This window comes from Mesorhizobium sp. B2-7-3 (assembly GCF_006440715.1).
Taxonomy (GTDB): Bacteria; Pseudomonadota; Alphaproteobacteria; order Rhizobiales; family Rhizobiaceae; genus Mesorhizobium; species Mesorhizobium australicum.
In genome coordinates this window covers 388,783-446,453 of record NZ_VFTY01000002.1, presented here as the reverse complement: position 1 = coordinate 446,453, position 57,671 = coordinate 388,783, and the positions used below count along the sequence as shown (strand labels likewise).

The window sequence follows — 57,671 nt, the reverse complement described above, 5'->3', positions numbered from 1 at the left end:
ATTATGCGGCAAAACATAGGGGGCGAACTGGTCGCGGACCCGACCAAAATCGCTGGGGTGCTCAGCCAGGCAGATAAATATTGTGCCCTCCACGACCTCACAGGCCACCGGAGCGAGGGCATAACCAGTTTTATCGAAATTATCCCCCATTTGGCGGGCAAAGATGAGTTTGCCGTCGAGGTCGTAAGTCCACTGGTGGTAAGGACAGACAAGCTTGGCAGACGTACCTTTCGCATCCTTGCAGATTTTGCTTCCGCGATGCCGGCACGTATTGTGCATTGCACGGATCGTGCCTTTTGCATCCCGCACGATCATGATCGGATATTCGCCGATCTGGAGGGTTATGTAGCTACCTGTCTTCGGAAGCTCGCAGAGATGGCCCGCAAAGATCCACTCGCGGTACCAAATATGCTCCAAGTCTGCGCGGAATACATCTGGGTCAGTGTAAAATTCTCGCTCAAGCGCGAAACCTGGCTGACGTCTGTCGAGCAGCTTTGCCATATCGCTTTTTGAGATCATCAGATCCTCCATCTTGGGGCTTGCAAGATAGACTTGCTTGCTGCATGTCCGGATCGCCGCGACTACGCAGCGGTTGACATACGCTTACCACCGAGATGGGCGCGGCGTACCGCGCAAAAAACTCATCACATCTTGAGTTCACAGCCTTAGGGGTTTGAGATCAAAGGCTAATCCCTCTTTCAACTGCGCTGCAACTCTACTGGTTTGGGCAATTTCATCGCTTGCTCGATCAACCATGATTTGAAGAGGTTCGCAGCATTGGAGAGGGGCTTCTTCCTGTTCCACGCAATACAAAAACCGATCGGATCCCGCATACTTAATGTTGTAACTCGTAAGAGCTTCCCCTGCTGTATGAGCGGGTGGACAAGGGAATGCCATCCTAAGGCTATTCCCTGATCTGCTTCGGCAGCAGAGAGCATGAGGACATACTTCGAGAATCGGACGCCTCGGAGAGCGTGAAATGAAACCGACATTGCCTGGAAAAAATCCTGCCATAGCGGCCAATCCGGATTTGTCCAATCCATGTGCAACAACGGAAGGTCTTTTAGCCTGTCCGCCGTGATAGGATCGTGCAGCTCCGCGAAACGCGGGCCAGCCACTGGATAGATCAGGTCCTCGAACAGAGGATGGGTTTCCTCATTTGGCCAAGCGCCCGTCGCAGGACGTATAAACAGATCAATCTGTGTGTTCCTGAAATCTCGCACGGTATCCGAAACGAAGTAGTTGATCGAAACGCCCGGATACCTCGTCCAAAAGTCCGGCATTCTTGGCATCAACCACGCCGTAGCAAATGCATCGGTGCAAGCGAATGTGACGCTCTCGAATGCACGCTCCGACTTCACCGCCCGAATCGCGTCGGCGCACCGTGCAAAACTCGCCGCTACTTCAGAGAACAGATCTTGACCCGGCGGCGTCAGATTTACACCGCTCTTGTCGCGCTGAAACAATCGTACGCCGAGTTCGTCCTCCAACGCTTTGATCTGGCGGCTTACGGCCCCTGTCGTGACATTCAGCTCATCCGCTGCCTGCTTAAAACTTGCGCTCCTGGCCGCGGCCTCGAAGACAGCGAGGGTTGTCAGGGGTGGGAGCCCATGGAATTTTCGAGCGATGGCTGCCTCCTTTATCTGAACGAATTGCGATGGCTAGATGTCCTAATATCGCGATAAGCGGTCACTAAAATCAGTTCCTCGCGTACATTCCTCCCATTCTTGCATCTCCATTTTCACCTGCTCGATTTTCTGCCGTGCTCGCAAGAGGGCGTCAGTTCCTAGTAGAAGGTGGAGCGGTGGCGATGCCGACTCCACCATATCCACGATCATCGCTGCCGCTTTGTCAGGGTCGCCCGGTTGGTTGCGATCAACCGTACCAAGCGCGGCCACTGTCCTGCCTACGGTCTCAGCGTAGCCACTATCTGCCGCCCTGCTTGTACGCACGGAGGCGGCGCTAAGAAACTCTGTCCTAAACTGTCCCGGCGCCACGGCAGTGACTTTGATCCCAGTCGGCGCAACCTCGGCCGCAAGTGACGACGCAAATCCTTCGACCGCATGTTTGGCCGCTGAGTACAAGGCTGCTCCAAGGCTCGGCGCCCTGCCTGCAATCGACGTTATAAATATAATATGCCCTGAGCGCTGTCGTCTCAGATGAGGAAGGAAAAGGCGCGCCACTCTTATCGGAGCAAATACATTGACTTCGAATAGCGACCTGAGTTCTTCCTCGGTCGAGTCTTCGACAGCCCCCAACAAGCCGTAGCCAGCATTGTTCACGACGACATCGATCGTGCCGGAAATAGAAAATGACTTCTGAACGGCAAACTCCATTGCCGACACGTCCTGCATGTCCACCTTGAGAGCGTGAAACTGGCCCGGCCTTTCCAAGTCGGGCGGATTGCCTCGGACGGTGCCAACCACCCGATCACCATCGGCGAGCACGGCCTTGGCGATTGCCAAACCAAGGCCGCGTGATACGCCGGTGATAAACCAGGTCTTCATAAAATACTCCGGCCGGCCTAGCTCTTTATGTACCAACCCCAGCGTTCGTCGGTGGCATACTTCGTGATCTGTTTGGTTTCGAGATAGTTTTCGAACCCCCAACGCCCCAATTCACGTCCAATGCCCGACTGTTTGTAGCCGCCCCAAGGGGCTTCGGTGAAAGTTGGCTGAGAGCAGTTGATCCAAACGATGCCGGCGCGTAAAGCAGCCGCAACCCGATCGGCCCGAGCTCCGTCTTTCGACATCACAGCTGCGGCCAGACCGAAACGGGAATCATTCGCCAGGCGCACGGCGTCATCTTCTGCCGAGAATGGCCTTATACAGACGACCGGGCCGAAGATTTCTTCGGTCCAAGCTGCACTGTCGAGAGGTACGTCCGTAAGGATCGTCGGTTCGAGAAAATAGCCTTTTTCGAGGTTTTCGGGACGATTTCCGCCAATGACAACATTGGCGCCTGCATCCTTTGCAACGCTGATAGCCCTTGTAACAAGTTCGTACTGCCGCTGCGACACGAGAGGCCCTAGCAAGACGCCCTTCCCTTCGCCGCCCCCGATCTTGATCTTCCTTGTTTCGGCAACCAACCTTTCCAGAAGAGGTGCATAAAGTCGTTCCTGTACAAGGACGCGTGATGTCGCCGAACACACCTGACCCTGGTTCCAGAAGATGCCGAACATGATCCACTCGACAGCCTGCTCGATGTCGGCATCTTCAAAGATCAGAAACGGCGACTTTCCCCCGAGTTCGAGACTGACTTTCTTGATGTCGCGGGCTGCGGCGGCCATGATCTTCGAACCGGTCGGAACCGAACCCGTAAATGCCAGTTTGTCTACCCCGGGATGCTCCGCCAACGGCTGCCCCGCCTCGCCACCTAGACCAGTGACGATATTGAGTACGCCTGCTGGCAACCCGACATTGTCAGCAATCGCTGCAAGCTCCAGAGCTGTTAATGGCGTCAACTCAGAAGGCTTCAACACGACTGTACAGCCGGCGGCCAACGCAGGCGCAACCTTCCAGGCAGCCATCAGCAAGGGATAGTTCCACGGGATGATGGCGGCGGCGACCCCCACCGGCTCCTTGACAACCTTCGAGGTAAAGCGAGGATCGGGAAGGGTGATCGCCTCTTCAGCCCCATTGTCGAATTGCTCTGCAAGGTTAGCGTAGAATTCAAAGCATCCCGCAGCGTCGCCGATATCCCACTCTGCCTCAGGCAGCGGCTTGCCATTGTCCCGGACCTCAAGAAGCGCAATTTCCGCTTGGCGTTCGCGAATACCTGCGGCAATCGCTCGCAGATATTTTGCCCGCTCCGCACCTCGAAGTCTAGGCCACTCGCCCGTATCGAAGGCCCTGCGAGCTGCAGAAACTGCGGCGTCGATATCTTCCGCCGTACCCGCGCCGACTTGCTGGATGACTTCTTCGGTCGCGGGGTTGATGACATCAAACATCCCACCTTGCACGGGATCAGCCCATTTCCCGTCGATATACAACTGGTTCCTCATGAAACCTCTCTTAAAGCGCTCCAAGCAGCGAGAATGAGTTAGCTCTAATATTAGGACAGTTTATCCTAAGCGCTCGTGAGCCCGGTGAGCCTACATCTTGGTACGCTCTGACTTCGGGTCATACATGGGGCGAAGCGATGCCTCCGCTCCGTATCGAACGCCAGCAATTTCGATCTCGTAGTTTGACGCGAGAACCTGATCCTCGCTTTCACCTTCGCAAGGCACATACCCCATGCCAATCGCGCCACCCAGATAGTGGCCATAGTTGCCGGAGGTGATGATCGAAACAATTTTCCCATCGCGGACCAACGCCTCGTTATGGAAGAGCAGAGGCGCGGGGTCTTTCAAGCGGAACTGGAGCATTCGGCGCTTCAGCCCCTCCTGTTTTACCCGCAGCACCGCATCGCGCCCGATGAAATCGCCCTTGTTCGGCTTGACAGCAAATCCGAGTCCGGCTTCCAGAACATGATCCTCGTCGGTGATGTCATGGCCATAATGCCGGAAGCCTTTTTCAATACGGCAACTGTCGAGCGTATGAAGGCCACAGAGCTTCAAGTCGAACTCGTGGCCGGCTTCTTCGATCGCCTCGAAGACATGTGCCGTCTGGTCGCTGGAGACATAAATCTCCCAGCCTAATTCACCGACATAAGTTACGCGATGCGCACGCGCCAAGCCCATGCCAATTTCGATTTTTTGCGTCGTACCGAACGGGAAAGCTTCGTTGGAGAAATCATTCGGGCTGACGCCGCTGATGACATCTCGGGCCTTCGGTCCCATCAGAACCAAAACGGATTCGGCGGCCGTGATATCTGTGATGACGGCAAACTCTTCGGTCTTGATCTGTTTGCGCATCCAAGCGAGATCGCGCTGCAACGTAGCGCCGGGAACCACAGCAAAGAAGGCTGTGTCCGACAAGCGGGTGATGGTCAGATCGCTCTCGATGCCTCCTCGTTCATTCAGCATTTGCGTATATGCTATCTTGCCCGGAGCGACATCCATCTGATTGGCGCAAACGCGTTGCAGGAAAGCCAGCGCGTCGCGACCCTCGATGCGTATCTTGCCGAAAGACGTCATGTCGAACAGACCAACGCCATTGCGGATCGCCAGATGCTCTTCTTTCTGGTTCTCGAACCAGTTCTGCCGTTTCCAGCTGTAGCGGTATTCGCGCTCCTGGCCTTCCTTGGCGAACCAGTTGGCGCGTTCCCAGCCGGCGACTTCGCCAAACACAGCGCCGCGAGCCTTTAAGTGCTCATGCAGGGGCGAGCGGCGCACGCCGCGCGACGTTGCCATCTGCCTATAGGGAAAATGGTCGGCGTAAAGCAGGCCGAGCGTTTCCGACACGCGCTCCTTGAGATAGCGACGGTTCTTCTGGAACGGCTGCGCACGACGGATATCGACCTCCCATAGGTCGAAGGGCGGCTCACCGTCGTTCATCCACTGCGCCAGCGCCATACCCGCTCCGCCTGAGGAGACGATGCCGATCGAATTGTAGCCGGCGGCAACCCAGTAGCCCTTCAACTCTGGCGCTTCGCCAAGATAGTAACGGTCATCGGGTGTGAAGCTCTCGGGACCGTTGAAGAAGGTATGGATACCCGCAGTTTCCAGCATTGGCATGCGGTTGACCGCCTTCTCCAGGATCGGTTCGAAATGCTCGAAATCCTCAGGCAGCTGATCGAAGCAAAAATCCTCGCGTATGCCATCCATGCCCCAAGGCTTGGCTTTCGGTTCGAAGGCGCCGAGCAGCATCTTGCCCGCATCTTCCTTGTAGTACGCGCATTCGTCGGGAACGCGCAGCACAGGCAGACGGGCAAGGTCAGGAATCGCCTCGGTGACGATATAGAAATGCTCACAGGCATGCAGCGGCAGCGTGACTCCGGAACGGCTGGCGAGATCCCTTCCCCACATGCCGCCGCAGTTGACAACATGATCGCTCTCGATCGTGCCCTGTTCGTCGCCCTGCACCCAGGAGACGCCGGTGACACGTCCGTCGCGGTCGTGCACCGCGGTAACCTTGACGTTCTCAATCACCTTGGCGCCAAGTTGGCGTGCGCCTTTGGCCAACGCCATGGCGATATTCGCCGGGTCGCACTGACCGTCGAGAGGTAAGTGCACTGCTCCGAGCACATCGGAAATATTGAGATGAGGATAGAGGTTCTTGACCTCCTGTGGAGAGACTTCGTGAACATCGATGTCAAAGGCACGGGCCAGGCTGGCCTGACGGTAAATCTCTTCCTTGCGCTCCTCCGTTAGCGCCACAGTGATCGAACCGTTTTGGCGCATGCCGGTGGCGATGCCAGTTTCCGCCTCCAGTTTGACATAGAGATCGGCCGAATATTTCGCCAGTCGCGTCATGTTCTGCGAGGCCCGCAGCTGGCCGATTAGTCCAGCGGCGTGCCACGTCGTTCCAGAGGTCAGTTGCTTGCGCTCGAGCAGCACGATGTCCTTCCACCCCAGCTTGGCGAGATGGTAGGCCACAGAGCAGCCGGAAATGCCGCCGCCGATAATGACGACGCGAGCCTTGGTAGGAATGTTGGTCATTTTTAGTTTCCCGGTTCTAGACCTGAGTACGTTGCTCAAATGGTCCTGAGGTAAAAACCTGTGGCGATTGCGCGCTTTTAAAGCACACCTTGCAACGCGGGCAGGACATCAAAAAGGTCACCGACAAAACCATAATCGGCGACCTGGAAAATTGGCGCCTCCGGGTCTTTGTTGATTGCGACGATGACTTTGCTGTCCTTCATGCCGGCGAGATGCTGGATGGCACCCGAGATGCCACAGGCGATGTAGAGCTGCGGGGCGACAACCTTACCCGTCTGACCGACTTGCCAGTCATTTGGCGCGTAGCCCGCGTCAACAGCCGCGCGAGACGCGCCAACGGCCGCACCGAGCTTATCAGCGACCGGGATGATTATTTCCTGGAACTTTTCAGACGAGCCCAGTGCGCGGCCGCCTGAGATGATGATCTTGGCAGAGGTTAGTTCCGGACGCTCCGACGACGATAGGGCGTCCGACACGAAGACCGAGAGATTGGAAAAAAAAGCTGCCGTTGAAATCGATTCAACGGCAGCAGTTGGGCCTTGGGAGGCTGGGGTAAACAAAGCGGTACGCACCGTGACGACCTTCTTGGCGTCGGTTGACTGAACCGTCTGGATGGCATTGCCCGCATAGATCGGACGCTTGAACGTATCTGCGGAGACGACCTCGATGATCTCAGAAACCTGTGCGACGTCGAGCAATGCTGCCACACGCGGCAAAACACTCTTGCCGACGGAGGTCGCAGCGGAGACGATCGCATCGTAGCCGCTGGCAACCGAGACGATGAGCGCCGCGAGGGGTTCTGCGAGATCGTTGGCGAGGCTTTGATCGTCGGCGAGAAGAACCTTCGAGACGCCGGCGAGCCTTGCAGCCTGTTCGGCTGCTGCCCTGGCCTCGAAGCCAGCGACCAGCACATGCACGTCGGAATCGATCCTGCCTGCCGCCGTCAGCGCCCTCGCCGTCTGGTCGGAAAGGTGGGCGTTGTCGTGATCTGCCAGAAGAAGAACGGTCATTGTAATGTTCTGCCTTTCCCGCCTCACAGCACGCCGGCTTCGGTCTTGAGCTTTTGAACCAGCTCGGAAACCGTCTTGACCTTGACGCCTGCTTTGCGGCCGGACGGTTCCTCGATCTTCAGCACCTTCAAACGCGGGGCGATATCGACGCCAAAGTCAGCCGGGCTCTTCTTGTCGAGCGTCTTCTTCTTCGCCTTCATGATGTTTGGCAGCGAAGCGTAGCGCGGTTCGTTAAGGCGAAGGTCCGTGGTAACGACGGCCGGAAGCCTCACATCGATGGTCTGTAGCCCGCCATCGACTTCGCGGGTGACCCGAGCCGAACTCGCACCGACCTCGACCTTGGAGGCAAAAGTCGCCTGCGCCCAGCCGAGCAGGGCCGAGAGCATCTGGCCAGTCTGGTTCGAATCGTCGTCGATCGCCTGCTTACCAACGATGATGAGATCGGGCGCCTCAGCTTTTGCAACGCCTTGCAGGATCTTGGCGACCGCCAGAGGCTCGACAGCATCGTCCGTCTCGACCAGCACGGCACGGTCCGCGCCCATGGCGAGCGCCATGCGCAGCGTCTCTTCGGCCTTCGCAGGACCAATCGACACCACCACTACTTCCTCTGCCTTTCCGGCTTCCTTCAGCCGCAACGCTTCCTCGACCGAAATCTCATCGAACGGGTTCATCGACATCTTGACGTTCGCAAGCTCGACACCCGAGCCGTCGGACTTGACGCGGATTTTCACGTTGTAGTCGGCGACCCGCTTGACGGGGACCAGAACCTTCATACTGAAGCACCCAATTCGAGGAATTGTCCGACTCTGTCGGTTGCCACCAACAAATGCAGTGCCCTTCTTTTACAATCATAAAACGATTTTTGCAATCGTGAAAATTTGGTATTGTTTTTTCACAGTGACGTGATTAGCTATGTGATATCGGCATGGAGGAACAAAGCGAGGACCGATGAATATTGTCTCTAGCGGCTCATAAGGGTAATCATTCCACCGATTGAAGGGAATGAATATGCCGACACACGCCGTGCAAAAATCCGATGGATCAAACGAGGATCCTTCCAACGACGATGTTATCGGCTCGCAGATCCGAGAATTGCGTAAGGCGAAGGGAATGACGCTTCAAGAAGTTGCGGATGCCGCTGGAGTATCAGTCGGCCACCTTAGTCAGATTGAGCGCAACCAATCCAAGCTGCAGATCGGAACCTTGAAGAAAATCAGCAACACGTTGGGTGTCCAAATCGCCTGGTTTTTTCATGCAACAGACATTCCAGCTGACGAGAGGGATATCATTGTTCGAGCAGACAAGAGGCGTAAGCTGACATTCACACAACTCGGTATTCAAGAAGAGCTGCTCTCCCCCAATCTAAATGGTCCGCTCGAAGTGCTGATGAGTACGATTGAAGCCGGCGCAGACAGCGGTGACTACAGCCACGGCGGGGTTGAGGCGGGCCTGGTCATAAGTGGCACGTTGGATCTCTGGGTATCTGGTCAACATTTTGTCTTGCACGCTGGAGACAGCTTCTCGTTCAAGAGTACGGAAGTCCACCGGTGCGCAAATCCCGGCCAAGAGCCTACCAAGGTGGTGTGGATCATCACGCCTCCACAGTACTGATTTCACCCGGCTTCCACTGGGCTCGTCCACATCGCTGAGAACATCCGACACCTTCATCGGTGTGATTGGAAGCATGTGCTCAGCTGACGGGTCTCGCCGTCGAAGCCCCTAACCGTTGACGTCGACGGCAACGCCGCGGCCAAGGACAATCGAGACCGGCGCGACGATGTCCGGTGCCACAGTGCCGTGCAGTCAGCACGTTCTTTGAATCGACGACCGCGGGACCACCGCCATACGAAAATAAAGGAATCCGCTGTTGCCAATTACAAAGATCTTGTGTGCCAACCGCTCCGAAATCGCCATTCGCGTGTTCCGCGCAGCCAACGAGCTCGGCATAAAAACGGTGGCGATCTGGGCGGAGGAGGACAAACTCGCGCTCCACCGCTTCAAGGCGGACGAGAGCTACCAGATCGGCCGCGGCGCGCATCTGGATCGCGACCTCGGGCCGATCGAGAGCTATCTCTCCATTTCCGAGATCATCCGCGTCGCCAAGCTCTCCGGGGCGGATGCTATCCATCCGGGCTACGGCCTGCTGTCGGAAAGCCCGGAATTCGTCGATGCCTGCGAAGCCGCCGGCATCATCTTCATCGGCCCGCGGCCGGATACGATGCGCCAGCTCGGCAACAAGGTCGCCGCGCGCAATCTCGCCATCTCCGTCGGCGTGCCCGTCGTGCCGGCGACCGATCCGCTGCCCCACAACGAGACGGAAATCCATCGCCTGGCGGAAGAGATCGGCTATCCGGTCATGCTTAAGGCCTCCTGGGGTGGCGGCGGTCGCGGCATGCGCGCGATCCGTGACCCCAAGGACCTCATCCGCGAAGTGACGGAAGCCAAGCGCGAGGCGAAGGCCGCCTTCGGGAAGGACGAGGTCTATCTCGAAAAGCTCGTCGAGCGCGCCCGTCACGTCGAAAGCCAGGTACTCGGCGACACGTATGGCAACGTCGTCCACCTCTTTGAGCGCGATTGTTCGATACAGCGCCGCAACCAGAAGGTCGTCGAGCGAGCGCCCGCCCCCTACCTGTCGGATGTCGAGCGCCAGGAGCTCGCCGCCTATTCACTGAAGATCGCCAAGGCCACGAACTACATCGGCGCTGGTACGGTCGAATATCTGATGGATATGGATTCGGGCAAATTCTACTTCATCGAAGTCAATCCGCGCATCCAGGTCGAGCACACGGTCACCGAAGTCGTCACCGGCATCGATATCGTCAAGGCGCAGATCCATATCCTCGAAGGCTTTGCTATCGGCACGCCGGAATCAGGGGTTCCCAAGCAACAGGATATCCGTCTGAACGGCCATGCGCTGCAGTGCCGCATCACCACGGAAGATCCGGAACAGAACTTCATTCCTGATTATGGCCGCATCACCGGCTATCGTTCGGCTTCGGGCTTCGGCGTCCGCCTCGATGGCGGCACGGCCTATCCGGGCGCCGTCATCACGCGCTATTACGACCCGCTGCTGGTCAAGGTCACCGCCTGGTCGCCGAGCCCGCAGGAAACGATCGCCCGCATGGATCGTGCGCTGCGCGAGTTCCGTATCCGCGGTGTCGCCACCAATCTGACCTTCCTTGAAGCCATCATCACGCATCCGAAATTCAAGGACAATACCTATACGACCCGGTTCATCGACACGACGCCGGAACTGTTCCAGCAGGTCAAGCGTCAGGACCGGGCCACCAAGCTCTTGACTTATCTGGCCGACGTGACGGTCAACGGCCATCCCGAAGCCAAGGGCCGGCCGAAGCCGAGCGCCGATGCTGCAAAGCCGATCATTCCGCGCAGCAAGGGCAAGATCGTCGACGGCACCAAGCAGAAGCTCGACGCGCTCGGTCCGAACGAGTTCGCCAAATGGGTGCGTGCCGAAAAGCGCGTGCTGCTCACCGATACGACCATGCGCGACGGTCATCAGTCGCTGCTCGCCACCCGCGTGCGAACCTATGATATCGCCCGAATCGCCGGCACTTATGCCCGCGCTCTGCCAAACCTGTTCTCGCTCGAATGCTGGGGTGGCGCGACCTTCGACGTCTCGATGCGCTTCCTCACGGAAGATCCGTGGGAACGTCTTGCCAAGGTGCGCGAAGATGCGCCGAACCTGCTTCTGCAGATGCTGCTGCGCGGCGCCAACGGCGTCGGCTACAAGAACTACCCGGACAATGTCGTCAAATACTTCGTCCGCCAGGCGGCCAAATGCGGCATCGACATCTTCCGCGTCTTCGACTGCCTGAACTGGGTCGACAACATGCGCGTCTCGATGGACGCCGTGGCTGAAGAGAACAAGATCTGCGAAGCGGCCATCTGCTACACTGGCGACATTCTCAACTCGGCCCGTCCGAAGTATGATCTGAAATATTATGCCGCCCTTGCTGCCGAGCTTGAAAAGGCCGGCGCTAACATGCTCGCGCTGAAGGACATGGCCGGTCTCCTGAAGCCGGCAGCCGCCAAGGTGCTGTTCAAGGCCTTGCGCGAAGCGACGGACCTGCCGATCCATTTCCATACGCATGACACGTCGGGTATTTCCGCCGCGACCGTTCTTGCCGCCGTGGATGCGGGCGTCGACGTCGTCGATGCGGCGATGGATGCCTTCTCCGGCAACACGTCGCAGCCCTGCCTCGGTTCGATCGTCGAAGCATTGCGCGGGTCCGAGCGCGATCCCGGCCTCGATCCGGAATGGATCCGCCGCATCTCGTTCTACTGGGAGGCCGTGCGCAACCAGTACGTGGCCTTCGAGAGCGACCTCAAGGGGCCGGCGTCCGAAGTCTACCTGCATGAAATGCCGGGCGGCCAGTTCACCAATCTCAAGGAACAGGCCAGGTCGCTCGGTCTCGAAACGCGTTGGCACCAGGTGGCTCAAGCCTATGCCGATGCCAACCAGATGTTCGGCGATATCGTCAAGGTGACGCCGTCCTCCAAGGTCGTCGGCGATATGGCGTTGATGATGGTGTCCCAGGACCTGACGGTCGCGGATGTCGAAAACCCGGCCAAGGATGTCTCCTTCCCCGAATCGGTGGTCTCCATGCTGAAGGGCGATCTCGGCCAGCCTCCGGGCGGATGGCCGAAGGCGCTGCAGGACAAGGCGTTGAAGGGCGAAAAGCCGTATACCGCGGTTCCCGGCTCGCTGCTGGCGCCGGCCGATCTGGATGCTGAACGCAAGGCCATCGAAGAACAGCTCGGCCGCGAGGTGTCCGACAACGAGTTCGCCTCCTACCTGATGTATCCGAAGGTCTTCACCGACTATGCGCTGGCTGCCGACACCTACGGTCCTGTGAGCGTCCTGCCGACGCCAGCCTATTTCTACGGCCTGACCGCCGGCGAGGAACTCTTGCCGGAACTGGAAAAGGGCGTCTCGCTGGTGGTCCAGCACCAGGCGATGAGCGAGCCTGACGAGCAGGGGATGGTCAAGGTATTCTTCGAGATCAACGGTCAGCCGCGACTGATCAAAGTTCCCGACCGCAATCGTGTAGCGTCGAGCACCGCGCGCCGCAAATCCGATCTCACAAATGCTGCCCATCTCGGCGCGCCGATGCCCGGCGTCATTTCAACGGTCTTCGTTTCGGCCGGCCAAACGGTCAAATGCGGCGACGTGCTGCTCTCCATCGAAGCGATGAAGATGGAAACGGCGCTGCACGCGGAAAAGGACGGGATGATCGCCGACGTCCTCGTCAAGACCGGCGACCAGATCGATACCAAGGACCTGCTGATCGTGTATCTGCTCTAAACCGGAGATGGCTGGCTTTCGTCTAACCCACTGCGAAGGGGTACCGGCAACGCATGACCAATCTTCAAATCTATGAACCCATCGCAAGTCTTGTTTTGGTCACCGCCTATAAGGGGGAGACCACTTGTGGCCAATCTGCTTACAGATCCCTCACACAACCCATAATTTTTTGAGGGACCAAATTTTCGCCGCTTTGACACACGCGCAGATGCCAATTCCACACCAGAAGTTATCGTTCATGAAATCTTTTTCGCATTTGTGAAATTTGATTGCATTATTTTCACCTCATTATTATGATGTCAGTGCTGGAGACACTGTGTCCAACATGACCCAGAGGTTCGCCGTCGCCAAAACAGAACGCCTTGCCGCCAAGTTCGTCCGCCCGCAGCCAATGGTGAACGACCCACAGAGCCCATGCTTATGAATGATTTTGGAGCGACTTGTGCCTACAACCAATCTCGTCCTCACCGTTTCGTGCAAATCGACACGCGGCATCGTCGCCGCGATCTCCGGCTATCTTGCCGACAAAGGTTGCAACATTGTCGACAGCTCACAGTTCGACGATTTGGAAACAGGCCAATTCTTTATGCGAGTTGGATTCTTACCAGAAACCGGGTTGAGCGACGCTGAAATCCGCGAAGGCTTCAAGGAAATAGCAGCGAAATTCGCGATGAATTTCGATTTCAACCGCAGTGACAAGAGAACAAAAGTTCTCTTGATGGTCTCGCGTTTTGGCCATTGCCTTAACGATCTGCTTTACCGCTGGAAGATCGGCGCTCTGCCGATCGAGATCGTCGGCGTCGTCTCCAACCATTTCGATTACCAGAAGGTCGTCGTCAACCACGACATCCCTTTCCACCACATTCCGGTGACCAAGGCCAACAAGCCGCAGGCGGAAGCCCGCATCATGGACGTGGTCGAGCAGACCGGCAGCGAGCTGATCGTGCTCGCACGCTACATGCAGATCCTTTCGGACCAGATGTGCCAGAAGATGTCGGGCCGCATCATTAACATCCACCACTCATTCCTCCCTTCATTCAAGGGCGCAAACCCCTACAAGCAGGCCTACGAGCGCGGCGTAAAGTTGATCGGCGCAACGGCCCATTATGTCACAGCCGATCTAGACGAAGGCCCGATCATTGAGCAGGACACAGCCCGCATCACCCATGCGCAGTCGGCCGACGATTATGTCTCGATCGGGCGTGATGTCGAAAGCCAGGTTCTGGCTCGCGCCGTGCACGCTCATATCCACAACCGCACCTTTATCAACGGCAACAAGACCATCGTCTTCCCGCCGAGCCCCGGCACCTACAAATCAGAGCGCATGGGGTGAATGATGACCACTGTAGTTGACGGAAAGGAAGTCGCCGCCTCGGTGATCGGCGTTGTGAAGACCACTACCATGGCGCTCGCGAAGGATACCGGTGTAAAGCCCGGTCTTGCCGTCATCATCGTCGGTGACGATCCGGCTAGCCACACTTATCTCTCCTCGAAGAGTCGTATCGCCAAGGAGTGCGGTTTCACCTCGATCCAGCACACGCTGCCGGCCGAAACGACGCAAGGTGATCTCGCCGCCCTCGTCGAAACGCTGAACCGGGACAAGACCGTTCACGGCATCCTCGTCCAGCTGCCGCTGCCCAGGCCGCTCGAGTCCGATCCGATCATCCAGTCGATCCTGCCGGAAAAGGACGTGGACGGTCTCCATGTCGTCAATGCCGGCAAAGTCGCTACGGGCGATCTCGACGGCGGCCTCGTCTCATGCACGCCGGCCGGCGCCATGGTCTTCGTGCGCCGCACACACGGCGAGGACCTCTCCGGTCTCAGCGCGGTCGTCATTGGCCGATCGAACCTCTTCGGCAAGCCGATGGCGGCCTTGCTGCTCGCTGCGAACGCTACGGTCACCACGGCCCATTCGCGCACGAAGGACCTCGCCGGTGTGTGACGTAATGCCGATATCCTGGTCGCCGCCGTCGGACGCCCGGAAATGGTAAAGGGCGACTGGGTGAAACCCGGGGCCACGATCATCGACGTCGGCATCAACCGCGTGCCGGCACCCGAGAAGGGGGAGGGCAAGTCCCGCCTCGTTGGCGATGTCGCCTTCGAGGAATGCGCGGAGGTCGCGAGCACCATAACGCCGGTTCCCGGCGGCGTCGGCCCAATGACCATCGCCATGCTGATGGCGAACACGGTGATCGCCGCCTATCGCAAGCTCGGCCGCACGCCGCCGAAATTCTGAGAGATCGCAGATGAGCGAAGAAATGCAACTCCCGGAACGCGAGAGCATGGAATTTGACGTCGTGATCGTGACGGCTGCTCCGGCGGGCCTGTCTGCGGCGATCCGCGCTAATGCAAGGTCACTCGGCTCGGCGTCACATCCAGCATACATTTCATTCAATATTTCTGAATCATTTCGGAGCTGATCATGACAGCGACTTCAAACTACCTCACACACGCGGTGGCAGCCGACCGCGCCCATGTCTGGCATCACCTCAGCCAACACAAGCCGTACGAAAACACCGACCCCAGGGTTTTTGTCGAAGGCAAAGGTCTCAAGCTTTGGGACGCCAAGGGCAACGAGTATCTGGACGCGGTGTCGGGCGGTGTCTGGACCGTCAATGTCGGCTATGGCCGTGAAAGCATCGCCAATGTGGTCCGCGACCAACTTATCAAACTGAATTATTACGCCGGCGCTGCCGGCAACGTTCCTGGCGCGATGTTTGCCGAAAGACTCGTTGAAAAGATGCCAGGCTTGAGCCGGGTCTACTATTCAAACTCCGGAAGTGAGGCAAACGAGAAGGTGTACAAGATGGTGCGCCAGATTGCGCATCGTCACCATGGCGGAAAAAAATGGAAGATCCTATTTCGTGAACGCGATTACCATGGGACGACGATCGCAACGCTCGCCACCTCTGGTCAGCCACAGCGTGCTGATCACTACGGCCCCTATCCCGACGGTTTTGTAATGGTTCCCCACTGCCTGGAGTACCGGAAGCAGTGGGACGTGGAAAATTACGGCGAGCGTGCTGCTGACGCGATCGAAGAAGTGATTCTGCGCGAAGGACCGGAAAGCGTGGGATGCCTGGTATTGGAGCCTGTTACCGCTGGGGGTGGCGTGATTGTGCCCCCTCCGGGTTACTGGGAACGAGTGCAGGACATCTGCCGAAAATACGACATTCTTCTGCATATCGATGAGGTCGTTTGCGGGCTTGGGCGCACCGGTAAATGGTTTGGATATCAGCACTACGGAATCCAGCCCGATTTTGTGACCATGGCCAAGGGCGTGGCGTCGGGCTATGCGGCGATCTCCTGCACGGTCACCACAGAACGGGTCTTCGATCTGTTCAAGGACGTGCCAGATGACGTCATGAGCTATTTCCGGGACATCTCGACGTTCGGAGGCTGCACATCCGGCCCAGCCGCGGCCTTGGAAAACATGCGCATTATCGAAGAGGAAAATCTTCTAGAGAACACCGTGGAAATGGGGGAACGCTGCCTTTCCAATCTGCGGTCGTTGATGGAGAAGCACGCAGTCATCGGCGACGTGAGGGGCAAAGGGCTATTTCTGGGCGCAGAACTCGTCGCGGATCGGGCCACCAAGGAACCTCTGGGCGAGAAAATCGTCCAGGCCGTTGTAGCCCGATGCCTTTCACAGGGCGTGATTATTGGGGCTACGAACCGCTCGCTCTATGGCCTGAACAACACGCTATGCTTGTCCCCTGCCCTTATTGCATCAGCCGATGATATCGACCGGATCACGTCGACTATCGATAGCGCACTAGCGCACGTGCTTTCCTAAAGGTCGGCGGCGACCGCCGAAGCCGCATTCGAAAGGAGCCGCTCGTTGGATAAAGTTCGCACAGGTGCAGAGGTCAATCGCAGCTTCGTTGATGTGGTTGATGTCCACGTGGGTGGCGACGTCCACCGTATCGTCCTCGGAGGCGTGGAAGACATTCCCGGTTTTACGGTGCGTGACAAGATGGAGTATCTGCGCGACGAAGCGGACGGTCTGCGCAAACTGCTCCTTCATGAACCGAGAGGCGGGCATCCTTCACTGTATGCGGACATTATCGTGCCTCCTTCGATAGCGGGAGCTGATGCAGGGTACGTGATAATGGAGATGATGGGCTACCCGCTTATGTCCGGAACCAACACGATGAGTACGGCCATCGCGCTGCTGGAGACGGGCCGCATTCCCATGAAGGATGGCCCGAGGGAAATCGCTCTCGAAGCGCCTGCCGGGCTCGTCAAAGTTACAGCCGATTGCCAGGGAGGCAAGGTGCTAGGGATCCGGTACCAGTCCGACACGCCCTCGTTTCTGTACGCCAGGAACCAGGCGGTGGATGTGCCCGGCGTTGGATTTGTCCACTTTGATATAGCTTGGACCGGAGCTTTCTACCCGCTCATCAGGGCGTCTGATTTCGGTTTCAAGCTGATTAGGGATGAGGAGGAAGAGTTAGTCAGGTTCGCGAAGGCGTTTCTCGCGGAAGCCCGCCGGACCGTGAAAGTGGTTCATCCGGTTTTCGGGGACGAAGGTCCTTTGTCATTCGTCCAATTTGTAGGAGAGCCTGAAAAGGGTACGGAAGTCACCTTCGAGTGCCGCGGCTGCAACTATGTTTTTCCTGGCAACAATGTCGTCCGATCGCCAGCCGGTGTGCCGACCACGGCAATGCTGGTGCAACTTTACGATCGGAAAAAGTTGGCTCCGGGAGAAACGCTCAAGACGACATCGATCTTCGGAACATCCCTGAAGGCCACTCTAAGCGAAGAGGTATCCTATCATGGATTTGAGGCCGTGCGCGCTCAGATCGAAGGGTCGGGCTGGGTCACCGCACAATCTCGGCTAGTGGTCGATTTCGACGATCCTTTAATTCCATCGGACGGCTTGAAAAAGGTCCTTTCGAGCACTGCGCGAGAATGAGCAGTCTGGCGAGAATCTGGCGCCTGAACCCTTCGCTGCATGATTGAAGCTCGGTGCGTCAACCCTCAGCCAGACTTTGGTCAAGTCCTTGTTGGGCGTGTTGCAAGTACATTTCGGATTGAGAAACTCGGGGCGGCGCGAGAAACTGAGGCTGGATTTGCGCAGCACCCAGACTGGGGAATTTGCAGCGATCGACCTTGATAAGAGCATTGAAGGAAAAGTTGTTATGTATAGCGGGTCGTCATCGGTTCTGAACGTAGAGAACCTGGCTATCACTTATGAAGGGCGGAAGGCATCGCATTCGGCCGTCAACGGGGTGTCGCTGCATATTGGTGAAGGCGAAGCACTTGGGCTCGTCGGCGAGTCCGGTTCGGGCAAGAGCTCGGTCGCAATGGCCGTCTTGCGCTATCTGCCACGCAATGCCCGTACAACGGCATCGGCGCTCGAATTCCAGGGCCGCGAAATCCGCGATCTCTCAGGCGAAGAGCTGCGCCAGCTGAGAGGTGATCGCATCGCGGCTGTCTACCAGCATCCGGGCGCGGCGCTCAATCCGGCCATGACCATCGGCCGACAGATCACCGAGACGATCATGCGGCACCGCCGGGTCCGGCACGATGCGGCGCGCGGGCGCGCCGCGCAACTGCTTGGCCGGGTTAGGGTGAGTAATCCCGAGCGGGTGCTCGATCTTTATGCGCACGAGCTTTCCGGCGGCATGCAGCAGCGCGTCAACATCGCCATCGCCATTGCGCTCGACCCGTCGTTGCTGGTGCTGGACGAACCGACGACAGCGCTTGATGCCAGCGTCCAGTCCGAGATTATCGCCATTCTCCAGGACCTCAGGCGCGACCATAAGACCAGCATCTTGTTGATCAGCCACGACATCAACATGGTTCGCCGGGCCTGCGACCGGGTGGCTGTAATGCAATCGGGAATGGTGGTCGAAAGCGGTATCGCAAGCGATGTATTCGAGAACCCGTCCCATGCCTACACCAAGGCGCTGATCGCCGCGATTCCAGCTCTTAACTTCACCAAGCGTGACGGCAGGCTGGCGGAGACATTCGCGGCCGGCCCGTTGGTGTCGGGCCAAGGCGTTTCGGCTGAAACGGCGCGCCCCACCGCGGTGACCTGCAAAGGCATCAGCCATGCTTTCGGGACCCAGCCCGTGCTGCACGATGTCGATCTGGACATCTGCCAGGGTGAGACATACGGGCTGATCGGCGAATCCGGTTCCGGCAAGTCCACCCTGGCCAGGATCGTAACCGGCCTACAGGTGCCGGCCACCGGATCGGTCGAGCTATTCGGACGCGCGGTGGCGCCGCGCGTCGAGAAAAGAAGCCCGAGCGAACGGCGCGACGTGCAGATGGTGTTCCAGTCGCCAGACGGCACGCTCAATCCGCGCCAGCGGATCGGCAGGATTTTGGGCCGTCCGTTGCGGCGGCTGACCGGCCTCGGACGCGGTGCGGTAAGACAGCGTGTCGGCGACCTTCTTGCCTCGGTTCGGCTGGCCGGCGCCACCATTGACCAGAAGCCGCGTTCGCTGTCCGGCGGCCAGCGGCAGCGAGCTGCCATTGCGCGCGCATTTGCCGGCGCGCCAAAGCTTGTCGTGCTAGACGAGCCCACCTCGGCGCTCGATGTTTCCGTACAGGCAACCGTGCTCAATCTGCTCAACGACCTGCAGCGCGACAAGGATACGGCCTATCTGTTTATCAGCCATGATCTAAGGGTGGTCCGCTACATGGCCGATAGAATTGGCGTGCTCTACCGGGGCAGACTGGTCGAGACTGGTTCGTCCGAGCAGATTTTTCGCGGGCCCAATCACCCCTATACGAAGCTCCTTCTCTCGGCGTCTTCGGATGAGACAGAAGCGAAAGCTCCGGCGCAGCTCGATCTGGCCACGCAAGCGTCGGAGATGTCAGGGTGCTCGTTTGCCGGCCGCTGTCCGGTGGCGTTGCCCGATTGCGCAAGGGCGCAACCGCCTATCCGACAGCCCGGCGACGGTCATAGGATCGCGTGCTGGCGAGACGCATCCGACCGCTTCGGATTAGGCGGCATTGACGTGTCTTCTGCGCCGCAGGCTGGCTGCTGATGCAGGCTTCCTTCGCAGCGACCATGGTTTACCGGTCGCTGTAATACGAGGAGTGGACGTTTTTGACCCTATTGTGGTGAGGTCGAGGCCGGCCCGGCTATTTCGTGCTGAACCCCTTGTTTCGCACAAATGTCCCAAAAGTTGCCCGCTGCTCGACAGCATACTGACGAGCCTTGTCTTCCGACCATCCATAAACCGGCGACACCCCCCAACGATCGACATCACGTTGCTCGCTCAAGGGCTGTAGAGTCCTTCTGCGGCGATCATAATCGTCGATTGAGCTCATCGCTTTGGCGTCGTCGAAACGCCCGGCATGGACCGTCACTTCCAGAGGAAGCCGGGGGCTTAGTGGAGCGTCGTCCTTGGCCCAGCCAAAACAATAGGCCGCAAACGGTATCACCTTGTCCGGGAGGCCAAGCCACTCGGACACCTCTTCCGGAAAATTGCGGATTTCGCTGAGCGGGCACCCTGCCAATCCGACCGCTTCCGCAGCGACGATGAACCATGCGAGGGCGAGCGCCGCATCGCCGATACAATTGAAAAGAAGATCGAAATGATCATTCGGGAAGAGCCTCTTTCTTCGCTTGAACAGGCTGGAAAGACGTCGACCGTTTGCACAGAAGACTACGCATCGCGGCGCCTCGCGCACCCATGGAGACTTTGGAACCCTGTCGGCGATCTTGTGTTGGATGGCGGAGTCCACGATGACGATATCGCGCTGCTGGAGATCGCTTTTCGACGGCGCCGAAAGTGCGGACGCCACCAGTGTCCTGACGAGATCGTCGGGAACCGGCCGCCCGTCGAAGCCACGATGTACGCGGTGGCCTGCCATCAATGCAAGAATATCGGCTGCAGGAGGCGACACCGACGCGAAAACTGCCTCCTCGCATCCGAATCTCAGGGCGAGGAGTTCCTTGAACCTGTCGCCCATATGCAGCCTCCGGGTGAGCCTCGCCTCAGCCCTCCAACCAGACATATTCGGCGAAAGCAAAGCCCATCAACCCGCCGAGCGGATTTGCTGTCAGACCCTGCAACTTCGAAGACATCGCATCTATGTTGGACATGAACACAGGAATGGCTGTCCCCGCTTCCTCGGAGATCATCACCTGCATATCGCCATAGATTTCTTTTCGCTTGTTCTGGTCCAGCATGCCGCGCGCTTCAAGCAGCATTTTGTCGAATTTCTCGGAGCTATAGTGGCTCTCATTCCAGGGCGCGTCGGAAGCGTAGAGCAGCGAAAAAATGATGTCGGGTGTCGGTCGCGTCTGGAGATTCCCGAAATGGACAGGCGCCTTCAGCCAATAGTTGGACCAGTAGCCATCCGAGGGAACGCGCTTGACATCGAACTTCATTCCAATCTCGTCGCCCGCCTGCTGCAACACGGTCGCGAAATCGATCGCGGCAACCGCAGCTTCCGAGGTGATGACCGGAATGGACTGGCCTAGAACGCCGGCCTCCTTGAAATGGAACTTGGCCTTGTCCGGATCGTAGGGTTTCGGCTTGAGTTCCTTGTTGTGGTACACGTTCGTCGGGCCAATCGGTTGATCATTGCCGATTTCAGCCAATCCGCGCAAGACCGATTTCTGTATGAGCTCCCTGTTGAAGAGGTATTTGATGCCGGTCGCAAAACCCGCCCTATTGCCCGGGTCCATGTCCAGCCGGCTGTTGAGATCGGTATAGTTGCCGGGGAGCCATTTCACGATTTTGATATTCGGCTGGTTGTCGAGCAGTGGAAGGGAGCGCGGATTGAGCCTTCCGGCCAGTTGAACATCGCCTGACAGCAGCGCGTTGACGCGTGCGGTGTCATCGCTGATCGCGATCAGTTCGAAGGAGTCGAGATAAGGCAAATCCGGCTTCCAGTAATTCGGGTTCCGTTCCGCGACAGAGCGGACACCGGGCTCGAAAACCTTCATGACGAAGGGACCCGTGCCGTTACCCTTGGAGAATTCGGTGGTTCCGTCGGCGACGATCTGGAACTGACTGATCGCGAGAATCGTCGGCAGGTCGGCATTTGGGCTGGCAAGCGTAATTTCTACCGTTTGATCGTCGATGGCCTTGAAGCCGGTCATCTGTACCGCGATTTTGTTCACGACGGAGCCAACCGCCGGGTCGAGGTGTCTTTTCAGCGAGAAGATAACGTCGGCGGATGTGAAGGACTTTCCATCGTGGAAGGTAATGCCCTTGCGCAATTTTACCGTCCAGATCTTGGCGTCCGCCGTGTCGATGCTTTCCGCCAACTCCATTTTTGTTTCGCCGTCTTCGGCAAGGAAAGTCAGACGATTGTAGACGGCGGCGCAACGCATATGGTCGATCGGCAAGGACGCCTTGGCTGGGTCGAGCGTCTCGGCTGTCGAGGAGTTCCAGGCGGCCACCCTAATCGAGCCACCACGCTTGGGCGTTGCGGCGACGGCGGACGTGGCACCCTCGAGAAGACCAATTCCGGCCGCGGCTGCCAGGCCACCGAACATCAACATGTTCAACAATTCACGTCGTGTCGCACCGCGACGGATGGCGTCTTCTACATATTTCTCGTCTATGGTGGTCCAGTTGCTGATCCTGTCCGACATCGAAACCTCCCTGTTGTTGTTTTGAAATCGTCGCACTTGGAGTTCGCTGCCGATTGGCAGCTTGGATGGCGCGATCAGTCTTGATGCGATCCGTTCTTCGCGCCGAAGCACGGCCGCGCTACGCCGAGATTCTCGCGCAGCGTGGTACCCTCATATGCAGTCCTGAAGAGATTTCGCCGCTGGAGTTCCGGGATGACGGTCCGGACGAAAACCTCCAGATCGCCGGGCAGGACAGGCGGCATGATGTTGAAGCCGTCGGCGGCCTCGGCGTCGAACCATTCTTCCAGCCCATCCGCTATGTCCGCAGGTGTGCCAACGAGGGTCCGGTGGCCGCGGGCTGACGCAACGTTTTTGTAGGCCTCCCTGATGGTATAACCCCTCTCCCGTGCGAGATCCTTGATCATCTTCGCCCGGCTCCATTTCCCGCTCACATCGACATCGGGGAACGGTTCATCGAGGGGAAAGCCCGACATGTCCGTTTCCATCATCAATGACAGGAGGTTCACCCCGACATCGGGATGGATCAGGTCCTGGAGCTTGCCGAAATTATCTTCCGCTTCGGCCCGGCTGCTGCCGACGATCGGCATGACGCCAGGCATGATCTTGATGTCCGAAGGCGCGCGTCCATACTTGCCGGTAAGGGACTTCAAATCCGAATAAAATGCCTTTGCCGGCCGGATATCTTGCTCTGCCGTGAAGACAACGTCGGCAAACCTGGCCGAAAGCTCCTTCCCAGGCCCGGACGTGCCGGCCTGAATAAGAACGGGCCAGCCTTGTGGCGGCCTTGAAACGTTGAGCGGGCCCTTCACACTGAAATACTGGCCGCGATGCCCTATCACATGCAGCTTCTCAGGTCGAAAATACGTGCCTTCTTCCTTGTCCATGGGAAAGGCATCATCTTCCCAACTGTCCCAAAGGCCGCAGACGACTTCGACAAATTCTTGTGCCCGATCATACCGGACGCCGTGTTCAAAGTGTTGGTCCATACCAAACTGCAAACATTCGTCCTGGGTGTGAGACGTGACTATATTCCACGCCGAACGCCCGTTGCTCATATGATCCAAGGAAGCGAACTTGCGCGCTAGATTATATGGCTCCATGAATGAGGTGGTCTGCGTAGCCGCCAAACCGATAGTTTGGGTGACCTGAGAGAGCGCGGCCAGAAGTGTAATTGGCTCGAAGTGCGCGATATTCCTATTCGTTCTCTTTAGAATCTCCCTTTCTTCAGCGACAAAACCAATCCTGTCGCCAAGAAATATCATGTCGAATAGCCCACGCTCGGCCATTTGTGCGACAGCAACGTAATGTCCGATATTCATCCCGGCATCCGCCTGGGCTTCTGGATCACGCCAAGAAGCCAGATGATGACCGGCAGGCATCAGGAACGCCCCGAGCTTTAACTTTTCCGCTCTTTTAGCCATGCCCTCCTCCCACGTTTTCCCATCTGTAAGGATCGACGGTCCGTGTCACGAACCCGGCACTACCTCGTACTCGGTACGGAATTGAAAAATCTGAAGACGCGCTTCATTGCGGCAAGCTCAGCTTGGCCGTGCGTCCACCGTCGATCGCCCACACCTGTCCAGTGACGAAAGAGGCTTCTTCCGATGCCAGCCAGGTGACAAGCGAGGCCACTTCTTCTGGCTTCCCTGTGCGGCCAACCGGATGGATCTTGGCGACGTTGTGACGAAAATTCGCCTGATCCGACATGCTGGCGATGAAAGCGACATTGAGCTCGGTGTCGGTCCAGCCGGGGGCAACGGCATTGCAGCGGATCCCTTCGGCGCCGCACTCGACGGCGACAGCGCGCGTAAGCCCGTGCAGCCCCGCCTTCGAAGCGCAATAGGCCGCGTGCTGCGGATTGGAAGCCAAACCTTCGATTGAGCCTATGTTGACAATGGTCCCCCTGACGGCTCGTAAATGGGGCAATGCGGCCTTGATGAGCATGAAAGGCGTGGTGAGATTGACCGTCAGCGTGCGCTCCCAGTCCGCGAGCGACATCTCTTCGGTCGGGACTTCCTGCATCACGCCGGCATTGTTGACCAGAACATCCAGCCTGTTGGCCTGACCGATGGTCTCAGCAACGACCTTGGCGGCACTGCTCGGGTCGGTAAAGTCTGCCCGGATGCAGTCGAATTCTGGATCGTCTCCGCGCTGCGCGGTAAACACGCGCGCGCCCTCGTCCCGCAGCTGGCGTGCGACGGCTTGGCCTATGCCACTGCGTCCACCAGTAACCAGCGCCACCTTTCCGTCGAAACGCTTCATAAGACTAACTTTCCACCATCAATCTGCACATCGCGCCGCGTCGGACCAGGGGTCGCGAACCTTACCTCTCAATCCTCAGGAGATTAACGGCGATATTTCCCGTTTCCGACGATCTACAAAAGCATCCAGTTCTGCACGGACCGCCTCGTCCATCGGCGGCTGCTCGTAGTCCGCCAAAACTGCCTTGGCTTTTTCTCGTGCGCGCGTGGCCGCATCTTTGGAGCCATTGGCTTTCCACTGCGGATAGGTGTCGTAATCAAACAGCTCGGGCATCAGGAAGCTGTCTTCAAACACTTCCATGGTGAATGGATCACCCAGATAATGGCCCTGTGGCTCGATCCGCCGGATCGCTTCCATGGCCGCATCCAGTCGATCCAACGAAACGCCTTCAGCAAGCCTGCGATACAGAACACATTGCTCGGCCTCGATCATCAGCTTTGCATAACAGGTCACCAGTCCACTTTCGTCCCAACCACCGGCATGCAACATGAGATTTGCACCCGCGGTGATGCCGGTATACATGCCCATCGCGCTTTCATAACCGGATTGCGCGTCGAACACCTTTGAACTGGCCTGCGCAGCCGTGGTCCTCCAGGGCAGGCCGTAATGGCGCGCCATCTGGCCCACTCCGTATTGGATGAGAGCAATCTCAGGCACACCCGCCATCGGGGCACCCGATTTCAATGAGGTGGAAGCCGTATACTGTCCGAAGATACATTTCGTGCCGGGCTTGTAGATCTGCATGTAGGCAATGCCGGCCAGCGCCTCCGCCGACAACTGGGCTATGGACGCAGCGATATCGGCTGGAGCATTTGCCTGCGCGAGCACGAAAGGAGACAGCATACAGACCTGATCCGCATCGGCGTAGTGCCTTGCGCATTGCAGGAGAACGTCATCCCACATGCGCGGCGAGACGCAGTTGATGTGGTTGACCAGGACGGCGTTGTTGGCGACGAAGTCCCGCCCATGGACGATCCGGGTCATTTCCAGACAGTCGAGAGAGTATTCCGGGTTGTTTGGAACCCCGAAAAAAGGAAGATCTGTGTAGATCAGCGTGCTTCTGATCCATTCCAAGTGCCGATGAGGAACGGCGATATCCATTGCCTCGACGATGAACCCGGGGCCAATTTGATAACACGGGGACTTCTGAACGAGCTTGTTGAAGTTGTGGACGTCCTGGAGGGTCGATTCACGACGCACGCCTTCAAGGTCACGAACGTAGGGCGGGCCCTGAACTGGGCTGAAGACAGTATCGCGCCCTCCGAAACTCACCCGCCGGGCCGGATTGCGTGACGCAAACTCCCATTGCTTGGGGGCCTTCGCAATCAGCTCATCGATCATGCCACGCTCAGGAAAGACGAGACTGCCTTTTACCTTCGCTCCAGCTTTCCTCCAGTCCTCCAGAGCCCTCTCACAACGAAAGGCTATTCCGATCTCTTCAAGAATCGTCATAGCGGCGCTGTGGACACGCTTGAAGCTGTCTTCGTCTAGAACCTCCGTAAATGGCAAGACGTTTTTGACGTGGGGCAAGCGAAGCGAGGCGCGCCTGTCGGCCCTGTCAGTCTTGCGCTTTTCCCTTCCCTGGCGGCGGCCAACGGCGGCATCAGTCATCGAAACCTCTTGTAGCTGGTCGAGCTAACAGATAAAAATATCCTTATCGGCCCAAATCTGATCTCGGCGCTGGACTTAGGGAAAACTATAGAACTTTCAGCTGTGTAAGAAAGAAATTATCCGGGGCTGCCTTTGGAAAAAAATCGCGATGGCGATAGACTGGATTGATGAAGGTCCCTTCATTATGATGTCGAAGGACGCTCAGGAACGCGTTCGTAGTCAGACCGCGAGGGTGCTATGGACGACAATTGGAAACCGGAACCCGCCAGTGCACAGGCACCCTCTCGACAACTTGGAGCGGAGAATAAACTCCGCCGCATGATTTCTTCACCGAACGCGCTTTTTGCCTTCGAAGCGGTCGTACGGTGCGAAAGTTTTCGAGCGGGTGCTGCAGAACTCAATGTCACCCAGCCCTCGATTTCCTATCAGATCAAAAAGCTTGAAGAAGCGTTGGGTGTTGAGCTCTTCATTCGTCGCGGAGGTCGCAAGGTGTTATCACCAAACGGCCTGATACTGGCGAAGGCGTTGGACTTTGGCTTTCGGGCGATTGAAAATGCGTTGGCCGAAATAAAGCGCTCGACAAACAAGCGAGTGGTGACGTTGTGTCTCTCGGCAACCCAGGCCTCGGAAATATGGCTGCCCCGGTTGAGCAGTTTGCGGCAACAATGCCCCGATATCGACCTTAATCTCAGAATCGTTGATCATGAGGTCGATCCGGATGAGGAAAGCGCAGACATCTCCATGCGCCTTGGCTACGGCGACTGGCCCAACCTGAATAAGTGGTATCTGTTTCCAGAAGTCGTTTTCCCGGTTTGTAGCCCATCATACTTGAAGAAAAATGGAAAAATCACGTCTCTGGAGGACCTGGCAAGCCGTACGCTTCTACACTTGGCAGAAGCATACCCACGCGGCATAGGGTGGCGCGACTGGTTCGAGCGGTTGGGCTTGACGCGATACAATACGAGGGAACGCCTTCGATTTTCGGATTATCAGCCGTTGGTCGAAGCGGCGATAATGGGTGAGGGCATTGCGCTTGGCTGGGAGGACTTTTCGAGCGTTCACCTCAAAAAAGGCACCCTGGTCCGCGCTATTGATCTGGAGGTGAAGACCGACAAGGCCTTTTACATCGTGGCTTCACGATCACAGCCAGCTCAGGCTCAGCACGTTGAAGACGTGCGGAACTGGATGCTCAGTGAATTTCCCGCACCATCTGACAAAAAGTCGAGATGATACGTTAGAACCGCAGCGATCAGTCTTCTTATCGCGCTGTTTGACCTGGGTGTTGCCGAAGTGGAACCGCCGGCAATCCAACAAAGCAAATCTCGCGACGCAGTTCGTAAATGTCCGCTTTCCACGTAGCTGATTGCCGGAAGATGCGTTCTGGAGACGAGTGGTGTCGCTATTATTTCTCCGTATCGGCCCTAATGATCCGAAGGTGATAACGCTTCCCCAACAGGATCTGAGATTCCCATACGGATAATTTCCGCAAAGCGCGCAACTACGGGATGACTGTCATCGCGGGTCTTCAATATATAGGATACGGGATTTAGCCTCGGCAGATCGGTCGCAAGCACATCGATCAGTCCAGAAGCAAATATTTCTGTTCGAAGAGTAATTGCCAGATCCGATTCAACCGCGACCCTAAGTGCTGAGAGACTAGCGGTTTCCAGAAAGATTCGATAAGGCCGGCCGGCTGCTTCCAGCGGAGCGATGGCCATGTCACGAAAGCGGCAGGGGCTTTGCATCAAAGCCAAGGGCACCTCTTTTAATTTCAGGAGATCTTTGCAGCCAAGCCAAACTGTTGGAGCACTGCATATCGCTGCCGGATCGTCTTGCGCGCCGATTCCCAGAGCCAGATCGAGCCGGTCGCTTGCCAGCAGATCCATTAGCTCCATTGTACCTCCCACGCGAACCTGCAGTTGCGTGTTCGGGTTTGCCTTAACGAAGCGTAACAATATTTCGCCCAGCAGGGCCTCGGCGAAGTCCTGAACCAGGCCGACGCGAAGAGCTCCAGCCAAGGACTCACCGGTCAGCGCAATGACTGCCTGATCGTTGGTCGTCAGAATACTGCGAGCATATCCCAGCAATTCCTCTCCCGCAGGGGTCAGCCTAAGCCGACGCCCCTCGCGATAAAAAAGAAGCGTCTGCAGCGTCTCTTCGAGACGTTTCACCTGCAGGCTTAAAGCAGACTGAGTAACGAATATTCTTTCGGTGGCTCGCCCCATCCATCCGGACTCGACGATGGCGACAAAACTTCTCAATAACTCCATTGGCAAATTGAGCATCGTTGTACACCCACTAATCCCTTAGTCTGCAGCTAAAGGTATTGGTCAACTTACCAGCCCCACTCGACGGCGCAGACAAATGGATACCATGTAGGGGCCGATCAGCTGGTGGAGGAAGACCTTGGACGTTCCTAGAAGCTCGTTGTGACAACGTCAGATTGGGGAACCCGAAAGTCGAGGCGGTTTGGATAAATTCAGCTTTTGCGCCGCTGCATCAAATGCAGATCGTCCCGCGGCAATCAATATCGTGTCATTTTGGGGAGCATGAGCACGGCTACACAATACGTTGCGATAATGCCGCTCCAGCTCGTTATGCCGGGTCAATCCGGGATTTCCGATCGCCTCCAATGCAGTCGATACCGCGTCAATTGCGTTCTTGGTCACCAGATATTTCATGAGAAGGGCGTCTGTCGTCGGTGGCGGCGCACCATTGTCCGTACAGTCACAGAAGTTTTTCAGAAGGGCGCGATTAGCCAATAGCAGCGCATCGATCCGGCCGACCAGATCCTGAAACCGCGGCAGGGTCGATAACGCGGCGCCGAGATTGGATGGTGTTCGCGTCTGAGCGAAATGGATGAACCAATCACGGGCTGACTGTGCGATACCATCATACAATGCACCAAGCAGAACTGCCATCCATGACGATTGACGGTCATTGGCTATCTGCCAATCGGGGGGTTGTCGGATGTCTACCGCATGATCCAAAGGTATCTTGACCTTCTCGAGAACAACATCGTGACTCGCCGTCGCGCGCATTCCAAGGTGGTTCCAGGATTCCTCTATCCGGACACCTTGTTCGCCTTTGGGAACCAAAAAATATCCTACGAGCGGGCGATCATCGTCGGTCCTTGCCCACACAAGCATATAGTTTAGTACATAACTTCCGGTTGAAAATATTTTCCTCCCCGTGATGACCCAGCCGTCACCTTTGCGCTCCGCCAGCGTGGCGGGCAGTCCCCCGCGAGAAGGAGTCCCCAACTCGGGTTCGACGCGAAGAGCATTTGCCAATGCCCCATGGCTTATTGCCCGCTGCTCCAACATGAGACGGATATGCTTTGGCCATCTATCCAGGCCGTCCATGCCGGTCAGACTCATATATTGCATAGCCAAGATCAAAGCGGTTGACGGCTCTCCTTGGGCAATTTCCCGGATCACCTTTGCCGCGGTTGCAAGCACACCTCCCATCCCTCCCCGCTCCACAGGGATGGTGAGAGCAAGCAATCCCTTTTCGCGTAACGCCTCGAAATTTTCCACCGGCACCGTGCCCGTAGCATCGTAATGGGCAGCAGTTTTACTGAAGTTCTCCCGCAGCTCGGCAAGTTTGCTATCGATACTAGATGAATTTTCCGAATTCAGGTTTGTATATACCGCAGTCATAGCTCCACTCTCTTCTTTAGGATTTTATGATTTTTTAGATGTTCAGGGTGCGATACCGCCGATCGAAATAGACCAGCGGATCTGCGTTTCTACGCCTGATGCTCGTTATATTGACGATGAATATATCGTGGGTTCCCGCATCAATAAGCCGCTCGATGCTCCCGACCATGGAGATCAAGGCATTCTCAAATTCGGGCAGTTGTCCGAATTCCCGCATCCATAAGGACGGATCAAAGCGCTCGTTAAAACGCTGGGCGCTCGAGAAACGCTCAGCCTCCGCCTGATCCGTATCGGAAAGTATCGCGATGCTGCAATGGCTTGAGCGGGACAGCGCTTCATAACTATGAGCGGCCTTCCTAATGCAAAACAGCACACTCGCCGGATCGGTCGAGAGGAGGGGGGGGTCAACGAACTGACCAACATCCCCCTGGGAAATCCGGATTCGACACATGCCACCACGGCCACACCCGTCGCCAGACATGCCATGGCATCCTTGAACGAGGCGGATGTGCGCTCTCTTGAATCCGTTCGGTTTCGCAGTTTCGGCAAATTTCGATCGATGTTTCCAGTATATTCCATCAATTTTTTTCCTCTGGAAGGTAAGTTTGATTTATCGAAACGTTCGAACTGCGATTTGGATGTTTTTATCCAAGATGCTGCCCCTCAGAGCATGTGGCGAAAACTTATCAGTTTGTCTTTTTTGGTCTAACGACATTTCGAAATACCAATTATGCGGCACGCAAATGAATGGTCTCCTTAGCGATCGATTGCTTTATCCGTGAGCGCGAGGCGGCCATGGCGAGCAATAGGGTAGACGAGTTCCCCGCGACATTTTGAGGCTTACTCATTGCGGAAGGTATGCTGCAGACCCGCGAGTTCTGCCGTCACCATCTTGCCGGCCTGAACTACCTTCGGGATCAGTTTCTCAATCGTGTCGATCGTCAGCCGCGTTGACGGGCCCGATATTCCGATCGACGCAATAGCATTGCCTGTGGGATCGAAAATCGGCGCAGCCACCCCGTACACTTCCTCGCGAAATTCCCCACAATTGATTGCGTAGCCATTGGCCACAATGCATTCCATTTCCTTGTCGAGATGCTTGGGCGAGGTGATGGTTGCGCTGGTGTATCGTTGCAGCTTTGCAGCGACACTCGACCGCAAATGCCGGTAATTATAGGCGAGGAGTATCTTGCCCGTTGCGACGCAGTGGAGCGGGGAGCTTCCGCCTTTTTGGGTATACGCCCGGACGGGCCGATCTGACTCCAGTTTGTCGACGTAAAGGACCTCGAGCCCGTCCAACACTGACAAATGGACTGACTCGTTGCACGAGTCCGCAAGGAAGCGCATTGCCAGAGACGAGACGCCGGGCAAATCCGTTTGAGTGAGAACGGTATTACCAAGCTTCCAGAGCTTCATTGAGCATCGATAGTTGCGATCGGCATCCTGCTGGATGAAACCGAATTTCTTGAGCGTCACGAGAATTCGATGGGTGTTTGACTTTGTGAGGTCAGCTTCGGACGCAATCGCGGTCAGGCCCTTGGAGGTGGGCGATGACGCTAGGTTTTCGAGGATCAATAGTCCCTTGGAGAGCGTGGCGGACAACTCGATCTTTCTTCCCAATAAGGTCGACCGGTTGGCCGACAAAAACAATTTGCATTAGCCTACGCCTTGTGTCAACATTCGAACCAGGTGTTCTACATCTCGGAACAATTTCAGGGAGTCTCAAAAAGATGTTGGATTCCCGAAGGTCTTTTTGAGCGGTATCGCCGCCCCATTGAATGAAGGGGAAAATGTTCCAAGGGAAGCAGCTTCAATGAAAAAACTTCCGTTCCCGCGACTGATTTTGGGCGGTATATGTGGCCCGAAAGCTAAACTTCTTTGCTATGCAGCAACACTGACGCTCCATAAGAAATTAGTATGAAGAGTACGATTCTCGACCTTTTGTGGCGACGTATGGCAAGTGCCTTACTAACGCTGCTGATTGTCTCTTTTGCAATATTCTTTGCCACTTCGCTTTTGCCGGGCGATGTAACGGAGATTCTTTTGGGTCAGGCAGCTACGCCGGAAGCGGTTGCGGGCCTGCGCGACGCAATGCATCTCAATGATCCGGCAATCATTCAGTTTTTAAAGTGGCTGGGCGGGCTCGTGATCGGCGACCTTGGAAAGTCCTATTCCAATAATATGCCAGTTGCCGACCTAATTGGGGGGCGCCTGGTAAACACCCTAGAACTCGGTCTCGTCACAGCCCTGATATCTGTGCCGTTATCGCTGGCACTTGGCATTACGGCCGCAATCAACCATGGCACCGTCTATGACCGAGCAGTATCTGCTCTTACTGTCGGAGTCATCTCCGTACCTGAATTTCTCATAGCCACAACCGCCCAGCTTGTCTTCGCTGTGTATCTGAAATGGCTTCCAGCTCTATCACTTGCGAGTGATATCAGTTCGATAGGTGAGTTGCTGCGTATCTATACCATGCCGGTGATCACCTTGATTTTTGTTAATTCGGCTCAGATGATCCGCATGACGCGCGCGGCTGTGATCGAAACTCTCCATACCCCATACGTCGAAATGGCACGACTTAAGGGCGCATCGCGCGGCCGAATCGTATTCAGGCACGCGCTACCCAATACGCTTGGGCCAATCTTCAACGCAATTGCACTTTCACTATCATATTTGCTTGGAGGCGTCATCATCGTCGAAACAATATTCAACTATCCTGGCATAGCAAAGCTTATGGTTGATGCTGTATCCACGCGCGATCTACCACTTATACAATCATGCGCGATGATTTTTTGCGTTGGATATCTTGTGCTTGTTACGGTCGCAGATATCGTGGCAATTCTGTCAAACCCGAGGCTACGGTGATGGTCGCAACAGATGCAATCTCCGTCGCAAGTCGCAGGTCGCGTTATAAGCTCAACAAAGTGGCGATTGGCTGTTTTGCTGTCATTATAGCGTGGACACTCGTCGCGATTTTTGCTCCCCTAATAGTACATTATCCCATCGGAAAGATTGTCGACTCCAACTATTTTGGCCCCATCAGTCGGAACTTCTGGATGGGCACTGACTACCTTGGGCGTGACATGTTTTCCCGCATAATGATGGGAGCGCGTTTTACAGTAGGCATCTCTCTCATCGCCGTACTCATCGCTTGCTTCAATGGCGTTGTGCTGGGAATGATGGCCGCGGTAATTGGCGGTTGGTTTGACACGATTGTGAGCCGCCTGATGGACGCGCTGATCTCCATTCCCAGCAAACTGTTCGGTCTGGTCGTCGTTGCCGGTGCGGGCTCATCCCTCCAGGTACTGGTCTTCACGTTGGCAGTGATCTACACCCCGGGTTCCTATCGCTTCGCCAGAGCGTTTGCGGTCAATATCAACACCATGGACTATATTACGGTCGCACGCGCTCGAGGCGAGCGTCTGGGATACATAATCAGATCCGAAATTCTACCGAACATTCTGGCTCCCGTCCTCGCCGATTTTGGCTTGCGGTTTGTATATATTGTGCTCCTTCTGTCGGGGTTGTCGTTTCTTGGCGTTGGCGTGCAACCTCCAAACGCGGACTGGGGCGCCTTGGTCCGAGAAAATCTCGATGGTCTCTCCTTTGGAGCGCCAGCGGTCATGTTTCCCTCCCTGGCGATCGCTACCCTTACGATTAGCGTCAATCTGCTTATCGACAATCTCCCGCAAAAGATCCGTGATCGGAGTGAGTAATGCAGGAACTTGTCAAAATTAGAAACCTCAAGGTCGAAGCCAAGACGGACTCTGGACGGCTGGTCGAAATTATTCGCGATGTGTCTTTCGACATCGTTGCGGGTGAGGTTGTTGCCCTGATCGGTGAAAGTGGGTCGGGAAAGACCACGATTGCCCTGACGTTGATGGGCTATGCACGGCCAGGCTGCCGGATCAGCGGCGGCCAGGTAATGTTTAATGATCGCGACCTCGTCACATTGCCGGAGCGTGAAAGGGCGCGGCTCAGGGGAAATGAAATTGCCTACGTTCCACAAAGTGCTGCGGCGGCTTTCAACCCCGCTATCAAGATAATTGACCAGGTGACGGAGGTCACCGCTATCCACAAAACAATTCCAATGGATCAGGCGCGTATCAAAGCCGTTGAGCTGTTCCGTGCGTTGGCGCTGGCTGATCCGGAAACAATTGGAGACCGCTATCCGCATCAAGTCTCCGGCGGTCAACTGCAACGACTTGCTGCCGCGATGGCCCTGATCAGTGATCCAAAGCTGATGATCTTCGATGAACCCACCACGGCCCTGGATGTTACGACCCAGGTAGAGGTCTTGCGCGCATTTAAGGCTGTATTGGCCGAGAGAAATATAGCTGGCGTATATGTTTCACATGATCTCGCCGTAGTAGCTCAGATTGCTGATCGTATCATTGTTCTCAAGGACGGCGAAATACAGGAGGTCGGAGAGACCGACCAAATCATCAAGAGTCCTCTACATCCCTACACGAAAGACCTGATTGGCGCAGTTGAACCAGCAACCCTGCGACGCGACGACGATAAGGGCCAAGGCGACTCTGTTATTCTGGAGGTTCGCAATTTGATAGCCGGCTATGGTGCAAAGACGGCCAAAGGATTACCACAAGTCGTCGCCGTAAATTCCGTCGACATCAAGATATTGAAAGGCCGCAATCTCGGCGTTGTGGGCGAATCCGGGTCTGGCAAATCCACTCTAGCTCGCGCAATTGCCGGTATTTTTCCAGCGGCATCAGGAACTGTCATCTTCGATGGCAACGAGCTTGCTCTTGACGCTCGTCAACGCACGCGAGAGGCCTTGCGCCAACTGCAGATCGTTTTCCAATCCGCCGATACGTCGCTTAATCCTTCCAGATCAATTGAGGATATACTGGCGCGACCGCTCCAATTTTATCACGGCATGAATCGGGAATCTCGCGCCAAACGCATCGATCAACTCCTCGATATGGTGCAACTGCCTCGCACCGCAAAATTTCGCTTACCAAGTGAACTTTCGGGGGGGCAGAAGCAGAGAGTCAATTTGGCACGCGCACTTGCTGCAGAGCCGAAGCTAATTCTCTGCGACGAAGTCACGTCAGCTTTGGACACGGTTGTTGCTGCCGCAATTATCGACTTGCTGAAGGAGCTACAACGCGAGTTGGAACTTTCCTACCTCTTCATTAGTCATGACTTGTCGACAGTACGCGCCATTTGCGATGACGTCGCCGTCATGTTGTCGGGTGAAAAAATAGAGCAGACTTCGCCTGAAAAGTTTGGCCGTACGGATGCTCATCCCTATTCACAACTCCTTTTCGCCTCTGTTCCGAAGCTGGATTCTGGGTGGCTTGATGCTCTCGAACAAGATCCGAAACTGACGAAAGCTTTCTTTGGGAGCAAAGGCGCGTGATGTCGAAGGCCTCGCGCCTTCGCCGCCTGCCTTATAATCAACACCTTACATTTGATGGACGGAGCTCAATGGGCAGTTTCAAGATGATCGAAAAAGGCAACCCTGCCGACGATTCGCGATTGTTTCGGCGATGTCTAGGTCTCTTTGGAACTGGTGTCGCTGTCATCACAACTCGACACCAGGGAAAGAACGCGGGTGCCACTGTCAATTCGGTGGCCTCAGTGTCACTCGATCCTCCCCTCGTCCTCTGGTCTATCAGCCGGACCTCAAGAAGCTTCGACATTTTTCAGAACGCCGAGGGGTTTGTCGTCAACATATTGGCAAAAGATCAAGTGGATTTATCCCGGCACTTCGCCAGCCCGGCCCCCGACAAATTCGCACAGGTCGCGACGACGCCAGGTTGGAATGATATTCCAACCATCGATGGCGCTCTTGTCCATATCGAATGCCAAAATGAAAGTTCCTACGATGGTGGTGACCACGTCATCAAAGTGGGGCGCGCTTTGAATGTTTGTGCATTCGAAGGCGATCCATTGATGTTTGTTCAGGGTCGGTACGCCGTCGCCGTCGATCATCCCGGCATGAGAGTACGTCCGGAAGTTCCCAAACAGGCCGAAGACCGCTGGGAGCCAGTTCCCAACAGCATGATCTCCTTGATAACCAGGGTAAACCGTCTGCTCTTGCAAAAGTTTGAGGAGCAGCGAGCGGCTGAGGGAGGGCACCAGTCCGTCACGCGCGCCATGGACGCGCTGGGTGAAACGCCCAACATAACAGTGTCATCCCTGGCCAAGAAGACGTTCCAGGGTATCCGGGACACTGAAGATGCCCTGGCTGAAATGAAGTCGATGGGCCTCGCCGTGCAAGAAGGCGACAGGTTTAGTTTAACCCACGCTGGCTATGACAGTCGCGAAGCGATACGGCGCAGGTGGCTTCAATTCGAAGCCGAGGAGTTATCCGATCTTTCGCAGAAGCAAATCGCCGACACAATTGATGTTCTTAGTCAACTTTGGGCTAGGAAGTGACCATCGAGGTTGGAATGGTTGATGAAAAGGTGCCTTCAGCACATCCATTGCATGTCATCGAAGATGGCGAGAGTGTGACTGCGAAGGATTTCTGGGCCTTACTCGGTCAGCGAGTGATCGGCAGTACCATTATCACTGTGGATGGTGCTGAGGGACCCGCTGGCTTCCTCGGACTGTCCGCTTCCCACGTCACGTCGACCCCACCGACGATGGTGGTTTCGATCGATGGGAAAACCTCTGCCTGCGCGGAGATTCGTAGGCAGCGGCGTTTCGCCATAAACTATTTGCCGGCAACGTCACAGAGCCTCGTCGATCTGTTCTCCGGAAAGGCCGGCATTAAAGGCGCTAGCCGATTTTCAGACGGCGATTGGACTTCATTGAAGACAGGCTGCCCAATCTATCGCGACGCTTTAGGGGCCGCAGATTGCCAGGTGGAAGAAATATTTGATCGGCATGGTGTTGCGATTGTGTTGGGTCGGGTCGTCGCCACGATGATTAAAGAAGATGGAATACCACTCGTTCACTACCGTGGGCGCTCGATCGCCTTCGAACAGCTCGGGATAACAGGCTAGGCCCAGGCGCGATCCGACATCCGAACCCGTCGTCCAGGGCCAAGGTTTCGACCAAAAATTTGACGTGCTCTGGGCGCTGAGCCGGCTTCGGGATGCTATCAACAGCCGCGACTATCGCCTAAGTGAAAGAAGTGCCCTGAGCTTCGTCCTTTGATCCATCGAACGTTCCTGTCCTATCTCGAGGCGTATCGAGATAAGCTAACTCGACCCAGGCCGAAGCGATCCCACGTTGCCCTTCTTTGAGCCATGGTTTGAACCTTGTTTAGGAAGCAGGTGCACCACTCTGTCTTGCATTGATGGCATCACATGAGTGTCACAACGTCTTCGACCTGGTAAGCGTCGCTTTCGCGCTACGGCTTGGTAGTTCTTGACGGTCGTTGTCCTCAATTCCGGCATTTGATGACGTGCTGGTTCTATCAAACCAGCACGTGATGGCGCCAACACGCCGACTTCGGAGGTTGACAGGGTTGGACCAGTGACCTAACATATAGAACAGCGTTCTATATTATGGAACGACAGTCGAGGCTGGTTTCACTGGATGACGGCTGGCGGAGAAACATGGCGGAGTTGGCATCTCTATCGATCGAGGACAGTCCGGCGGTCCAGTGCTGCCAAGGAGCGGCCGCTCTGTTCGGTGGGGTGCTACTGGCGGATATTGGCTCCGATGTTCTTAAGGTAGGACGCCGCCTAGGTGGCGCTGACCTCCGTATTCGCCCGCCGTTCGTTGAAGGCCTGGGCGGCACTTTGCATCGCTGGATAAGGCAACCGACCAGAGCGATTGATCTAAGCTGCGCCAGGTGAACACAATAGCCGTTGAAGATTTAGCAGCGCATATGGGCCTTGCTGATAAAAATGGCCAGTTCAAGAAAACAGTTTTCGCGCTGGACTGAAAAAGAAGTGAATATGCCTTCAAGCTCATGGCTGAAGCCCATAGTACCCAATCCAGGAGATCTACATGTCTATCGACGTCATCGGCCATCTAAACATCAACAATTCGTCGGAATCGCAGTCGGCCAAGGGCGCGGACTTTGACATAAATCATTTGGAGGCTGCGGCTAAGGCGCTTGATGAAGCGGGATTCGATAGGGCGCTTATTCATTTCACTTCGGTCTGGTCGGAGAGCATGATGGTCGCACAACATGCCGCTTCGGTCACAAAACGCCTTGGATTTATGGTCGCGCATAGGCCCGGCTTCACGGCTCCGACGATCGCCGCCAGACAATTTGCAACATTGGATCAGTTAACCGGCGGTCGCGCCGCGGTACACATCATCACTGGCGGCAATGACGCTGAGCTCCGTCAGGATGGCAGCCATATTGGCAAGGATGAACGTTACGCTCGCGCCGACGAATACCTTGATATATTGAAGAAAGAATGGACTTCCGACAAGCCCTTTGACTATCGCGGCAAGTATTATCACGTCGAACAAGCCTTTTCGAAAATCAAATGCGTTAACACTCCACATATTCCCATATACTTCGGCGGCGCTTCGGATGCAGCCATAGAGGTTGCGGGCAAGCATGCCGATGTCTACGCCCTTTGGGGTGAAACCTATGCGCAGGCTCGTGAGACGGTTTCGAGAGTTAAAGCCTCAGCTGCAAAACATGGACGCCAAATCCGGTTCAGTTTGTCTATGCGTCCGATACTGGCTTCTACCGAAGAGGCAGCTTGGCAAAAGGCGCAGGGAATCCTCGAGCAGACCAGGCAATTGTCTGAGAAGACTGGGCCGGTATTCAAACCACAGGAGAATACGGGCGCGCATCGCCTGCTTGAAGCGGCTGCGCAGGGACCGCGGGTCGACAAGAGGTTGTGGACCGAACTCGCGAAGCTGACGGGAGCATGGCAGGGGAATTCAACATCGCTTGTTGGCACCGCGGAACAGGTCGTCGATGCGATGTTGGACTATTACGACATGGGCATTACGACGTTCCTGATACGAGGCTTCGATCCGATCGAGGATACGAAACTGTATGGTCGAGAATTATTGCCTCTCCTGCGGGAGATGACCCACAAGCGAAGTGCTGGGGAGTCGCTGCGGAATGAGAAAAGCCAAGCTGGATCTTTGGTTTAAAACTGGCATTGCGATCTAGGATTGCGATGCTTTTGTAGCGATATCACACTATAAAAGAGAGGGAATGACATGACTAACGAGTACACGTTCTTAGGTCCACAATATAATAAGATGGTGGAAGAGGCGATTGCTCATGGAGCCACGAGACGTGATCTCTTGCGCTACATGATGCTAGGTGGTGCCGCCGCCGCGATGGGAACGAGTATTTTTAGCCAGGCAACCCCGGCTTTTGCACAAACTCCGGTGCGCGGCGGATCGTTAAAGGCTGCCGCTGCCGTCACTTCGACGGCAGAAACGCTTGACCCGGCAAAGTCAGGCATGGTCACCGATTTTGTCCGGTGCTGCGCGCTCTACAATCGGCTGACAATCCTTAAAAGCGACGGTCGCCCGAAAATGGAGTTGGCCGAGAGCGTCGAGACCGACGATGCCAAGGTATGGACGGTGAAGTTGCGGAAGGGCGTTACCTTCCACGACGGTCGGTCGCTGACATCCGCTGACGTCGTCTTCACGCTCAAGCGGCATCTTGACCCTGCTGTCGGGTCGAAAGTCAACTCCATTGCCAAGCAGATGAAAGACTTTAAGGCCGTTGATGACCACACCGTAGAGATCACTCTGGAAAGTGCAAACGCCGACATTCCGACAATTCTGGCGCTCAATCACTTCCAGATCGTCGCGGATGGAACGACGGACTTCTCAAAAGGCAATGGAACTGGCCCATTTAAACTCGATAGTTTTGAGCCGGGTGTTAAGTCTCTCATGACAAGAAACCCGAATTATTGGAAGCCCAATCTGCCCTATCTGGACTCCTTCGAATTCTTTGCAATCAGCGACGACACTGCCCGCGTCAATGCGGTGCTGTCGGGTGACGTGCAATATGCCGGCATCATCAACCCAAGATCGCTTCCGCTGTTCGAAAACCAACCAAGCGTCAAAGCGGCAACTTCGTCGTCCGGTTCCTACACCAATCTCGTCAGCCGCTTGGACATGGACCCTGGTGACAAGGCCGGTTTTGTGGCCGGTCTTAAATATTTGATGAATCGCGAGCTTATTCAAAAAGCCGTCTTTAAAGGCACTTCAGAGATCGCGAACGACCAGCCAATAGACAAGTCAAGCATATATTATAATTCCGAGGTGAAACCGAAGCCTTACGACCCAGATCAGGCTAAATTCCACTTTAACAAGGCGGGATTGTTAGGAGCATCCATCCCAATGATTGCTTCTGAAACAGCCTATAATTCTATTGACATCGCCGCAATACTTCAGCAGTCCGCTGAAGAGATCGGAATGAAGTTGGATGTGAAGCGCGTACCTCCGGATGGATACTGGTCCAATCACTGGCTCAAGGATCCTGTGCATTTCGGTCACTGGCTTCCACGGCCCACGCCCGATATCATTTTCTCCATCGCCTACTCTTCCAATGCAGCCTGGAATGAGAGCCGCTACAAGTCGGAGAAGTTTGACACCATGTTGCTTGAGGCGCGGGGCATGTTGGATGAGGCCAAGCGGAAGCAAATTTACGGTGAAATGCAAATGATGGTGTCTGAAGATGCAGGCACCGTCATACCAGCATTCAAAACGACGACTGACGCAATGTCATCGAAACTTCACGGGTTTGAATCCAATCCATTGGGTCCGATGATGGGCGGCGCGTTTGCCGAATATGTCTGGCTGGAAGCCTAGCAGAGACTGCTCGGATTGTCTGAACAGCTTCGCATGTTCGACAAGGAAGTCATCGAGGCTGGCATTCTTATAATACGATTTGCTGTGCAGCTCCGGGCGGTCTACTTCCTCCCGGAGTTGCGTGTTATAAGGAAGGTATAAATGATAGATTTATTGAGTAACGACTGATTTATTGCCTCGTCTGATATTACCAGCACATCGGAACAGTTCTATCAGGAGACAAGCTTGAAACGTAGCCACATGATCCTCAGCGCGTTTTTGTTCAACCCGCAGGGTGATCATCGCATGTCATGGCGCCATCCCCGCGGCCCGGGCCGTGAGGTGCTGGATCTGGAATTTTTCAGCAATCTCATGCAGGCAGCTGAGCGCGCCAGGATGTGCGCGGTCTTCATCGCCGATCACGTCGCGATCTGGGATTCAGTACAAAGCGGCGTCGCCCACTACGCCAATGCCCGGCTGGAGCCGCTGACACTGATGTCGGCGCTGGCTGCGGTCACCCGGCATATCGGTCTGATCATAACGACATCGACCTCCTACAGCGAACCCTACAATGTCGCCCGAATGTTCGCCTCGCTTGACCATATCAGCAAGGGCCGGGCGTCGTGGAACGTCGTCACTTCGAACTACAACGAGGAGGCCCGCAATTTCGGCCGCGACGGCAATATCGAGCACGCCTTCCGCTACGAACGCGCCACCGAATTTCTCGATGTCGTCAAGGCGCTGTGGGACAGCCCTCTGTGTCGAACTCGCCGGCATATTGGGCCCTGCTCACGCAGGGCCGTAGCTCGACGCGCGATGGCAAGCTGAACGGACGGTGGAGTTTCCGCCCCGAGTGCGCTCGTTAGGCCTCAGCGTTTGACCTGCGCCTCGCTCTTCCTCACGACTCAATAGCCGCCAGGCCGGAGTTTATCTGCGGTCTACGCAGTATGACGTGAGCCGAGCCACGGAGCACGAACGTCGTCTTGGCGGTTGAGGCGGCATGTTTGCGGCCATTCGGGGTTGCGCAAGCAAAATTGATGCTCTCGACGCCTTCGTCCGTGGCTCAATGCATCACCGCAAGGAGCACTTGCCGATATTCGTCCGGTGTGAGCGGCAAGGGATTCGTCGCATGGCTGTGGTCGGCCAGGGCGCGTTCGACGATGAGGGACAATTGCTCTTCTTTCACCCCCAGCGTCTTCAGTCCGATAGGGATCCCGAGTTCGTGGTTCAGGTCATTGAGCGCGCCCACCAGCCCTCCCGTCTCGATGCCAAGCACGGCTTCTATGCGCTCGAACTTGGGCTCAGCCATCGGACGGTTTATCGCCATCACCGCCGGAAGCAGAATGGCGTTGAGCGTGCCGTGATGGAGATTGGGCGATTTGAGGCCACCCATGGCGTGTGAAAGCGCGTGGATCGCCCCCAACCCCTTTTGGAACATGAGCCCACCTTCGAGCGCGCCCATCATCAGCGCGGTTCGCGCCACGAGGTTTGAACCGTCGTGGAACGCCGCGCGAACATGAGTCCAAATCCGCACCGCGCCATCGAGCGCAATGGCCTCGGCAGGCGCGTTGTCGCGCGGCGACAGATAGGTTTCAAGACAGTGGGATAGAGCATCGAGCGCCGTCGCTGCCGTCAGCCCGGGCGGCATCCCCATCGTTAGTTCCGGGTCACAGATCGCGCATTTGGGAATAAGGTGCGGGCTTACGAACCCCAACTTGCGGCCATCCTCCAGCGTGATAAGCGCCGCCCGGCCAACTTCGGCACCTGTCCCCGCCGTCGTGGGAATGGCGATCACCGGCGCCACTTCGGCGGTTATCTTTTCGAGGCCGCCTTCGATTAACGCATACCGCGCCAGATTGCCCTGGTGGGTGGCAAGAAGCGCCACGCCCTTTGCAAGATCGACGGGCGAGCCCCCGCCGATTACGACAACACCATCGCACCCTTTATTACGATAGAGTTCCACCGCAGCCAGGGTTGCCGCCTCGGTCGGATTGGAGGGCACGTCAAGAAATACCGGCAGATCTTCCGGCAGAAAGGGCACGATTTTGTCGACTAACCCCGCCGAAACGACGCCATGGTCGGAAACCAGCAGCGGACGGCTGATCCGCAGCCGCTCCATCCGCCCAGGAAGCTGCGCGAGGCTCCCCGATCCGAATTCGATGTCGGTAAGATAGGCTATTACAGCCATGGTCCGTGCTCCCTGCCGCAGGAAGAAACGCCTCCGTCAAAGGGAGGCTATGGTTCCGACCCTGAGGCGGGTCGCGGCCCGCCGGGTGCCATTGATCAGCGGCTTGCCGAATTCCGGAATATCGATCTCGAACACATCTCCCTCCTCGGTCACAAATCCGTCTCCGAACGAAGCGACCGAAGTCCCTAGGAACTGCACGTGCACATCGCCCGGCCTGAGGAACTGATCGTATTTGAAGTGGTGATATTCGAGATTTGCGATCGAATGGGACATGTTGTCCTCGCCCGTGGGAAAGGCCTTCTCCCATACGATCTGCCCGTTCCTGCGGATGCGCGCTAGTCCTTCCAAATGCGCGGGGAGATCGCCCAGCCGCAATTCGGGCCCGAAAGCGCAATGGCGCAGCTTGGCATGGGCCAAATAGAGATAATTCTGCTTTTCCATCACGTGGTCGGTGGCCTCGTTGCCCACCGCGAAGCCGACCCGGTAGGGCAAGCCGTCATCGCCGATCACATAAAGCCCCACCACTTCAGGTTCTTCGCCCGCATCGCGGGCGAATTGGGGCACCAGGAGCGCCGCGCCGGGACGCACCACGATAGACCCGTCACCCTTGTAGAACCATTCAGGCTGGACACCGATCTCGCCATCCGCGGGCTTGCCGCCTTCGACGCCCCATTTGAACATCTTCATGGAATCGTTGAGATCGGCTTCCGCGGTTGTGGTGGCCGACTGGTGCATCTTCGAGCGCGACGCGGCGCTGCCAATGTGAGTCAGTCCCGTCCCTGCAACGATGCAATGGGCCGGATCGGAATGGTCGAGAGGAGGCAGCACTCGCCCCCCATCCAACAGGATCTGGTAGGAATGCGTCTTGCCGGTTCCCAACTCCTTGACGCGATCGGCAATCGTATTGCCGCGGCGGATCGCATCCAGGGCCAGTTCGCGCGTGGTTGAAAGAGTATTGAGTTCCCTGATCTCGTCGCCGGCGACAATCCCCACCGCCCTCGATCGGGTATCGGTTTCAAACTGAATCAGACGCATAATCACTCCATTTTTAGAAGGGCGGACCTGTTATTCGCACCAGAACGGACTGGGCAGCGACCGCCGCGTGGACTAGCCGGAGTGCGAGGGCCGCATCCTGCTGTTTTCACTTGGAAAGGCTCCCCATCGATGCCGACCATAGCCAATAGGGATCCCCCCGTATAATGAAGAGCTCCGATATCACTATAACCAAAACGAATAGCCGATGCTGCCAAACCTCGAATCAATCTCGACGCGCCTCAAATTGCGCCACTTCCGGCTGCTGATCGCGATCGACGATCACGGATCACTCTTGAAGGCGGCCGACGCGGTGGGCATCAGCCAGCCCGGCGCGACCAAGGCCCTTCAGGAAATCGAAGACGCGATCGGCAACGCCCTCTATGTGCGGACTAATCGCGGCCTCCGTCCCAACGAGCTTGGCCATTGCGCTACCCGCTATGCCCGGCTGATCTATCAAGACGTTACCCATTTGCGCGAGGAGATAGGGGGGATTCTGGACGGACATGGCGGGCGGCTTGCCGTCGGCACTATCATGGGCGCAGTGCCGCTCCTGACCGATCATCTCACCCAACTTCTGGAGCGGCAGCCCGCGATCCGCGTGGAATTGGTCGAGGACACTAGCGCCCATCTGCTCGACCTGCTCGACAATGGCCGGCTAGAGATGGCTATCTGCCGCACCAGCGTCAGCCCTCGCCCCGACGTATATGACGATCACCGTATCTCGGACGAGCAACTCGCCGTGGTTGCCAATGTCGGCCATCCTCTGGTCAGCGGTCCGGCCCGGTTGAGCGATCTCGCCGACAGCACTTGGATCGTCTATGCCGCCAATATGCCCATGCGCCGCTATCTCGAACAGGAATTCCAGAACCAGGGATTGCGCTTTCCCACCAGCCTCATTGAGACCACCTCAGCATTTTCCACCCTGGCGCTACTTCAGCGCAATCCTGCTTTCGTCGCACTGCTCTCGACAGAGGTCGCCAACGTGCTCAGCCGAACCCGGACCACAACCATGCTGCCCATCGCTCTGCCGGCCCGCAGCGAGCCCTATTATTTGGTGCGACGCAGCGACCGAACACTCTCTCCCATTGCCGAAAGTTTCTGGCACGGCATGGTAAACTCGCCCTAACGGCGTTTGAACCGCTTCTTGAAGCGACATTGAGGGTGATGTGATCAGGGTTGCGCCGGTCGGTCGTGCTCCTCCTTGACGGCGCCGTTGAAGAAGTCGATGAGCCCGAACGCTGTGTTGTCGTGGGGCAAGGTCGAGGATCATATGCGATTCCGCGGCGCCACTTCGCTACGCGGGGACAGCGCCTCTTCATAGGCGTCGACCCGCCGTTAGACCTGAGATCGGCGCGCTCTGAAGTCGAAGTAGGTCGCTTCCGGCGAATGCGGATGCGCTGACGTAGATCGTCGCGTCACCGACGAGCGCAGTCGAGAAATGCGCTTCGGAGGACCAACGGCCCATCGCCAGAACGGAACAGAAAAGAAGCGGAACTTTCGTGTGCGAGAATTACACACTGACTCTGATAACTAACTGATTTTGTCTATCTATACCCCACCCGAACGAGCAGTGCGGCACTTGGTTGGGACCAGGCGGCTTGCCTCCGCCGCAATTGATTTGAGAAGATGGTGCGGGTGGCCGGGGTCGAACCGGCACTCCTCTCGGAACTGGATTTTGAATCCAGCGCGTCTACCAATTCCACCACACCCGCATGCAACCAACCAAGCCCGTTCACGGCGTTTGCGAGCCTCGCGACTCTTGTGTTGCCCTAGGCGGCGTATGTGCCACAAGGTATTCCACGAAGTCCAGAGCGATTTCCTAGCGAAATTCGTGCCCTTTTTTCCCCCACGAGCCGAAGGTCCAGACTTGGCCACTTGGCACCGACTCCTAGTTCGATCCTCCTTCGCTTTGCATGGCCCATAGGCCAAGTTTGTTTCGCGGGCTAGAGGCCTCCGAACCGGCTGCTCCGGACAGCAAAGTCGCGCCAAACACGGAAACCGCCAAGGCGCCACTCAGACTGTCGCGTTTGGGGCCGTGAGCGGACGGTCAGCTTACGGGACGGCGTTGCTTGGAATACCGACTTCGGATTCAGAATGCGCTACCCGCACTTGCACTTGGTAGCCCCTAGCTAACTAGGTGTCAGTACCAAATGCTGTCAGGCATTTGTCTGAAAAAGTTGGCTATGCCGCCGAGTAATCGTTGTCTTGGTTCAGCAATCACCATCAGCTCAAAACTGCACTCACCAGCCGCCGCCACCCCCTACAGGCGCTGTCGTAGCCTTTAAATCGCAGTGCTTGGCTTCGCTGGGCATGCCCGGCGTTTGCGGAATTCTGTACGCGCCGTCACCATGGGGGGTTTTCGGTCATTTCCCCCCAGTGTGAGCCATCGACCGTGAAAGCGTGGCTGACATGGAAAATGCTAAGTCGCAGCCCCACTTCAATGAAAGCTATCGGCTCAAGGCAAGCGACGTGGAGGTAAGATGTCAACATTCTACTCAAGCGAAGTTCTGCGGTTCGAGGACCCGGTAACTCATAAACCGGAGTTCAGCCCCACGGAGCTGTCCAAGATGTTGGGCAAAGACCGTAAGAACTTCGGAGAGAAGTGGGGTAAGGAGCGACTGACGAAGGCGATGCGGGACGCTATAGAGGACACGCTGCCCAGCATTCATGATGATACCCCCCTTCACAGTTACTCCTGGCGCCTGTTCTTCAACCTGCGGTCGCTTCGAGAAACGGAAACTCGGGCGCGCGCTCGCGTTAAATCCGCGTCGACCAGCCAGTCTGTCGAGAAAATCATCCGGGCCTACGAACTCGGAGTCCGCGAGGTCGTCGCTTCCTTCGTGACGTCGATCGGGAAGGCCTCGTCGTTAATCAACGACGAAAATGGCGGTTCCTCCCTGAGCAGAGACGATCTAACCGAGATCTATCTCGCCGGCGCAGTGTTGCACACGGCACTGATCGTTTGGGAGGATGCTGCTGATGCCCTGACAGCACTCAAGAAGCGGGTGCCCCTCGATTTCGAGCTCTTGGAGCTCGAAGATTTCGTAAATGTCGTCGATGTGGCGGAAAAGTCTCACGCTCTCTACGGCGCTGCGGAGTTCGAGTTGCGACAATTGGCGAAGAAGAATCGCAAACTATGCGCGCCTGCGTTGAAGGAAGCGGCCCAGATGGGCGATGGCATCGTGCCTGACGGCATTGTGCTTGAGCTACGCGAGAAAGAGGCGCGCGAGGCGCAACTTGCGCAGCAAGACGCCGAGATCGTCGCGATTCAGATGGCGTCAATCGCCTCTCACGCCGTGGACTGGCAACGCGCTACCCCCGACTACAGGGCGATAATGGGCATATCTGAGAACGTCGCCGAGCGCCTCACAAGGCTGGCAAACAGCGCGCCCGCGGCGCTGCGCAACGGCGTCACGCTGCTTGATCGGCTGCCGAAGAACCAGCTTCTCGCGCGCAACATCGCCTATCAGGCGGTGCAGTGCGACGACGGACAAACCATGCGGCGTGCCGCCGAAATCATCGCGCGCCAGAAAGAGATTGAGATCAGCGCCGTGTGGCGCACCGAGATAATGGCACGCCGGCCGCTTTGTGAAGAAATTCACCTCGCGACCAGATTCGAGAACGGAAGTCCGAAACTGCTCAACCGTGATGGAGAAACGAAATGAAAGCCCAAGCTCTTGCCACCGTTGCCGCTCTTTTTGCTTTGACCTCAAGCTGTCTTGCGAGCGAAGGCAGATATGACGGAGGCGTCGAGACGGCTTCGTTGGCAACCGCATCTGCAGTAGATTTTGCGCACCCAAAAGCGCTGGGTGTGGGAGGTAACGCAACCGAAACGGCTGATAGCCCCTCTCCCGGTGAGAAGATTTCGATGGCGAAGCTGCTCGGCACAGACAGAATTTAGCCCGGCTGCTTTGGACTTGAAAAAGGGCGGCATCAGCCGCCCTTTTTCGTGGGGGATTTTGGTCGCTAACCCCTCATGGCTAAACCAGGCCAGCGGGTTTCGACTGCTGTCACCCCAAAGCGCGGGAATCGACCAGTCATACAGACTTTTGTCGCGATAGATGGCGACCGGACGAGCAGGACGCGCGTCCGAGTTCAACCTCTAGATTGAAAGGGTTTGTATCGTGGTCAATCTTCACCGCATCAAGCTAAAGGCTCTCGCCGCTTCTATAGCGGCACTCTGCTTGTTCGGTCAGTTGACGGCTTATGCCGCACCTGACACGAGCGGCATCCACGCGTTCTTTAACGACGACAGAAACCAATTCGTCGATTTCTGGCTGAACACCAATGGCCAGGTGACGGTTAAGGTCAGCAATGGCCTGCCGTGGCGCCCGATGTGGGTTGTCCTCCACGCGAACTTCATTTCCGGCGACCAGGTCATCGGCCGCAAGGACTACCATGTCTTTGCACCTTCACCGAATCCCGGCGGCGGCGGCGCGGAACGGTGGTTCCATTTCGGCAACCCCGGTTTTGCGGGTGTGACAGCCATCACGGTATCGACCAACAAGGAAGCGCCCTGGGGCAATCCGGAGCCGGGTTGGGAACCGGAAATCACGATTTCGGTGCCTTCCCCCTAAGCCTCAAAAGATGGCTGCCCTCGTGGCGCAATCACGCCAGCTAACAATGGGGCGACCGCGAGGCCGTCCCTTTGTTATCGGACTAAGCCTAGCTGCCTGTCCGCACCATCCCCAATCCGCGGCTCGGCGAACTCCCTGACGCATTGATTCAAGCTCGTAGGTCGTCCGGTCGGTACAGTAGCCCCAGACTAGCTCCTAGAAATTAGCTTTATCAGCGAATGCCTTTTGTACGCTATTGGCGCCCCGAGCCGTCATGGACGGGGCTCCTATTCTGCACCTAGCCGAATCTGCGGGCCTTCAACGGATGATGGTCGGATTCATTAAACCCATTGATTTTGTTATTATTTTTTGGATTTGCGACACTCCGTCGCATGGTAGACAAACCCCTTTTTGAGTCGAGCGCGTCTACCAATTCCGCCATAGGGGCTCAGGCCGGGCGGCCTGGATGGGCGCGGACTATACGGTCGGAGGCCTGTTCGTCAACAGGCCAATTTCCAAACCAGCCTCTGCCGCGACCAGACGGCACCTTTCCAATTTGTAAGACCGCAGCCATTGTGCAGCGCGAAAAACCTTTCTAGACAGACGGGCCGTTCCATAGGAGAGCCGATGCTTCGCGGACTGTACGACTGGACCCTGTCGCTGGCGGCGCGCAAATCCGCCGAATGGTGGCTGGCCTTCATCGCTTTCGTCGAGAGCTCGGTGTTTCTGGTGCCGGCCGACGTGCTCTATCTGCCGATGGCATTGTCACGGCCGGATCGCGCCTATCGCTATGCCTTGATCGCCACGGTCGCCTCGGTGCTGGGCGGCATCGCCGGCTGGTTCATCGGTCACTACGCCTATGACGCGGTGGCGCGGCCTATTCTCGAATTCTACGGCAAGTATGACGAATTCGAGCAGTTGCGGACCTCGGCGGGCGTCAGCATCGAGTTCATCGCACTGATGCTGGTCACCTCGGGTGCCGCGCATCTGCCGCCGATCAAGGTGGTGACGATCCTGTCCGGTGCCCTGGGCGTCAACCTGGCGCTTTTCATCGTGCTGGCGATCATCGCGCGCGGCGGCCGCTTCCTCCTGCTGGCGTGGCTTTTGCGCCGCTATGGCGAGCCGATCCGCGAATTCATCGAAAAGCGCCTGGGGCTGATCGTCGGCGCTGCCGCGGTCGCCCTGATTTTGCTCTATATCCTGATCAAATACGCCCTCTGAGGTTTGATGCTTAAAACCGCGCAACGGTTTTGGCAGCGCGGCGAGCAGACCTTGCGGACGGCGAACACAACGGACGAAAGACGCCATGACAGCGACCATGAATGCCGATACCGGCCGCCAGCGGACACGCGCGGCCCTGTTTCTCGCCGTCGCGATGGCAGCGACCGTTGGCTCGGCGCTCGGCTTCGAGCACATTGGCGGCTACATCCCCTGCCACCTCTGCCTGGAACAGCGCACGCCGTATTACATCGGCGTGCCGTTGATGGTGCTGGCGGCGATAGCGTCGATGCTGCGCGCACCGGCATGGCTGACGCGCGGCCTGTTGGCCATTGGCGGCCTCTTGATGCTGTATGGGCTATATCTCGGCGTCTATCACTCCGGCGTCGAATGGGCATGGTGGCAGGGCCCGGCCGATTGCACCGCGGGCGCCGGCCCGGTCGACACAGGGGGCAAGGGCGTGCTCGACGCGCTTGACAAATTCGTGCCGCCCTCCTGCGACAAGGCCGCCTTGCGCATTCTCGGCCTGTCGCTGGCCGGCTGGAACGCCATTGCCAGCCTTATCCTCGCCGCCGTCGCCTTCCGTGGCGCGCTGGCCCGCGATTGAGCTACAGAGCCGACGCGAGATCGTTCAAAGAATTCGGCAGGCTGAGTCGCATGGAGTGACTGTCGAGAACCGAAACGCAGCGGACATTTGGTCCGTGAACATCGGAAGCACAGACAATTGCTCCAGACGGCCAACCTCCCGAAATCTCGAACGAACTCAAGGCTCCAGTTCGACATCCCAGTAGAGATAATCCATCCAGCTTTCATGCAGATGGTTGGGCGGGAACAGGCGGCCGTTATTGTGCAGATCATGCACCGTCGGCTGAAACGGCTTCTGCAGCGGCCACATCTTGGCGTGAGCCGGCATCATGCCGCCCTTCCTCAGATTGCAGGGCGAACAGGCGGCGACGACATTCTCCCATGTCGTGGCGCCGCCACGGTGACGCGGGATGACATGATCGAAGGTCAGGTCCTCGGGGGTACCGCAATACTGGCACTGGAAACGGTCGCGCAGGAAGACATTGAAGCGGGTGAAGGCCGGATGCCTGGAAGGCTTCACATAGGCCTTCAGGCTGACCACGCTCGGCAGCTTCATCGAGAAGGTCGGCGAGGATACGGCGTGCTCGTATTCGGCCACGATGTTCACCCTGTCGAGGAACACCGCCTTGATGGCGTCCTGCCAGGACCAGAGCGACAAGGGGTAATAGCTGAGCGGACGGTAATCCGCATTCAGCACCAGCGCTGGAAGCCCATCCGGAGATACGGCAACCGTCACCTTGTTGACCTCCTAGTTCTAGAACCGTTCGGCGTGGATACTGTAAGCCTGACATGACAGGGATGTGAAGCGGATTGTCGCTGGCACGAAGCGCCAAAAACACATGATTTTTAGGCTTTCTTGCGGATTCAGGCTGGCGGTGCGGCGTCCCGGCCCCTGGTTTCGCGATAATAGGACCAGAAAAGCCGCGATGCGACACCTCGCCACGGGCTCCATGATTCGGCCAGCGCGATCAGTGTTTTCTCCGCTGGACGCGGGTCGATGCCGAGCGCCTGACCAACAGCGCTCTGCAGGGCAACGTCGCGCGCCGGGAAAATGTCGGGGTGTCCGGCAGCAAACAACAGATACACTTCCGCCGTCCACGGACCGATACCAGGCACCGCCGTCATCCTGGCGATCGCCTCCACGGCATCGAGCGAACAGAGGTGATGCAGGTCGAGCCCGTCGGCCACGGCCTGGGCAACCGCGATCAGGCCGCGCTGCTTGGGCCGCGACAGGCCGGCCTCGCGAAACATGTCCTCGCCGGCGGCAAGGATCGCCCGCGGCGTCAGCGGATCGACGAGTTTCGTCAGCCGGCCGAAGATCGCATCGGCGCTCGCCCGCGACACCTGCTGCGAGACGATGATCGAGGCTAGGCTCCTGAAGCCCGGCTCCGAAAGCCTGAGCGGCACCTCGCCGGCCATGCCGCGCACTTTCCCCAGGCGCGGGTCGATGAGGCAAAGCGCGTCCAGCCCCCGCTCAACGTCGTCCAGTGTCGCGATGCGCTGCATGGTATCCTTGTCCGAAGATGTGCAGCAAGGTAGCAACCGCCAAAACCACAGCACAACCCGATTGCCGCTCGAGACATGACGCTCCTGACATTCCGCTTCGCGCCCAGCCCCAACGGCGAACTGCATCTGGGCCACGCCTATTCGGCGCTGCTCAACCAGAAGCTCGCAAATACCAGTGGCGGCCGCTTGCTGCTGCGCATCGAGGATATCGACACCACGCGCTGCGCGCCAGAGTTCGAGGCGGGCATGATCGCCGATCTGAAATGGCTGGGCCTCGACTGGGAAAGGCCCGTGCGCCGCCAGTCCGAGCATTTTGCAGAATATGGAACGGTGCTCGGGCGCCTGATCCGCGAGGAACTCGTCTATCCCGCCTTCATGAGCCGCGGCGAGATACGCGCCTTCATCGCCGATGGCGAAAAGCGCGGGCGCGACTGGCCGCGCGATCCCGACGGTGTGCCGCTTTATCCCCCGGCCGACAAGGCGCTTTCGATGAAGGAACGCAAGCGGCGGATTGCCGAGAATGCGCCCTTCGCCTGGCGGCTGGACGTCGGCGCCGCCATGGCGCGTGCCGGCAGGGACCTGGCATGGGCCGAATTCAGCGATGAGACGCTGTCCACGACGCACTCCGTCGAGGCGCGTCCCCAGGATTGGGGCGACGTTATCGTGGCGCGCCGCGACATCCCGACCAGCTACCACCTCGCCGTAGTCATCGACGATGCCCTGCAAGGCGTCAGCCATGTCGTGCGCGGACAGGACCTGTTTTCCGCGACCGGGGTGCAGCGCCTGCTGCAGGAGATTCTGGGATTGCAGCCACCCGCCTATTTCCATCATCGGCTGATCCTCGGGCCGGATGGGCGAAAACTGTCGAAGAGCCTGAGGGATACCGGCCTTGCCGCCTTAAGTGACGCAGGCGCTTCGCCGGAAGAAATCAGAAGGATGGTAGGGCTTTGACCAGCATTATATCAGGAGAAACGCTCTCCGGACACGCCACCCGTTCAACCCCCTTGACGCATGGATCAATCGTTTCGTTTTGCGCGCGGGGTTGAACAGGACTAGAGCATCCTCACGGTTAATTCTCACCAGCGCGGCGATCCCGGAAAATGTCCAGCATCAAGCGGTTCATCCCCGCCACCTTCGTTGTCCTGTGGGCGACCGGCTTCATCGGCGCGCGTTACGCCATGCCATGGGCGGAGCCGTTCACCTTCCTCGCCGCGCGTTTCGTGCTCGCCGCCATCCTGCTGGCCGTGCTCATGCTGGTGCTGGGCTCGAAACGAGCCACCCGCGAGGAGGCGCTGCATGCCACCGGCGCCGGCGTGCTGATGCATGGCATCTATCTCGGCGCCGTCTTCTGGGCCATCCATCGAGGCATGCCGGCCGGCTTTTCGGCCCTGATCGTCGGCCTGCAGCCGCTGATCACCGCGGTGCTTGCCGGCAAGTTTCTGGGCGAGGCCATCCTGCCGCGCCACTGGCTTGGCCTCGCTATCGGGCTGGTCGGCATCGTCATCGTGCTGTGGCCGAAACTCGGGGCGCTCGGTGGCGGGGTGACGGCGGCGACGCTGGCCGCCTCGCTGGTCTCGGTGCTCGGAATGAGCGCCGGCACGATCTGGCAAAAGCGTTTTGCGTCCGGCGGCGACCTCGTGGCGGCCACCATGTGGCAATATGTCGGCGGCGCTTCGCTGATGATCTTGGCTTCGCTTGCCTTTGAAACGCAAACCGTCGTCATCAATGGCGAATTGGTCTTCGCCATGGCCTGGCTGCTGCTGGTGCTGTCGCTCGGCGCCATCTTTCTTCTGATGGTGATGATCCGCGACGGCGAGATGTCGAAAGTGGCCTCGTTGTTCTACCTGGTGCCGGCGGTGACGGCCGTCATCGCCTGGGCCTTGTTCAACGAGCAGCTCAACGCGCTGCAGATCGTCGGCATGGCCATCACTACTTTCGGCGTGGGCCTGGCAACCGCCCGAACAGGCAAACTTCAGCCGACCCGGGCACGCGCCTCTAGATAACGGCTGATCGCGGCGTTGAGCTCGCCGCCGAGGATGAAGATCGCCGAGACGATGTAGAGGAAGACCACCGCGATCATGATCGAGGCGAGACCGGCATAGGTCGTCACATAGGACGAGAAATGGTCGAGATAGGTGGCGAACATGGTCGAGCCGATAAGCCATGCGGCCAGTGTGAAGATGATGCCGGGTATCAGCGAGACGAAACGGCGCTTGCCGGCCGGCAGCCAGTAATGCACGGCAAACAGTCCGCCGATGATGACGGTTGAGGCGATGACGTACCGCCACAGCGTGATCGTGCCCGTATAGGGTTTGATCCATTCGAAATGGGCTTCCGCCAGCCGCGCCAGCAGGGGCGCGAACACCAGCAGCACGCTTATCGCCAGGAACCCGGCGGTAGCGATCAGCACGAAGAAGATGCTTTGCACCCGGCGATAGATGATGCCGCGCGTTTCCGTGACCCGATAGGCGCGGTTGAGCGAGGTGCGCAGCGCCTCGATGCCGTTGGAGGCAAAGTAGGCGGCAAGCAGCACGCCATAAGTCAACAGATCGCTGCGCCTGACGGTCAGCACGTTCAGCACCTCGTGTGCGATCGGCTTGGCGATCTGGTCCGGCCAGGTGTCGAAGACCAGGTGCACCGCTGTGTCGGCAAAGGCCTGGGCGCCAAGGAAGCTGCCCAGCGTCGTGGCGAAGATCAGGAATGGAAACAGCGCCATCAGCGAGGTGATCGCCAGATGGCTGGCCATCGCCCAGCCGTCATCGGTGTTGAAGTGGCCGAGCGCGTCGTAGAGCACGCGGCGCAGGGCGACAATATTCCGCAGCAAGGACGCGCGCTCCCCTCGATTGTCTCGACGCCGCGAATATGGGAAATGAATGCGGCAAATGGCAACCCTTCGTCAAACCCCGAATTCTCCAGCCGCAGAGTTGCGCACCATCATCGTAACCGGTGCATCTTCCGGCATAGGCGCCTATTGCACCCATGCATTGAAGGCTGAGGGCTGGCGGGTGTTCGCGACGGCGCGCAGGCCGGAGGACATCGCCGCCCTCGAAGTTGACGGCATCGAGGCTTTTTACCTCGACTACAGCGAACCGGACTCCATAGCCGCCCTGGTGACGGCGGTGCTCGACCGCACCGGCGGCAGGCTCGACGCGCTGTTCAACAACGGCGCCTACGCTCAGGCAGGCGCCGTCGAGGATCTGCCCGTTGCGGCGCTCAGGGAGCAGTTCGAGGCCAATTTCTTCGGCTGGCACGACCTGACCCGCCGCCTGGTTCCGGTGATGCGCCGCCAGGGCCACGGCCGCCTCGTCCACTGCTCGTCGATCCTCGGTCTCGTGCCGGTGCGCTTCCGCGGCGCCTATTCGGCCTCCAAGCATGCCTTGGAGGCGCTGATGCTGTGCCAGCGCCAGGAACTGGCCGGCAGCGGCATCCATGTCTCGCTGATCGAGCCGGGGCCGGTGAAATCGAAGATCGCCAGCAATGGCCTGCCCTGGTTCCTCAGGAATATCGACCATGAGAATTCCGCGCATCGCGCAGACTATGCCGCGCAAGTGGAGCGCATGCGCGCCGGCGGCAGCCAATCGACGCGGAAGCCCGGGCCTGAAGTGGTCCACAAGGTGCTCCGCCATGCACTTCTGTCGCGGCGCCCGCGCCCGCACTATGTGGTAACAATGTCGGCCAGGATCGGCGCCATGCTTAAACGCATCCTGCCGGCCTCGATGCTCCATCGCCTGCTCGCCAAGCGCGCCTGAAGAAAAGAACTGGAAACGCAAAAATGGCCACTGCCTTCAACATCCTTGCCATTCTGGTCATGGCCGCCGTGGTGGTCGTGCTGATCAGGGGGCTCATCAACATGATGCGCGGCGGCTCCGGTGTGACCTCCAACAAGCTGATGCAGGCCCGCGTCCTGCTGCAGGCCGTGGCGCTGGCGCTGATCCTGCTGGCCGTGTATTTCACCCGCAAGTGAGGCTTTTCGGGAGGCGATGTGGTCAAGCTCAACAAGATCTACACCCGCACCGGCGATGATGGCACTACGGGCCTTGGCACTGGTGAGCGGCGGCTGAAATCCGATCTCAGGGTGGACGCCTACGGCACGGTCGACGAAGCCAATGCCTGCATCGGCATGGCTCGCGTGCATACCGAACAGAGCTACCAGGCGATCGACGCCATGCTCTCGCGCATCCAGAACGATCTCTTCGACCTCGGCGCCGACCTCGCCGTGCCTGATGACGGCAAGCCGCTTGGCTACGAGCCGTTGCGCATCGTTGCCACGCAGACCGACCGTGTCGAGCACGACATCGACGTCCTCAACAGGAAGCTCCACCCGCTGAAATCCTTCGTGCTGAACGGCGGCACGCCGGCAGCGGCGGCGCTTCATCTCGCCCGCACGGTGGCACGGCGCGCCGAGCGGCTGATGGTCGCCCTGGCTCAGGACCCGGCCGAACACGTCAACCGCGACGGGCTGAAATACATCAACCGCGTCTCGGATTTCCTGTTTGTCGCCGCCCGGGCGGTCAATGACAACGGAAATGCCGACGTGCTATGGGTTCCCGGCAAGAACCGCTGAACGGACCAGAGGCGGGAGGGGCCGGCGACCGATGTTCATCCCGCTTTACGACACCAACAGGCTGCGCCACATCAGGCTGCAATATGTGACCATCGGTCTGATTGTCGCCAACGCCGTGATCTATTGCGCCACGGCGCTCGGCGGCGAGAACTTCACCAATGCCGCCGTGCTTGGTCTCGGCTTCATCCCGTCCGTCGTTCACGACACGGCCGAACTCGACCCCCGCTTTGTCATCATCCCCGAGAGCCTGAGCTATCTCACCTATTCCTTCCTGCATGCCGATATTTTCCATCTCGGCGGCAACATGCTGTTCCTTTGGGTTTTCGGCGACAATGTCGAGGACGCGCTCGGCCACATCCGCTACCTGATCTTCTATCTGCTGTGCGCCATCGCCGGAGCCGCCTTCCAGGGGCTGGTCGCCTGGGATTCGCAGGCGCCGTTGATCGGCGCGTCGGGTGCTATCGCCGGCGTGGTCGTCGCCTACCTGATCCTCTATCCCAGGGTGAAGGTGTGGGTGCTTGCCTTCGCCCGCATCCCTTTGCGCATTCCAGCCTTTATCCCGCTCATCCTGTGGGTGCTGTTCCAGATCGTCATGTTCGCGGCCGGCGGCGAGGATCAGATATCCTGGGCCTGCCACATCGGCGGCATCATTGCCGGCGCGGTTCTGGTGCTGGTCCTGCGCAGCCGCGGCGTGCCGCTGTTTGCACCCGCCGACGAGGATGCCGTGGTACCTACTCCTGAACAGCCGCCGGTGGTCGGCGAACCAGCGGCGCCCCAAACGGCCGCCACCACGACGCGCTGGGGACGTGGAAACCCTTCTGGCCCAAACTGAACCGATTTGAGCGGCTTTCAGCGTATTGACGGCAGGGGTTGCCACAATTACGGAAACGTCTCCGCCGCGGCCCAAGGCGTTTAAGGAGCAGCCAGGGCGGGCAAAGACCAGAATTTCCATCCGGCCAGAATTCCGTCTGGCCGGAATTCAGTCAGGAATGTCGGCTTTCGACAACTCAGAAGGGGCGCAGGCTGCTATAGCGCGCCCAACTAGCGTGAAGAGGTGACAGGCAAATGAAGATCCTTGTGCCCGTGAAGCGGGTTGTGGACGCGAACGTCAAGGTGCGCGTGAAGGCTGATGGTTCGGCGGTGGAGCTGGCCAACGTCAAGATGGCGATGAACCCGTTCGACGAGATCGCGGTGGAAGAGGCGATCCGGATCAAGGAAGCCGGCAAGGCCGAAGAGATCATCGTCGTGTCGATCGGTCCGCAGCAGGCGCAGGAAACCTTGCGCACCGCACTCGCCATGGGCGCCGACCGCGCCATCCTGGTCAAG

At 57.6% G+C, this 57,671-nt stretch carries 50 protein-coding genes, 1 tRNA gene and 1 pseudogene (2 of these 52 only partly in view); 30 read left to right on the top strand and 22 right to left on the bottom strand.

All coding sequences use genetic code 11. The annotated features are described in order from the left end of the window. The 7 genes from FJW04_RS06155 to FJW04_RS06125 form a co-directional block, all read right to left on the bottom strand. Positions 1 to 519, bottom strand: partial view of an aromatic ring-hydroxylating dioxygenase subunit alpha gene (locus FJW04_RS06155; RefSeq protein WP_140712984.1) — the 5' portion only. 729 nt of this gene lie to the left of the window's left edge; the window shows 519 of its 1,248 coding nt (coding positions 1-519); its start codon is at positions 517 to 519; its stop codon lies beyond the left edge, outside the window. A gap of 179 nt (positions 520 to 698) precedes the next feature. Continuing rightward, positions 699 to 1,598 (bottom strand): LysR substrate-binding domain-containing protein, encoded by a 900-nt coding sequence (locus FJW04_RS30150; RefSeq protein ID WP_281405539.1) that lies wholly within the window; start codon positions 1,596 to 1,598, stop codon positions 699 to 701. 72 nt (positions 1,599 to 1,670) lie between these two features. Then, a complete protein-coding gene (locus tag FJW04_RS06145) occupies positions 1,671 to 2,507 on the bottom strand; it encodes an SDR family NAD(P)-dependent oxidoreductase (RefSeq protein ID WP_140712980.1) in 837 nt (278 codons plus the stop codon). Between the two features lie 17 nt (positions 2,508 to 2,524). Beyond that, positions 2,525 to 4,003 (bottom strand): aldehyde dehydrogenase family protein, encoded by a 1,479-nt coding sequence (locus FJW04_RS06140; protein WP_140712978.1) that lies wholly within the window; start codon positions 4,001 to 4,003, stop codon positions 2,525 to 2,527. A gap of 90 nt (positions 4,004 to 4,093) precedes the next feature. Then, complete coding sequence (locus tag FJW04_RS06135) at positions 4,094 to 6,541, bottom strand: FAD-dependent oxidoreductase (protein ID WP_140712976.1); 2,448 nt, start codon at positions 6,539 to 6,541, stop codon at positions 4,094 to 4,096. Between the two features lie 77 nt (positions 6,542 to 6,618). Further along, complete coding sequence (locus tag FJW04_RS06130) at positions 6,619 to 7,551, bottom strand: electron transfer flavoprotein subunit alpha/FixB family protein (RefSeq protein ID WP_140712974.1); 933 nt, start codon at positions 7,549 to 7,551, stop codon at positions 6,619 to 6,621. Positions 7,552 to 7,574: 23 nt separating this feature from the next. Next, the gene (locus FJW04_RS06125) at positions 7,575 to 8,324 is read right to left on the bottom strand and encodes an electron transfer flavoprotein subunit beta/FixA family protein (protein ID WP_140712972.1); all 750 of its coding nucleotides are present in this window, start codon (positions 8,322 to 8,324) and stop codon (positions 7,575 to 7,577) included. A gap of 235 nt (positions 8,325 to 8,559) precedes the next feature. Here FJW04_RS06125 and FJW04_RS06120 point away from each other — a divergent pair, with 235 nt between their 5' ends. The 8 genes and pseudogenes from FJW04_RS06120 (at position 8,560) to FJW04_RS06090 (ending at position 19,881) form a co-directional block, all read left to right on the top strand. Continuing rightward, positions 8,560 to 9,162, top strand: a complete 603-nt coding sequence (locus FJW04_RS06120) for an XRE family transcriptional regulator (protein ID WP_140712970.1) — start codon at positions 8,560 to 8,562, stop codon at positions 9,160 to 9,162. 256 nt (positions 9,163 to 9,418) lie between these two features. Further along, positions 9,419 to 12,877, top strand: a complete 3,459-nt coding sequence (gene pyc / locus FJW04_RS06115) for a pyruvate carboxylase (RefSeq protein WP_140712968.1) — start codon at positions 9,419 to 9,421, stop codon at positions 12,875 to 12,877. Between the two features lie 424 nt (positions 12,878 to 13,301). Beyond that, positions 13,302 to 14,210 carry a formyltetrahydrofolate deformylase gene (gene purU / locus FJW04_RS06110; RefSeq protein ID WP_140712966.1) on the top strand — a complete coding sequence of 303 codons (909 nt, stop codon included), beginning with the start codon at positions 13,302 to 13,304 and terminating at the stop codon, positions 14,208 to 14,210. A gap of 3 nt (positions 14,211 to 14,213) precedes the next feature. Next, positions 14,214 to 15,113: pseudogene (gene folD, locus FJW04_RS06105) on the top strand (bifunctional methylenetetrahydrofolate dehydrogenase/methenyltetrahydrofolate cyclohydrolase FolD). A 10-nt stretch (positions 15,114 to 15,123) separates the two neighbouring features. Further along, the gene (locus tag FJW04_RS29885; RefSeq protein ID WP_181172897.1) at positions 15,124 to 15,297 is read left to right on the top strand and encodes a hypothetical protein; all 174 of its coding nucleotides are present in this window, start codon (positions 15,124 to 15,126) and stop codon (positions 15,295 to 15,297) included. A gap of 2 nt (positions 15,298 to 15,299) precedes the next feature. Continuing rightward, a complete protein-coding gene (tpa, locus tag FJW04_RS06100; protein WP_181172889.1) occupies positions 15,300 to 16,673 on the top strand; it encodes a hypotaurine--pyruvate aminotransferase Tpa in 1,374 nt (457 codons plus the stop codon). A gap of 45 nt (positions 16,674 to 16,718) precedes the next feature. Further along, a complete protein-coding gene (locus FJW04_RS06095) occupies positions 16,719 to 17,795 on the top strand; it encodes a proline racemase family protein (protein ID WP_140712962.1) in 1,077 nt (358 codons plus the stop codon). A gap of 43 nt (positions 17,796 to 17,838) precedes the next feature. Further along, complete coding sequence (locus tag FJW04_RS06090; RefSeq protein ID WP_246673724.1) at positions 17,839 to 19,881, top strand: ABC transporter ATP-binding protein; 2,043 nt, start codon at positions 17,839 to 17,841, stop codon at positions 19,879 to 19,881. A gap of 97 nt (positions 19,882 to 19,978) precedes the next feature. Here the strand turns inward: FJW04_RS06090 and FJW04_RS06085 are convergent, their stop codons facing one another. From FJW04_RS06085 to FJW04_RS06065, 5 genes are all read right to left on the bottom strand, one after another. Continuing rightward, positions 19,979 to 20,812, bottom strand: a complete 834-nt coding sequence (locus FJW04_RS06085) for a nitroreductase family protein (protein WP_181172888.1) — start codon at positions 20,810 to 20,812, stop codon at positions 19,979 to 19,981. A 25-nt stretch (positions 20,813 to 20,837) separates the two neighbouring features. Beyond that, positions 20,838 to 22,448: an ABC transporter substrate-binding protein gene (locus FJW04_RS06080; RefSeq protein WP_140712958.1), complete on the bottom strand. Its 1,611-nt coding sequence runs from the start codon at positions 22,446 to 22,448 to the stop codon at positions 20,838 to 20,840. A gap of 74 nt (positions 22,449 to 22,522) precedes the next feature. After that, positions 22,523 to 23,869: an LLM class flavin-dependent oxidoreductase gene (locus tag FJW04_RS06075; protein ID WP_140712956.1), complete on the bottom strand. Its 1,347-nt coding sequence runs from the start codon at positions 23,867 to 23,869 to the stop codon at positions 22,523 to 22,525. Between the two features lie 103 nt (positions 23,870 to 23,972). Next, positions 23,973 to 24,710 (bottom strand): SDR family NAD(P)-dependent oxidoreductase, encoded by a 738-nt coding sequence (locus tag FJW04_RS06070; RefSeq protein WP_140712954.1) that lies wholly within the window; start codon positions 24,708 to 24,710, stop codon positions 23,973 to 23,975. A 75-nt stretch (positions 24,711 to 24,785) separates the two neighbouring features. Then, the gene (locus FJW04_RS06065; protein ID WP_140712952.1) at positions 24,786 to 26,321 is read right to left on the bottom strand and encodes a trimethylamine methyltransferase family protein; all 1,536 of its coding nucleotides are present in this window, start codon (positions 26,319 to 26,321) and stop codon (positions 24,786 to 24,788) included. Between the two features lie 237 nt (positions 26,322 to 26,558). Here FJW04_RS06065 and FJW04_RS06060 point away from each other — a divergent pair, with 237 nt between their 5' ends. Next, positions 26,559 to 27,551: a LysR substrate-binding domain-containing protein gene (locus FJW04_RS06060; protein ID WP_140712950.1), complete on the top strand. Its 993-nt coding sequence runs from the start codon at positions 26,559 to 26,561 to the stop codon at positions 27,549 to 27,551. A 191-nt stretch (positions 27,552 to 27,742) separates the two neighbouring features. Here FJW04_RS06060 and FJW04_RS06055 read toward each other — a convergent pair whose 3' ends face one another. From FJW04_RS06055 to FJW04_RS06040, 4 genes are all read right to left on the bottom strand, one after another. Further along, a complete protein-coding gene (locus FJW04_RS06055) occupies positions 27,743 to 28,606 on the bottom strand; it encodes a LysR substrate-binding domain-containing protein (RefSeq protein ID WP_140712948.1) in 864 nt (287 codons plus the stop codon). Between the two features lie 153 nt (positions 28,607 to 28,759). Beyond that, positions 28,760 to 29,983 carry an acyl-CoA dehydrogenase family protein gene (locus tag FJW04_RS06050; protein ID WP_140712946.1) on the bottom strand — a complete coding sequence of 408 codons (1,224 nt, stop codon included), beginning with the start codon at positions 29,981 to 29,983 and terminating at the stop codon, positions 28,760 to 28,762. A 34-nt stretch (positions 29,984 to 30,017) separates the two neighbouring features. Continuing rightward, on the bottom strand, positions 30,018 to 30,464 hold the full coding sequence (locus tag FJW04_RS06045) for a flavin reductase family protein (RefSeq protein ID WP_140712944.1): 447 nt from the start codon (positions 30,462 to 30,464) through the stop codon (positions 30,018 to 30,020). A 359-nt stretch (positions 30,465 to 30,823) separates the two neighbouring features. Then, positions 30,824 to 31,633: an IclR family transcriptional regulator gene (locus FJW04_RS06040; RefSeq protein WP_140712942.1), complete on the bottom strand. Its 810-nt coding sequence runs from the start codon at positions 31,631 to 31,633 to the stop codon at positions 30,824 to 30,826. Positions 31,634 to 31,900: 267 nt separating this feature from the next. Between FJW04_RS06040 and FJW04_RS06035 the strand changes: the two genes are divergently transcribed. From FJW04_RS06035 to FJW04_RS06000, 8 genes are all read left to right on the top strand, one after another. Beyond that, a complete protein-coding gene (locus FJW04_RS06035) occupies positions 31,901 to 32,851 on the top strand; it encodes an ABC transporter permease (RefSeq protein ID WP_140712940.1) in 951 nt (316 codons plus the stop codon). Further along, the gene (locus FJW04_RS06030; RefSeq protein ID WP_140712938.1) at positions 32,851 to 33,702 is read left to right on the top strand and encodes an ABC transporter permease; all 852 of its coding nucleotides are present in this window, start codon (positions 32,851 to 32,853) and stop codon (positions 33,700 to 33,702) included. Before FJW04_RS06035 ends, FJW04_RS06030 begins: the two co-directional genes overlap by 1 nt. Then, the gene (locus FJW04_RS06025; RefSeq protein WP_140712936.1) at positions 33,702 to 35,369 is read left to right on the top strand and encodes an ABC transporter ATP-binding protein; all 1,668 of its coding nucleotides are present in this window, start codon (positions 33,702 to 33,704) and stop codon (positions 35,367 to 35,369) included. The genes FJW04_RS06030 and FJW04_RS06025 overlap by 1 nt, the downstream gene beginning before the upstream one ends. A 68-nt stretch (positions 35,370 to 35,437) precedes the next feature. Beyond that, complete coding sequence (locus tag FJW04_RS06020) at positions 35,438 to 36,391, top strand: flavin reductase family protein (RefSeq protein ID WP_181172887.1); 954 nt, start codon at positions 35,438 to 35,440, stop codon at positions 36,389 to 36,391. 14 nt (positions 36,392 to 36,405) lie between these two features. Beyond that, positions 36,406 to 36,963 carry a flavin reductase family protein gene (locus FJW04_RS06015; protein WP_140712932.1) on the top strand — a complete coding sequence of 186 codons (558 nt, stop codon included), beginning with the start codon at positions 36,406 to 36,408 and terminating at the stop codon, positions 36,961 to 36,963. A gap of 955 nt (positions 36,964 to 37,918) precedes the next feature. Next, positions 37,919 to 39,034: an LLM class flavin-dependent oxidoreductase gene (locus FJW04_RS06010; protein WP_140712930.1), complete on the top strand. Its 1,116-nt coding sequence runs from the start codon at positions 37,919 to 37,921 to the stop codon at positions 39,032 to 39,034. Positions 39,035 to 39,103: 69 nt separating this feature from the next. Further along, entirely contained in the window at positions 39,104 to 40,714 is a 1,611-nt protein-coding gene (locus tag FJW04_RS06005; protein WP_140712928.1) for an ABC transporter substrate-binding protein, read from the top strand. A 225-nt stretch (positions 40,715 to 40,939) separates the two neighbouring features. Then, on the top strand, positions 40,940 to 41,521 hold the full coding sequence (locus FJW04_RS06000; RefSeq protein ID WP_246673723.1) for an LLM class flavin-dependent oxidoreductase: 582 nt from the start codon (positions 40,940 to 40,942) through the stop codon (positions 41,519 to 41,521). A gap of 235 nt (positions 41,522 to 41,756) precedes the next feature. On the opposite strand, the gene FJW04_RS05995 is transcribed toward FJW04_RS06000, so the two are convergent. Together FJW04_RS05995 and araD1 are read right to left on the bottom strand one after the other, a co-directional pair. After that, the gene (locus FJW04_RS05995) at positions 41,757 to 42,881 is read right to left on the bottom strand and encodes an iron-containing alcohol dehydrogenase (protein WP_140712926.1); all 1,125 of its coding nucleotides are present in this window, start codon (positions 42,879 to 42,881) and stop codon (positions 41,757 to 41,759) included. 36 nt (positions 42,882 to 42,917) lie between these two features. Next, complete coding sequence (gene araD1, locus FJW04_RS05990) at positions 42,918 to 43,916, bottom strand: AraD1 family protein (protein WP_140713282.1); 999 nt, start codon at positions 43,914 to 43,916, stop codon at positions 42,918 to 42,920. Between the two features lie 205 nt (positions 43,917 to 44,121). On the opposite strand from araD1, the gene FJW04_RS05985 reads away from it, so the two are divergent. Continuing rightward, positions 44,122 to 45,042, top strand: a complete 921-nt coding sequence (locus FJW04_RS05985) for a LysR family transcriptional regulator (protein WP_140712924.1) — start codon at positions 44,122 to 44,124, stop codon at positions 45,040 to 45,042. 501 nt (positions 45,043 to 45,543) lie between these two features. On the opposite strand, the gene FJW04_RS05980 is transcribed toward FJW04_RS05985, so the two are convergent. After that, positions 45,544 to 45,628 (bottom strand) — tRNA-Leu (locus FJW04_RS05980). Positions 45,629 to 46,396: 768 nt separating this feature from the next. Between FJW04_RS05980 and FJW04_RS05975 the strand changes: the two genes are divergently transcribed. From FJW04_RS05975 to FJW04_RS05955, 5 genes are all read left to right on the top strand, one after another. Beyond that, positions 46,397 to 47,581 carry a hypothetical protein gene (locus FJW04_RS05975; RefSeq protein ID WP_140712922.1) on the top strand — a complete coding sequence of 395 codons (1,185 nt, stop codon included), beginning with the start codon at positions 46,397 to 46,399 and terminating at the stop codon, positions 47,579 to 47,581. Continuing rightward, a complete protein-coding gene (locus tag FJW04_RS05970) occupies positions 47,578 to 47,817 on the top strand; it encodes a hypothetical protein (RefSeq protein WP_140712920.1) in 240 nt (79 codons plus the stop codon). Before FJW04_RS05975 ends, FJW04_RS05970 begins: the two co-directional genes overlap by 4 nt. Before the next feature lie 223 nt (positions 47,818 to 48,040). Continuing rightward, a complete protein-coding gene (locus FJW04_RS05965) occupies positions 48,041 to 48,493 on the top strand; it encodes a hypothetical protein (RefSeq protein WP_140712918.1) in 453 nt (150 codons plus the stop codon). A gap of 606 nt (positions 48,494 to 49,099) precedes the next feature. After that, the gene (locus tag FJW04_RS05960) at positions 49,100 to 49,693 is read left to right on the top strand and encodes a YqaA family protein (protein WP_140712916.1); all 594 of its coding nucleotides are present in this window, start codon (positions 49,100 to 49,102) and stop codon (positions 49,691 to 49,693) included. A gap of 85 nt (positions 49,694 to 49,778) precedes the next feature. Continuing rightward, the gene (locus FJW04_RS05955) at positions 49,779 to 50,297 is read left to right on the top strand and encodes a disulfide bond formation protein B (protein WP_140712914.1); all 519 of its coding nucleotides are present in this window, start codon (positions 49,779 to 49,781) and stop codon (positions 50,295 to 50,297) included. 156 nt (positions 50,298 to 50,453) lie between these two features. On the opposite strand, the gene FJW04_RS05950 is transcribed toward FJW04_RS05955, so the two are convergent. Together FJW04_RS05950 and FJW04_RS05945 are read right to left on the bottom strand one after the other, a co-directional pair. Further along, a complete protein-coding gene (locus FJW04_RS05950) occupies positions 50,454 to 51,011 on the bottom strand; it encodes an HNH endonuclease (protein ID WP_006328497.1) in 558 nt (185 codons plus the stop codon). Positions 51,012 to 51,139: 128 nt separating this feature from the next. Continuing rightward, positions 51,140 to 51,781, bottom strand: a complete 642-nt coding sequence (locus FJW04_RS05945) for a DNA-3-methyladenine glycosylase (protein WP_140712912.1) — start codon at positions 51,779 to 51,781, stop codon at positions 51,140 to 51,142. 75 nt (positions 51,782 to 51,856) lie between these two features. Between FJW04_RS05945 and gluQRS the strand changes: the two genes are divergently transcribed. Both gluQRS and FJW04_RS05935 read left to right on the top strand, forming a co-directional pair. After that, positions 51,857 to 52,732, top strand: coding sequence for a tRNA glutamyl-Q(34) synthetase GluQRS (gene gluQRS, locus FJW04_RS05940; RefSeq protein ID WP_140712910.1), 876 nt, complete (start codon positions 51,857 to 51,859; stop codon positions 52,730 to 52,732). A gap of 149 nt (positions 52,733 to 52,881) precedes the next feature. Next, positions 52,882 to 53,784 (top strand): EamA family transporter, encoded by a 903-nt coding sequence (locus tag FJW04_RS05935; protein WP_140712908.1) that lies wholly within the window; start codon positions 52,882 to 52,884, stop codon positions 53,782 to 53,784. Here FJW04_RS05935 and FJW04_RS05930 read toward each other — a convergent pair. Then, entirely contained in the window at positions 53,754 to 54,605 is an 852-nt protein-coding gene (locus FJW04_RS05930) for a YihY/virulence factor BrkB family protein (protein ID WP_015315569.1), read from the bottom strand. The genes FJW04_RS05935 and FJW04_RS05930 overlap by 31 nt on opposite strands. A gap of 58 nt (positions 54,606 to 54,663) precedes the next feature. On the opposite strand from FJW04_RS05930, the gene FJW04_RS05925 reads away from it, so the two are divergent. The 5 genes from FJW04_RS05925 to FJW04_RS05905 form a co-directional block, all read left to right on the top strand. Beyond that, on the top strand, positions 54,664 to 55,530 hold the full coding sequence (locus FJW04_RS05925; protein WP_140712906.1) for an SDR family oxidoreductase: 867 nt from the start codon (positions 54,664 to 54,666) through the stop codon (positions 55,528 to 55,530). Between the two features lie 23 nt (positions 55,531 to 55,553). Beyond that, the gene (locus tag FJW04_RS05920; protein ID WP_015315567.1) at positions 55,554 to 55,745 is read left to right on the top strand and encodes a twin transmembrane helix small protein; all 192 of its coding nucleotides are present in this window, start codon (positions 55,554 to 55,556) and stop codon (positions 55,743 to 55,745) included. Positions 55,746 to 55,763: 18 nt separating this feature from the next. Then, complete coding sequence (locus FJW04_RS05915) at positions 55,764 to 56,345, top strand: cob(I)yrinic acid a,c-diamide adenosyltransferase (RefSeq protein ID WP_140712904.1); 582 nt, start codon at positions 55,764 to 55,766, stop codon at positions 56,343 to 56,345. A 31-nt stretch (positions 56,346 to 56,376) separates the two neighbouring features. Continuing rightward, positions 56,377 to 57,177, top strand: coding sequence for a rhomboid family intramembrane serine protease (locus FJW04_RS05910; protein ID WP_140712902.1), 801 nt, complete (start codon positions 56,377 to 56,379; stop codon positions 57,175 to 57,177). 233 nt (positions 57,178 to 57,410) lie between these two features. Next, positions 57,411 to 57,671: the 5' end (the start) of an electron transfer flavoprotein subunit beta/FixA family protein gene (locus FJW04_RS05905; RefSeq protein WP_140662808.1), read on the top strand. Its footprint extends 489 nt past the window's final position; the window shows 261 of its 750 coding nt (coding positions 1-261); the start codon lies at positions 57,411 to 57,413; its stop codon lies off the right edge, out of view.

Bases quoted from the DNA above. Each gene is read 5' to 3' on its own strand.
- FJW04_RS06145 (WP_140712980.1), bottom strand. From the start codon at position 2,507: ATGAAGACCTGGTTTATCACCGGCGTATCACGCGGCCTTGGTTTGGCA.
- FJW04_RS06140 (WP_140712978.1), bottom strand. From the start codon at position 4,003: ATGAGGAACCAGTTGTATATCGACGGGAAATGGGCTGATCCCGTGCAA.
- FJW04_RS06135 (WP_140712976.1), bottom strand. From the start codon at position 6,541: ATGACCAACATTCCTACCAAGGCTCGCGTCGTCATTATCGGCGGCGGC.
- FJW04_RS06130 (WP_140712974.1), bottom strand. From the start codon at position 7,551: ATGACCGTTCTTCTTCTGGCAGATCACGACAACGCCCACCTTTCCGAC.
- FJW04_RS06125 (WP_140712972.1), bottom strand. From the start codon at position 8,324: ATGAAGGTTCTGGTCCCCGTCAAGCGGGTCGCCGACTACAACGTGAAA.
- FJW04_RS06120 (WP_140712970.1), top strand. From the start codon at position 8,560: ATGCCGACACACGCCGTGCAAAAATCCGATGGATCAAACGAGGATCCT.
- purU (WP_140712966.1), top strand. From the start codon at position 13,302: ATGATTTTGGAGCGACTTGTGCCTACAACCAATCTCGTCCTCACCGTT.
- FJW04_RS29885 (WP_181172897.1), top strand. From the start codon at position 15,124: ATGAGCGAAGAAATGCAACTCCCGGAACGCGAGAGCATGGAATTTGAC.
- tpa (WP_181172889.1), top strand. From the start codon at position 15,300: ATGACAGCGACTTCAAACTACCTCACACACGCGGTGGCAGCCGACCGC.
- FJW04_RS06085 (WP_181172888.1), bottom strand. From the start codon at position 20,812: ATGGGCGACAGGTTCAAGGAACTCCTCGCCCTGAGATTCGGATGCGAG.
- FJW04_RS06080 (WP_140712958.1), bottom strand. From the start codon at position 22,448: ATGTCGGACAGGATCAGCAACTGGACCACCATAGACGAGAAATATGTA.
- FJW04_RS06075 (WP_140712956.1), bottom strand. From the start codon at position 23,869: ATGGCTAAAAGAGCGGAAAAGTTAAAGCTCGGGGCGTTCCTGATGCCT.
- FJW04_RS06070 (WP_140712954.1), bottom strand. From the start codon at position 24,710: ATGAAGCGTTTCGACGGAAAGGTGGCGCTGGTTACTGGTGGACGCAGT.
- FJW04_RS06065 (WP_140712952.1), bottom strand. From the start codon at position 26,321: ATGACTGATGCCGCCGTTGGCCGCCGCCAGGGAAGGGAAAAGCGCAAG.
- FJW04_RS06060 (WP_140712950.1), top strand. From the start codon at position 26,559: ATGGACGACAATTGGAAACCGGAACCCGCCAGTGCACAGGCACCCTCT.
- FJW04_RS06055 (WP_140712948.1), bottom strand. From the start codon at position 28,606: ATGCTCAATTTGCCAATGGAGTTATTGAGAAGTTTTGTCGCCATCGTC.
- FJW04_RS06050 (WP_140712946.1), bottom strand. From the start codon at position 29,983: ATGACTGCGGTATATACAAACCTGAATTCGGAAAATTCATCTAGTATC.
- FJW04_RS06045 (WP_140712944.1), bottom strand. From the start codon at position 30,464: ATGTCTGGCGACGGGTGTGGCCGTGGTGGCATGTGTCGAATCCGGATT.
- FJW04_RS06035 (WP_140712940.1), top strand. From the start codon at position 31,901: ATGAAGAGTACGATTCTCGACCTTTTGTGGCGACGTATGGCAAGTGCC.
- FJW04_RS06030 (WP_140712938.1), top strand. From the start codon at position 32,851: ATGGTCGCAACAGATGCAATCTCCGTCGCAAGTCGCAGGTCGCGTTAT.
- FJW04_RS06025 (WP_140712936.1), top strand. From the start codon at position 33,702: ATGCAGGAACTTGTCAAAATTAGAAACCTCAAGGTCGAAGCCAAGACG.
- FJW04_RS06020 (WP_181172887.1), top strand. From the start codon at position 35,438: ATGGGCAGTTTCAAGATGATCGAAAAAGGCAACCCTGCCGACGATTCG.
- FJW04_RS06015 (WP_140712932.1), top strand. From the start codon at position 36,406: ATGGTTGATGAAAAGGTGCCTTCAGCACATCCATTGCATGTCATCGAA.
- FJW04_RS06010 (WP_140712930.1), top strand. From the start codon at position 37,919: ATGTCTATCGACGTCATCGGCCATCTAAACATCAACAATTCGTCGGAA.
- FJW04_RS06005 (WP_140712928.1), top strand. From the start codon at position 39,104: ATGACTAACGAGTACACGTTCTTAGGTCCACAATATAATAAGATGGTG.
- FJW04_RS05995 (WP_140712926.1), bottom strand. From the start codon at position 42,881: ATGGCTGTAATAGCCTATCTTACCGACATCGAATTCGGATCGGGGAGC.
- araD1 (WP_140713282.1), bottom strand. From the start codon at position 43,916: ATGCGTCTGATTCAGTTTGAAACCGATACCCGATCGAGGGCGGTGGGG.
- FJW04_RS05985 (WP_140712924.1), top strand. From the start codon at position 44,122: ATGCTGCCAAACCTCGAATCAATCTCGACGCGCCTCAAATTGCGCCAC.
- FJW04_RS05975 (WP_140712922.1), top strand. From the start codon at position 46,397: ATGTCAACATTCTACTCAAGCGAAGTTCTGCGGTTCGAGGACCCGGTA.
- FJW04_RS05970 (WP_140712920.1), top strand. From the start codon at position 47,578: ATGAAAGCCCAAGCTCTTGCCACCGTTGCCGCTCTTTTTGCTTTGACC.
- FJW04_RS05960 (WP_140712916.1), top strand. From the start codon at position 49,100: ATGCTTCGCGGACTGTACGACTGGACCCTGTCGCTGGCGGCGCGCAAA.
- FJW04_RS05955 (WP_140712914.1), top strand. From the start codon at position 49,779: ATGACAGCGACCATGAATGCCGATACCGGCCGCCAGCGGACACGCGCG.
- FJW04_RS05945 (WP_140712912.1), bottom strand. From the start codon at position 51,781: ATGCAGCGCATCGCGACACTGGACGACGTTGAGCGGGGGCTGGACGCG.
- gluQRS (WP_140712910.1), top strand. From the start codon at position 51,857: ATGACGCTCCTGACATTCCGCTTCGCGCCCAGCCCCAACGGCGAACTG.
- FJW04_RS05935 (WP_140712908.1), top strand. From the start codon at position 52,882: ATGTCCAGCATCAAGCGGTTCATCCCCGCCACCTTCGTTGTCCTGTGG.
- FJW04_RS05925 (WP_140712906.1), top strand. From the start codon at position 54,664: ATGGCAACCCTTCGTCAAACCCCGAATTCTCCAGCCGCAGAGTTGCGC.
- FJW04_RS05920 (WP_015315567.1), top strand. From the start codon at position 55,554: ATGGCCACTGCCTTCAACATCCTTGCCATTCTGGTCATGGCCGCCGTG.
- FJW04_RS05910 (WP_140712902.1), top strand. From the start codon at position 56,377: ATGTTCATCCCGCTTTACGACACCAACAGGCTGCGCCACATCAGGCTG.